The sequence below is a fragment of the Pseudomonas sp. GW821-FHT03E01 genome (assembly GCF_059420765.1).
This window is the reverse complement of the sequence record NZ_JBWKUI010000022.1, coordinates 1-57,671: the sequence shown is the minus strand read 5'-3', so window position 1 is coordinate 57,671 and position 57,671 is coordinate 1. Positions and strand designations below refer to the sequence as shown.

The window sequence follows — 57,671 nt, the reverse complement described above, 5'->3', positions numbered from 1 at the left end:
TCGGGAAGATGATCCGGGCGCCCTGCTCTTCGATGATCCAGCGGGTATTGGCGATATCCTCGGCCAGCACATAACCCACTTTCAATTCCGAAAAGTTTTCGATGTCCGCCGGCAGGTTCAGGCGGAAGTTATCGCTGTGCTTGATCACTTCCCGGGCCACGCTGAACAACTGCAACCCTTCCAGCCCTTCATCGGTCATTGGCGGCTCGGTGCCTTCGATGATCTGCTTCAGGCGGGTTTCCAGCAGGCTGACGTTGACCCCTTCGTTCTGCCCGAAGGGCCGGGCCTTGCCCAGCTCCAGGGTGAAGGACTCGGCATCGAGCTTGTCGTAGGTGTAGGAGCTGAAGACGATGGAGGGTTTGTTCTGCAACAGCACCGCTTCCATGCCGGCGGCGCGCAAGCGAGCCAGCTCCTGGCGTGAATGCTGACGGCCTTCTTTCCAGGGGTACAGGGCGAACTGCTCGATTTTCGAGCCACGGATCGCCGTGTGCAGGTCGTAGTGCAGACGGTTACGGTCCGGCAGGCTGAAGAACGTCGCCGCCAGCCGCTCCAGCTCACAAGCGCGCAAGGCCTCGGAACCGCTGCTTTGTTCGTGACGGCCGTTGAACAGCCGATTGACGTCCTGCTCGATGAAACGCTCACCGCGACGGATGGCCTCGGGATTGCCGAACAGGAACAGAATACGGGCGCGCGGCTTCAAGTCACCGCGGGCGATGTCATGCAACAGGCGATCGAGCAGCTCGATCGGCGCTGTTTCGTTGCCATGGATACCGGCCGACAGCAGCAGGTCCAGGCCATTGTCGCGAGCTTCAGGTGGCCGGACTTCCAGCGCACCTTCGCTCAACCAGCGCATCCGTACGCCTTCGACAGTCAGTTGAGTCTTCTCCGCCGGTTCGCGGCCGGCGAGGGTCAGTTCAAGCAGTTTGCCGAGGGCGAGCATAGAGCGGTTTCCTTAGTGGTCGTGATTGCAATCCGGGCCGTGCACGTGGTCCTCATCATCACCGAGATCAGCCGGTTCCATCTCCAGTTGCAGACTTACCAGATTAGTCGCCAATGGGCGCAGCAGCAGGTTGGCGTATTCAGCGTCACCCTCTTCGACGTCCACGCCGATCAGCAGCTGGCCACGGCCGTCCTGCTGGATCCACAGCTCTTTGCCTTGCCACATGACCGCGACGCGGGTGCAGGAAGTTTCCAGTTGCGTGCCGTCGGTGTCTTCAAGGATCAGCTGCAGGGTATCGCTCATGTATTTACGCTCTCATCTGGATGATTAAGCGGCGCGCTTGCCATTCATATAAAAAGCCAAAGCGCGCCGACTATCAATTGATCTGGAATGGATAAACCGCGCCCAGTTTAAGGATTTGCGTCAGTTCATCCAGTGCCGTCCGGCACTCAAGCAACAATTGCGGGTCCGCCAGATCGTTTTCGGTCATGCGGTCGCGGTAGTGCTTTTCGACCCACTCGGTCAATGTGCCGTACAACGGAGCCGTCATGATAACCCCTTGGTTGACGGCCGCCAGTTCGGTTTCGTTGAGGGCGACGCGCAACCGCAGGCAAGCCGGGCCACCGCCGTTTTGCATGCTCTGCTTGAGATCGAAGACTTTCACTTCGCGGATCAGGCCGCCAGAGCTGGTCAGGCCTTGCAGGTACTGCCAGACGCGTTCGTTGCCATGGCATTCTTCCGGCACGATCAACAACATGGAGCCGTCAGGACGCGACAGCAGTTGGCTATTGAACAGGTAGGAACGAACGGCGTCTTCCACGGTGACCGCGGAACGCGGTACGCAGATCGACTGAAATTTCCCACCGACTTTTGCCAGTTTACCTTGCAGCTCAGCGAGCATCTGGTCGGTGTCGAGGAAGGCGTCCTCGTGATAGAACAGCACCTCGCCGTTGCCCACGGCGATCACGTCGTTATGGAACACGCCCTGATCGATCACCGAAGGGTTCTGCTGGGCGTAGACCACGCCGTCATCGCTCAAGCCATGCAGGCGTGCGACGGCCTGGGAGGCTTCGAGGGTCTGGCGCGCCGGGTACTTCTGCGGGGACGGATAACGGGTGTCGAACGCGCTACGACCGAACACGAAAAACTCGACGCCAGCTTCGCCGTAGTCACGGCAGAAACGGGTGTGGTTGGCCGCGCCTTCGTCACCGAACTGCGCCACGGCCGGCAACGCGGCGTGGTGGGCAAAGTGTTTCTGGTCAGCGAACATCGCGCCCAGCACGCGACTGGTGGTCGGGTGCTCGATGCTGCGGTGGTATTTGCAATTGAGGTTAGCGGCGGTGAAATGCACACGACCGTCGGCGGTGTCGGCACTCGGGCTGACCGTGGCGGCGTTGGCCACCCACATGCTCGACGCCGAGCAACTGGCAACCAGCAGCGGCATCGCGTCTTTGGCGGCTTGCTCAATCACTTGCGCGTCGGTGCCACTGAAACCCAAGCGACGCAGGGCGGCTACGTCAGGGCGTTCCTGTGGTGCAAGCACGCCTTGCTGAAAGCCCATATCCATCAGCGCTTTCATTTTCGCCAGACCTTGCAGCGCAGCTTCCTTCGGGTTCGAGGATTGCTGGCTGTTGCTCTGGGAGGCGACGTTGCCGTAGGACAGGCCACCGTAGTTATGGGTCGGCCCCACTAGACCGTCAAAATTGACTTCAAAGGATTTCATCAGCGAGGCTCCACAAGAATCTGTTGTTATAGGCTGCTACAAGGGTCTGTCTTACGACATGCGCACGCCGGGCGTAAGGGCCGCTGGCAAGGTCAGGCTCGGGGTTTCCAGCGAGGCCACCGGGTACGCGCAGTAATCCGCCGCGTAGTAGGCGCTGGCGCGATGGTTGCCCGAGGCGCCGACGCCGCCGAATGGCGCGCTGCTCGCCGCACCGGTCAGCTGCTTGTTCCAGTTGACGATACCGGCGCGGCTTTCCAGCCAGAATTGCTGATAACGCGCTTCGGAATCCGACAACAGGCCGGCCGCCAGGCCATATGCGGTGTCGTTGGCTTCAGCGATCGCCGCTTCAAAATCAGCGTAGCGGATCACTTGCAGCAGCGGGCCGAACAGCTCTTCGTCTGGGCGATCGGCAACCGCTGTCACGTCCAGAATGCCCGGGGTCAGCAACGCAGCCTGAGCCTGGGGCTGAGTCATTTCCAGCAGCGCCACGGCGCCGTTGGCCAGCAGATGCTCTTGCGCTTCCATCAGGGCTTTCGCAGCACCGAGGGAAATCACCGAACCCATGAACGGTGCTGGTTGCTGATCGAACGCACCGACTGAAAGGGTCGAGCTGACCGCCACCAGACGCGCCAGCAGCGTATCGCCCCAGGCGCCTTGCGGCACCAGCAAGCGACGGGCGCAAGTGCAACGCTGGCCGGCAGAAATGAACGCCGACTGAATGATGGTGTAAACGGCCGCATCGAGATCAGCGACCTGATCCACCACCAGCGGGTTGTTACCGCCCATTTCCAGCGCGAGGATTTTGTCTGGACGACCGGAAAACTGCTTGTGCAGATGATTGCCGGTACGGCTGGAACCGGTGAAGAACAGACCGTCGATGCCTGGGTTCGCCGCCAGGGCGATACCGGTTTCGCGAGCACCTTGCAGCAGGTTCAGCACGCCGGCCGGCAGACCGGCTTCGATCCAGCACTTGACCGTCAGTTCGGCGACTTTCGGCGTCAGTTCGCTAGGCTTGAACAGCACACTGTTACCGGCCAGCAGCGCCGGAACGATGTGACCGTTCGGCAAGTGACCAGGGAAGTTGTAAGGACCGAACACCGCCACCACACCGTGCGGCTTGTGACGCAATACAGCGGTGGCGTCGCCCAACGGGCTGCTCTTCTCGCCGGTGCGTTCGCGGTAGCTCTGTACCGAGATGGCAATCTTGTTGACCATGCTGGTGACTTCGGTCGCCGCTTCCCACAAGGGTTTGCCGGTTTCTTCACCGATGGTGCGAGCCAGTTCGTCGGCGTGATTCTTCAGCGCGGCGGCAAAGGCTTCCAGCACACTGATGCGCTCTTCCAGGGTACGACGGGCCCAGCCCGGGAATGCCTGACGCGCGGCTTGCACGGCCGACTCGACCTGGGCGGCAGTGGCGCCTTCGCCGGCCCACAGCACTTGCTGGGTCACCGGGTTGACCGATTGAAAGCTTTCACCCTGGCCGGCCAGCCATTCACCAGCGATGTATAGCGAATTCATTATTTCGACTCCCGAGCTGCAGACAACGGAACGGCGCGTACTTGATCGCCAGCGTTGAGTTGAAGACGTTTGGCGGTCAGCGGATCAACCACCAACGTGCCAGCGGCGAAGCGTGCTGGCGCGGCAGTGATCCGGCAGTCTTCGCGCTTGCGGTTATGGATCAGGAACGGCGTGGCGTCATCACCCGGGGTGCCGATGGCCAGCACCAGCGCCTGGCTGTCGCGCACTGCGCGGATCTTGGCGGTTTCGCACTCCACCGCAGGGCCTGCGTCGAAAATGTCGACGTAGCCTTGGTAACTGAAACCTTCACTCTTGAGCATCGCCAGGGCCGGCTCGGTGTCCGGGTGAACCTGGCCAATCACGTTGCGCGCGTCTGGCGACAGGAAGCAGGTGTACAGCGGGAATTTCGGCATCAGTTCGGCGATGAACGCCTTGTTGCCCACGCCAGTGAGGTAATCGGCCTGGCTGAATTCCATCTTGAAGAAATGCCGGCCCAGGCTTTCCCAGAACGGCGAACGCCCGGCTTCGTCGGACATGCCGCGCATCTCGGCGATGATCTTGTTGCCGAACAGTTGCGGGAACTCGGCGATGAACAGCAGCCGCGCCTTGGCCAGCATGCGGCCGTTGAGGCCACTGCGGTAATCGGCGTGCAGGAACAGCGAGCACAGTTCAGAGTTGCCGGTCAGGTCATTGGCCAGGAACAGCGTCGGAATTTCGCGGTAGATATTCAGCTCTTGCGAGGCACTGACCGTCAGGCCCACCCGGAAGTTGTACCAGGGCTCACGCAGGCCGACGGCGCCGGCAATCGCGGAAATACCCACCACGCGGCCATTGTCGTCTTCGAGTACGAACAGGTAGTCCGCATCGCCCCGCCCGGCTTCGCCGCGGAAGGTTTTCTCGGCCCAGCCAACCCGATGGGCCAGACGCTCTTCGTTGGCCGGCAAAGTGGTCAGGCCGGTGCCGGTGCTGCGGGCCAAGTCGATCAGAGCGGGTAAATCGCTGCTGCGTACGGGACGAACGATCATGCTATCTCCTCAAACGGGCCGCTTGCGCCACCCGCGAAATTTCGCTGCTTTCCAGACATTTTTCTCCAGGAAGCAGGCGTCAAACCGCCACCAGGCGCACGCTGGCACCTTCACCGACGCCCAAGGCTTCGGCCGCTTCAAGATCCAGGGTCACCGGTTTGCCCGGCGCGTAATCGAGCTCGAGCAACACGGCGCGGTAATCCTGCAACTGGGCATTGGCCACCAGATACTGACGACCGGCGCCTTTGACCGGCTCACCGATTTTCACCGGGACTACACGGCTCTGGGCGATCGAACGGATCCCCGAGACGCGGGCATGCAGAGTCGGGCCACCATCGAAAATATCGATGTAGTGATCGGTCTCGAAGCCTTCGCGCATCAGGATGTCGAAGGTGATTTGCGCCCGCGGGTGCACCTGGCCCATCGCCTCTTGAGCGGAGTCCGGCAGCAACGGCACGTAGATCGGGTAATGCGGCATCAGCTCGGCGAGGAACGTGCGGCTCTTCAAACCACACAGACGCTCGGCTTCGGCGTAGTTGAGGTCGAAGAAGTTGCGACCGATGGCATCCCAGAACGGCGAGTCGCCATTTTCGTCGCTGTAACCGACGATCTCGGTCACCACGGAATCGGCAAAGCGCTCCGGATGGCTGGCCACGAACAACAGACGGCCACGGGAGTTGAGCTCCGCCCAAGGCGTGCCCACCAACTCCCTCTGCACGTAGAAACTGGTCAGCAAGCTGTTGCCGGTCAGGTCGTGGCACTGGGAGAGCACGTGGATCTTGTTGTGAATCTTCAGCTCGCGGGAGGCGTGCACGAACGTTTCGTTTCGAAAGCTGTAGAACGGCTCGGAATAACCGGCCGAGGCAACGATGGCCGAACAACCGACCAACTTGCCAGTGGCGGTGTCTTCGAGCACGAAGAAATAGCTCTCTTCACCGTTGAAGCTCACTTCGGCGGCGAACGAGGCTTCGCTTGCGGCGATCTTGTCGCTCAGGCGTTCAACGTCATCCGGCAAGGAAGTGACACCAATCGGGCTGTCCGCAGCCAGACGCTGTACCTCGCCCAGATCAGCCATTTGCGCGGGGCGCATCACCAGCATGGTGTCACTCCTTTCTTAACATCAGGTTGGCGAATTGCGCCAACTCAGGGAAAAAAATGCCGGGCAGGCCCGGCACAGGAAATAATCTCAACGCCTATCTATTACGATAGGCGCTGAGGAGCACTGTATGAATCAGGCTTGCGTCAGCTTGGCCACGGCGCGTTCGAAGCGGTCCAGACCGGCATCGATATCGGAGTCTTCAACCACCAGGCTTGGCGCGAAACGAATCACGTCCGGGCCGGCTTGCAGAATCATCAAGCCTTCACGCTCGGCGGCGTTGAAGATGTCCTTGGCCTTGCCTTTCCAGGCATCGGCCAGCACGCAACCGAGCAGCAGGCCCAGGCCACGGACCTGAGTGAAGAGGCCGTATTTCTCGCCGATCTGCTCAAGACGGGTCTTGAACTTGTCGTGCTTGGTTTTGACACCGTTCAGCACTTCGGGCGTGTTGATCACGTCGATCACTGCTTCAGCGACCGCGCATGCCAGCGGGTTACCGCCGTAGGTGGTGCCATGGGTGCCGACGACCAGGTGTTTGGCCAGGTCTTCGGTGGTCAGCATCGCTGCGATCGGGAAACCGCCGCCCAGGCTCTTGGCGCTGGTCAGGATGTCCGGGGTCACGCCGTAATGCATGTAGGCGAACAGCTCACCGCTGCGGCCCATGCCGGTCTGGACTTCGTCGAAAACCAGCAGCGCGTTGTGCGCATCGCACAGTTCACGGGCGCCTTGCAGGTAAGACAGCTCGGCCGGCAGTACGCCGCCTTCGCCCTGGATCGGCTCCAGCACCACCGCGCAGGTCTTGTCGGAAACAGCGGCTTTCAGCGCGGCCAGATCGTTGTAAGGCACGTGGGTGATGCCGGTGATCTTCGGACCGAAGCCGTCGGAATACTTCGACTGGCCACCGACGTTCACGGTGAACAGGGTACGGCCGTGGAAGCTGTTGAGCGCGGCAACGATTTCGTACTTCTCGGTACCGAAACGGTCATGGGCCACGCGACGGGCCAGCTTGAAAGCGGCCTCGTTGGCTTCGGCGCCGGAGTTGCAGAAGAACACACGATCGGCAAACGTAGCGTCGACCAGCTTATGGGCCAGGCGCAAGGCCGGCTCATTGGTGAACACGTTGGACACGTGCCACAGCTTGTTCGCCTGTTCGGTCAATGCAGCGACCAGCGCCGGGTGCGCATGGCCCAGTACGTTAACGGCAATCCCGCCGGCGAAGTCGATCAGCTCGCGGCCAGTCTGGTCCCAGACACGGGAACCGGCGCCACGCACAGGAATGAAAGCGGCAGGCGCATAGTTGGGAACCATTACCTGGTCAAAATCGGCGCGTTCTACCGCAGCGTGCTCAACGGACATCGGAGTCTCCTGATGAGGAACACTCGCCTGAAACTGGCGAGCGATGAGGGGATTGTAAGGACAGTTTTCAGCCCGGCCTTGCCGCCAAGCGACAACTTCTTATAGCGCAAACACCGGTTTTGCCCGGGTTTACGGCAATGCGACATATAGGGTCGCAAAGGCGCAGTTTAAACCGCCGGCACAGGTTATAGGCAGGCTTGTCGACCGATGCGGTAAATATGTACCGCACGCAGTGCTTCATCGTCTGTTTTGCTGGCGACTCATCCAAACGCTAAGGGAATAGCGCATGAGCCAACTCGAAAACGATCACCCTTCTGCCGCAGGCGACGATCACTTCGTCACGCAGCCGGATGATCATTACCATCACCTGTTCAACAATCTGCCCGCCTGGGCACTAGAGACATCGCTTGAAACCCGCAGCGCTCTCAAGAACACCACGCTTGCGACTCCCCAATGGCATAGCACCGCGACACCTTCACAGCATGCCTCGCTGAAAAAGCTCAGCCAGGAACACTGGCACCATCGAAATCGTCTGGATTCAAAGCTGTCGACGCTGAAAAACCCACGGGCATTTGCCGAACCCCTTCTCATCGCGGCCCTGAAAACCCGGTTTGGTCTGGAACTGGACGTCAAGACCACCTTCCTGCGCCTGTACATCCCACAAACCGTGACCCTGTTCAAAATCAACACCGGGGCCGCCCGCACCTGGACGGTATCGCTGCTCGATGCCGCGCTGCATAACTTCCAGGAATCGGAAACAGCCGCAGATGCCTTCGAATCCGCTTCGACCTTCATTACCGAGCCGTCGTCCACAGGGCAGTTCGAAACGTTGCCGGCGATCAAGCACAAAATCACGGTCCAGGCCTTCGCCCGGCTATGCCGTGAACTCGATATCGGTGGCCAGTACACCGCGTATCTCAAGGAATTTGTGGGGCTGACCAACCCGGTGGCCGGTGCCGCGTTGAAATCCAGCACGATCAGCCTGAACAAGGCCGCACTCAGGTCGGCGCTGCAGATGGCACACATCCGCAAGGATATTCCAGATGATGCGCACCTCGCGCTCCTGCGCATGGTTGAAGGAGGTTCGAGGGCGCGACTCAATGGCCAGCCGCTCTATGGCCACGACCTGACCCTGATGTCATCCTCGCTGACCGGCATTGTCATTTTCGCGCCGAGCCTTGAGCGGGCACGCAAGAGTACGCGGCTCATTGCCTATATTCCCGATGACCCAGAACATCCGCTCAAGCAATACCCCGACACGCTGGCGTTCATGACCGATCTGACCCGCAAGCTGCGGACACCCGCTTATCAAACGTTCTTCAGCCGGTTCGTCGAGCACAAGGAACGCGGACACTTTTTCGCCGATCTCAACAGCCGCCTCCAGACCGTGACCTGGCATCAGCACCAGCCCGGCGATCCATTGCCGAGCTGGCGCGAAACGCCGGTCGAGCGTCCCAATCTGCGTTTCTCCGTGCTCCCGATCAAAGCGGACCTGTGGAACCATGGCTATCAGCGGCAGCTGAACAAAATCCTCAACGACGCCAGCACTGTCGCCGTCTCCACCGCCAGCGCCGATCGAGACGCCCGCTGGGCATTGTGGGATGCCTTCAGCAAAGTGGCCTCCAGGATCCTTGAAGCTGCGTCGTTCGTGGCGGCGCCCTTGGTGCCGTTGCTTGGTGAATTGATGCTGGGATACATGGCCTACCAGTTACTGGACGAGAGCTTCGAAGGCATCGTGGACATGGCTGAAGGGCTGAAAACAGAGGCCTTCGGACACCTGATGACGTTCGTCGAAACCGTCGTTCAAGTCGGGACATTCGCGGTGGGCGGTGCAATCGCCGCCGGCGCCTTCAGCCGGCTTCTGCCCCGTGAAGCCGTCGCGCTCATCGACCCACTCAAACCTGTCGCCGCAGCCGGAGGCAAAACCCGTTACTGGATGCCGGATCTCACACCTTATGAACAGACACTCAGTTTGCCCGAAGGGGTAAAGCCCAATCATCTGGGCTTGTACCAACACGCGGGCAAAACGATGCTGCGCCTTGAGGGAAAACTGTATTCAGTGAAACCCGACCCCATGTCGGACAGGTTCCAGATTGAGCATCCGCGCCGCAACAATGCTTATCAGCCGTCGCTGCGGCATAACCACCACGGCGCCTGGCAAACCGAACTGGAGCAACCGCTGTACTGGGAGCGGGAAAAGGTCATGCGTCGTCTTGGCCATAGTGTCGAGTCGTTCACCAGTGCCGAGCGCGAACAGATCCTGCGGATCAGCGGCTACCACGACAACGTATTGCGCCAGGCGCATGTCGAAAACTATCGCCCGCCGTCGCTGCTGACTGACACGATCAAGCGCTGGCGGATCAACCGTGACATCGAAACGTTTATCGAACAGATCGGCAGCGATCAACCCGAGCACTATCAAAAAGCCGATACCGCCCTGCAGCATGCACTGCTGACACGCCATGACTCATGGCCGGTCGATACGCCACTGCCGACACCGGCAACTCAAACGCCAGCCTTCAGACAGCAAACGGCAACACTGGCCCGCCAATATCGCAAGTCGTTGTTCGAGCGGCTCTACAGCACTCAGGAACACACCGATGATGTGCAGGTTCAGCAACTGCTCGCCGATGTGCAGGGCCTGCCGACCGATGTGGCGCAAGAGCTGGTGAGCAATGCCACCGGCACCGAGTTACGCCAGCTGCACGGTGGGCGCGTGCCTCAGCGGCTCAAGGACGCGGCGAACAAAGCCATGGAGGCAGTCCGCGCAACCCGCGCCTATGAAGGCCTTTATACTGACGCGCTGGAAAACGTCGACACCCACAGAGTGGCCCTGCACAGCCTGAACGCACTGCCCGGCTGGCCGGACGGACTACGCATCGAAGTGCGGGATTACTCCAGCGAGGGCACCGTGCGCGACAGCATTGGCCCGACCGATGCAGCCATCGTGAAAACACTGGTGGCCAACGAGGATGGCTCCTATCACGTTGATCAGGAGACACCCGGTGATTTCTACCAGGCACTCTTTCAAACGCTGCCCCAGGCCCATCGAGATGCGTTCAGCCCCGCCATCGCTGACGCCCAGGCCCTCAGAAAGCGCATTACCGAAAACGCGCTGGACCAGCCGACGCTACGCACTCTGTTTGCCAGGCATCCCCATCGAAAACCCTACTACGACCCGGCCACCATGCGCCTTCCCGGTGGTGCGGAGGGCTATGACCGCGGCAATCGCATGACACCCACCCTCAACGACAGGGTCCGGGAGGTTTATCCCGATCTGTCCCAGGATCAATTGCAATCCGTGGTCCAGGCGTTGCAAAGCCACCCTGATGGCGCTCGGGTAGCACTCTCACGCGTACACCGCGAGCTGAACCGATTGCATCTGGATCTGGGTCGATGGATCAGCGAAGCCCCGACGGCGCACCCCGACACCGGGGTTGCGCTGAGCGCCCTGGAGCGCCAGGCCGAACAACAGATTCGCAGGTTGCTGGCGCAGGAAATCCAGCGCGCCTGGCGGCGCCAAACCGATCGGGATTTTGACACCGCGGACGACATGGAACGGTACGTACTCAAGTTCGACGAACCGATGCTGGGTGATCTGCCGTCGTTGACTGCAGATTTCAGTCATGTGTCGCTGCTGTCCCTGCAAGGCAGCCACGCAGCGCAAGGTGTTGCTGGTTTTCTACAGGGCTTCAGCGGACTTCGCCGACTGGAACTGCGCCGTTTCTCCCTGACCACCCTCCCCGATGCCATCACCCGGATGCCGCAGCTTGAAGCGCTGGTGTTAAGCGATTGCGGCATCAGGGTAGACGCCCCCACCTGGTTGAAGCTGACGTCATTAAACAAACTGACCATGCTGGATCTTTACCGCAACCCGTTTGAAACGGTGCCCCGCATCGACTCGATGACTGAACTGACCCATCTGGACCTGAGCAGCACCAACCTGACCGAAATCCCGCCCGGCACTCTGCAACACCCGCGCCTGGACACCCTTCTGCTGATGAACAATGGAATCAGCGAACTGCCGGCAGCCTTGTTCGACAGTCCGCTGTATGAAAAGCGTGGCATACACCTCACGCACAATCCGGTTTCCGACAGCTCGCGACAACTCATCAAAAACCATCACGTCGACAGCGCTTTCGACATGGGCGTTTTCGCACCCGAGGCAGACATTGATCGTGTCAGGGCGCTCTACCCTGGCATGGAAGTCGAGCAAGCCAGCGAGTTCGTCTACGAATTGCCCGGCACGCTGGAGGAAGGTCGGGGCGCGTTGACGCGCCTGGAAGAAGAGCTGAGCCAATTGAGGAACGATCTGTCTGCCTGGACCGCCGCTCTTCCGGACCTGCATCCACTGACAGACGAACCCTTCAGCGCAGCTCAACTGCTTGTCGAGCACGCCAACCGCGACGAATTCAAGCAAGCCCTTGAGAACTGCTGGCAACGGGATGCGGAGCTGGATAACTTCAGCGATACGCTTGAACCCACCTACGATCTGACACTTTCCACGGTCATCAATGGAGAACTGCCTGCCCTGAGCGCTGATTTCAGCCATGTGTCGTCACTGGAGTTTCGCAGTGCGGAGGGGGTGACGCGCATCGGACGCTTCCTGGAGTCCTTTCCCAACCTGAAAAGCCTCAGGCTGCGCAGCTGTGACCTTGGCGACATACCGGAGGCGGTGTTCAAAATGGGTCAACTCAGGGCTATGTCACTCCCCGAGTGTCGCGTCAGTCTGTCATCAGAATCGGTCGCCGCCCTGGCGGGGATGGAACAGCTCGACTATCTCGACCTGGGCTCGAACCCGCTAGGACAGACGCCTGATGTGAGTCAGATGCCGGCACTGGCGACCGTGCTGCTGAACGACACCGGCATCAACCGGATACCGGATGGACTGTTACAGCTGGCCGAGCTGGACTGGGCAGACTTGAGCGGCAACGCCATCACCGAGGTGCCCAGTGACTTGTCGGAACTGCCGGTGGACGTCGCAGATAATATTTCGTTGAGGGGAAATCCATTTTCCGAGGAAAGCCTGTTACGGCTGATCGCTTACTTCGAACGCACGGGCGCGGATTTTGGGGTGGAAGCCGTGATCAATCGGGGTGAAATAGAAATCTCCGACTCTGAAGGTTCGGAGATCGACGAGTAGTACAGCGCTCGATCATGGCGCGGTTAATCGATCAACCGCGCTCCGACGGCACCGACGACAACTCGAACGGACTGCTGCTGCGCCGCTGGTTGCGATCTTCCCGCGGCGTAGCACCGAAGAAGTTGCGATAGGCGCTGGAGAAATGCGGCCCCGAAGAGAAGCCACACGACAGGCCGATCTGGATGATCGACTTGCTGGTTTGCATCAACATCTGCCGGGCCTTGTTCAGGCGCAGTTCCAGGTAATACTGGCTCGGCACGCGGTTGAGGTATTGCTTGAAGATCCGCTCCAGCTGCCGACGCGATACGCACACATGCTGGGCGATTTCGTCGGTGGTCAGCGGCTCTTCGATGTTGGCTTCCATCAGCAACACCGCCTGGGTGAGCTTCGGATGACTGGAACCCAAGCGGTTCTGCAAAGGAATACGCTGGCGCTCGCCGCCCTCGCGAATGCGTTCGACCACCAGTTCTTCCGACACCGCACCGGCCAGTTCGGCGCCGTGATCGCGGGCCAGCACCGCCAGCAACAGGTCGAGCACCGACATGCCGCCGCACGCGGTCAAGCGATCACGATCCCAGTCGAACAGGTGACTGGTGGCAATCACCTTCGGGAAACGCTCGGCGAAATCGTCCTGCCAGCGCCAATGCACGGCAGCGCGATAACCGTCGAGCAAACCCAATTGCGCCAATGGGTAAACACCGGCGGACAATCCGCCGATCACACAACCGGCGCGCACCAGCTGTTTCAACGCACTGCTGAGCGGCGGCGCGAGAGAAGTCGGTGGTTCGTCGGCGAGCAGGAACAGCTTCTGAAAGTTTTCGAGCTTGCCGGCCCATGGCTCACCGGGCAATTGCCAGGCGCCGTCGGTCGGCGGTTCGGCCTGCAAAAACGACAATTCGTAAACAACGTCCGGGTGCACACGCTGGGCAACACGCAAGGCCTCCTCAGCCAGCGCAAGCGTCAGAGCTTTAGTGCTGGGCCAAATCAGGAAACCAATTCGATGGGCAGTCATGGCGGGCAATCCGAAACGAAAACAGTGTTAAAGCCAAAGGCGGCTGCAACCAAATTAGACCATCTGGCGCGCGGTGCGCAGCATGACCTAATTTGGTGCGTAACGGGAGCGATTACTTGAGGCTGCCCGAGAGGAATTGTTGCAAGCGTTCCGACTGCGGATTGACCAGCACTTCGCGCGGGTTGCCGCTTTCTTCGACGACGCCTTTATGCAGGAACACCAGCTGGTTCGACACTTCACGGGCAAAGCCCATTTCGTGCGTCACCACCACCATGGTCCGGCCTTCCTGTGCCAGGGCCTGCATGACTTTCAGCACGTCACCCACCAACTCCGGGTCGAGGGCCGAGGTCGGTTCGTCGAACAGCATCACTTCGGGTTCCATCGCCAGCGCACGGGCAATCGCCACACGTTGCTGCTCGCCACCGGACATGTGCCCTGGGTAGGCGTCCTTGCGATGGGCCACACCGACCTTGTTCAGGTAGTGCTCGGCTTTCTCGCGGGCTTCGGCCTTGGACACACCGAGCACATGCACCGGCGCTTCCATGATGTTTTCCAGCGCGGTCATGTGCGACCACAGATTGAAATGCTGGAACACCATCGACAGGCGCGAACGCATGCGTTGCAGCTGTTTCGGGTCGGCGGCTTTCAGCGCGCCGTCCTTGTTGGCAACCAGTTTCAACTCTTCGTTGTTGAGCAGGATCTTGCCCGCGTGCGGCTGCTCGAGCAGGTTGATGCAACGCAGGAAAGTACTTTTGCCGGAGCCACTGGAGCCGATGATGCTGATCACATCGCCAGCCGCCGCTTTCAGGGACACGCCCTTGAGCACTTCGTGACTGCCATAGCGTTTATGCAGGTCTTGGACTTCAAGTTTGTACATGCGGTCGGTTCTCACAAAAACAGTCAGTCAGTCGTTGAGCAAGCGCCCGTGACGCAGCGCTTCGCGCCCCGCCACCTTGGCCAGCCAGAAACCGGGTTGGGCGTAACGCAGCCGTTCAATGGCAAACAGCACCCCGGACGTACCAGCACACACCGTGCTGACCCGATCCGCCAGCGGATCGATCACTTCAAAAATCTCGTCGCCGGCTTCAACCCATTCACCGGGTTTACGCAGAAAACTCAGCACGCCAGGATGCGGCGCGAACAGCAATTCGGTACCTTCGAACGGCATGCCTTCGCACGCGTCCTGCGCAGGCTTGGGCCATTCACCGCCGATCAAGCCTTGCTCGGCGAGGAACGCCAGAATGCCTTCGGCGTGAGCTTCTGCCTCAGCGCGACCGGTATCGGCCTGACCACCCAGTTCGATGGTCGTCGCCAGGCAGGCCAGTGGAATCTGCGCATCCGGGAACAGACGCGACAAACGCAGCCACGGCAGCGAGCACGCTTCGTCAAAGGAACTGCCGCCGGAATCTTCCGCCAGCAGACCGACCTTGACGTTCAAGTGCGCAGCCAGTGAACGCCAGTGCGACCAGTGTTGCGGCAAGGCGTACATGTGCAGCGCCGCTTCGCAATCGCAATGCAGATCCAGCACCACGTCAGCGGTGCAGGCATGGCTGAGCAAGATGCGCTGCATGCCTTGCAACTGGCTGCTCGCCTCTGGCAAAGCTGCCAGGTGATCGCTCATGGCCTGACGGATCAGTCGAATATTGGCATGCGGATCATCACCCAGATGCCCATCGAGTTCGGCGGCCACCGGCGCGCTGAGTTCGACGAAATCCCGGTTGAAGTTCTTGCCACTGCCCGCTTCGAAACGCCCCTGATGATTGCCTTGCAGCAATTGCCCCAGGCCCAATGGATTGGCCACCGGCACCAGTTCGATCACACCGTTGAGCAAGCCCTGAGCTTCAAGTTCGGTCAGGCGTTTTTTCAGCTCCCAGGCCGTGCGCATCCCCGGCAATTCATCGGCGTGCAGGCTGGCCTGGATATAGGCCTTGCGCTCGCCAGTACCGAAGCGGAACACCGAGATCCGGCGTTCACTGCCCAGGTGGCTCCACGGCAAAGCATGATCGATACGTTCCATATCAATGCTTCCGCGGGGCCAGATAGCCCAGCCAGCGGTGTTCGGCCATTTTGAACAGGCGCACCAGAATGAACGTCAGGCACAGGTAGAACGCGCCGGCGGTGATGTAGGCTTCGAACGGCAAGTAGAACTGAGCGTTGACCGTGCGCGCGGCACCGGTGATGTCGATCAGGGTCACGATCGACGCCAGACTGGTGGTCTGCAGCATCATGATCACTTCGTTGCTGTACTGCGGCAGCGCCCGGCGCAGGGCCGATGGCAGCAGGATCCGCTTGTACATCTTGATGCGTGACATGCCCATGGCCTTGGCCGCTTCGATCTCGCCGTTCGGCGTGGCGCGCAGGCTGCCGGCGATGATTTCGGCGGTGTAGGCGCTGGTGTTGATCGCGAAGGCCAGGCACGCACAGAACGAGGCACTGGACAGCCATGGCCAGAGGAAGCTTTCACGCACGGTTTCGAATTGCGCCAGACCGTAGTAGATCAAGAACAGTTGCACCAGCATCGGCGTGCCGCGGATCACGTAGGTGAACAGCCAGGCACTCATGTTGACCAGCGGCTGCTTGGAGACGCGCATCAGCCCCAGCGGCAGTGCCGCCAGCAAACCGAAGAACAGCGACAGCGCGAGCAGTTTGAGGGTGGTCACCAGCCCGCCGAAGTACAGCGGCAAGGCATCCCAAATGACGTTGTAGTCGAAGATCATAGCTCAGCCGCCCTTACGCCTACCGAGTAGCGCTTCTCAAGATGACGCAATGCCAGCAACGAGACGCTGGTGATCACCAGGTACATCGCCGCCACCGCGAGGAAGAAGGTGAAAGGCTCGCGGGTAGCGTCTGCCGCCTGCTTGGCCTTGAACATCATGTCTTGCAGACCCACCACCGAAATCAGCGCGGTGGCCTTGGTCAGTACCAGCCAGTTGTTGGTGAAGCCCGGAATCGCCAGGCGAATCATCTGCGGCACCAACACCCGGAAGAACACCTGAAAACTACTCATGCCGTACGCCATGCCGGCTTCTGCCTGACCTTTGGGGATCGCCATGAACGCACCACGGAAGGTTTCCGACAGGTACGCACCGAAGATGAAGCCCAGGGTGCCGATACCGGCGGCCAACGGGTTCAGGTCGATGTAGTCGTCATAGCCGAGCATCGGCGCAACGCGGTTGAGCAGGTCCTGGCCGCCGTAGAAAATCAGCAGGATCAGCACCAGATCGGGAATACCGCGGATCACCGTGGAATACAGATCGCCCAGCCAGGCCAGCCAGCGCACCGGCGACAGACGCAGCGCAACGCCGATCAGCCCCAGGACGATGGCCAGGGCCATGGACGACAAGGCGAGCTGAAGCGTCAGCCATGCGCCATCGAGGATGACAGCCCCGTAGCCTTTCAACATGATTCAGGTCCTCGAAAGTTGGGATGAAAAAATGGCGCAAACCTCAGAGATCCTGTTGCTTGCGCCATTTCGGACTTGTTGCGGGGACGATTACTTGCCGTAGATATCGAAGGCGAAGTATTTGTCCTGGATTTGCTTGTACTTGCCGTTCGCGCGAATGGCCGCGATCGCGGTGTTGATCTTGTCTTTCAGCGCGTCGCCCTTGCGAACCGCGATCCCTACGCCGTCGCCGAAGTATTTGACGTCGGTGAAGGCCGGGCCAACGAAGGCAAAGCCCTTGCCGGCGTCGGTTTTCAGGAAGCCGTCATCCAGCAGGGTAGCGTCTGCCACGGTGCCGTCGAGGCGGCCAGCGGCCACGTCGAGGTAGATTTCGTTCTGCGAACCGTAAGGCTTGATCTCGGCACCCAGCGGGGCCAGGACTTCGCGGGCGAAACGCTCGTGGATCGAACCACGTTGCACGCCGATGTTCTTGCCCTTCAGCTCAGTCAGGTTTTCGCTGACTTGAGTGCCGGCCTTCATGACCAGGCGAGCCGGGGTGTTGTAGTACTTGTTGGTGAAGTCCACGGACTTCTTGCGGTCTTCAGTGATCGACATGGACGACAGGATCGCGTCGATCTTGCGCACTTTGAGTGCCGGGATCAGGCCGTCGAACTCTTGCTCGACCCACTGGCACTTGACCTTCATCTCTTCGCACAGGGCGTTGCCGATGTCGTAGTCGAAACCCACGATGCTGCCGTCCGGTGCTTTGGAGGCGAACGGAGGGTAAGCCGCTTCGATACCGATTTTCAGAGGTTTTTCATCGGCGAATGTCGGCAGGGACAGCACGGACAGTGCCAGGGCGCCAAGCAGCACGAGTTTCTTCATCTTGGGACTCCATCGGTAAAGGGCAAAAACGGCAGAGTGAGCGACAGCCCAATATGCGAATGGTTAAACCAAAAAGCGGTGCTGCGTCCTAGGAACCGTGCGCTGATTTCAACGCAGGCAACGACGAGCGAGTGATTGGCATTCTAACGACAGGTCCGAAGCCGATATTTCTTCAATGCGACAACAAATTACAGAAGCACCGAGAATGCCGCTTGGGCACGTTGACAGCTCTGCAATTTCATGCAAGAGCAAAAGACAGTAAACCGATCTATGTTGCAAATTGCGGGCCTATTATTGGCAAACCCTTCTAATCCGGCAAGCGTAGCGTTGTGTCTTATTTTTCATGACGATTGAGAAGCCCTGAAACGGGGCTTTGCGTTTCCCATTGCCTCGTTATCGGGCAGGCGGTTACACATTCAGTTACTTGAAAGGTGATGGGTAACAGTGGGAAATGGCCTACGGGGGAAACCGATAATTATTGGTTGAAGATCAGTACGAAAAAGCCCCACCAGGCTCAACACCTGGCAGGGCTTCGATGACTCCGAATGCTACTTACGCAACATTCATCGTCTTGTGCGTATCAATCAAATGCTGCACCACACCCGGATCCGCCAGGGTGGAGATATCGCCCAACCCGTCGTATTCCGCCGTGGCGATCTTGCGCAGAATCCGGCGCATGATCTTGCCCGAACGGGTTTTCGGCAGACCCGGCGCCCATTGAATGACATCCGGCGAGGCAATCGGGCCAATCTCTTTACGCACCCAGTTCTTCAGCTCCAGGCGCAGTTGCTCGCTCGGCTCTTCGCCCGCATTCAACGTGACGTAGACATAAATGCCCTGCCCCTTGATGTCGTGCGGCACACCCACCACCGCCGCTTCGGCGACTTTCGGGTGAGCGACCATCGCGCTTTCGATCTCGGCGGTGCCCATGCGGTGCCCGGAAACGTTGAGCACGTCATCCACGCGACCAGTGATCCAGTAGTAACCGTCTGCGTCACGACGCGCACCGTCACCGGTGAAGTACATGCCACGGAAAGTCTTGAAGTAGGTGTCGACGAAACGGTCATGGTCGCCATACAGCGTGCGCGCCTGGCCTGGCCACGAGTCGAGGATCACCAGGTTGCCCTCGGCAACGCCTTCGATGATGTTGCCCAGGTTGTCCACCAACGCCGGCACCACGCCGAAGAACGGCCGTGCTGCCGAGCCAGGTTTCAGCGCGTGAGCGCCCGGCAGCGGGCTCATCATGTTGCCGCCTGTTTCGGTCTGCCACCAGGTATCCACGATCGGGCAACGGGACTGGCCGACATTCTTGTAGTACCAATCCCACGCTTCCGGGTTAATCGGCTCACCGACCGAACCCAACAGACGCAGGCTGCTGCCATCGGCGCCTTCAACAGCGGCAGTGCCCGACGCCATCATCGCGCGGATCGCGGTCGGCGCGGTGTAGAGGATGTTGACCTTGTGCTTGTCGACAACCTTCGCCACCCGGGTGATATCCGGATAGTTCGGCACGCCTTCGAACAGCACCGTGGTCGCGCCATTGGCCAGCGGGCCGTAGACGATATAAGTGTGGCCGGTGACCCAACCAACGTCGGCGGTGCACCAGTAAATTTCGCCCGGGCGGTAGTCGAACACGCGCTCGTGGGTCATCGCCGCATACAGCAGGTAACCGCCGGTGGTGTGCTGCACGCCCTTCGGCTTGCCGGTGGAGCCAGAGGTATAAAGGATGAACAGCGCTTCTTCGGCGCCCATCTCTTTCGGCGCGCAGACACTGCCCGCCACTTTCATCAGGTCTTCGTACCAGATGTCGCGATGCTGGTTCCACTTGATGTTGCCACCGGTACGCTTGCACACGATGACTTTCTGGATGCTGCCGGTTTCCGGGTTGGTCAGCGCGTCGTCGACGTTAGCCTTGAGCGGGATCTTCTTGCCGGCACGAACACCTTCGTCGGCAGTGATCACCACTTTCGAGCGGCAGTCGATGATGCGACCGGCCAGGGCTTCCGGCGAGAAACCACCGAACACCACCGAGTGAATCGCGCCGATCCGGGTGCAGGCCAGCATGGCGACCACGGCTTCGGGGATCATCGGCATATAGATGGTCACCACATCGCCACGGTGCACATCCTGGCCGCGCAAGGCGTTGGCGAACTTGCAGACTTGTTCGTGCAGCTCGCGGTAGGTGATGTTGCGGCTTTCGGCAGGGTCATCCCCTTCCCAAATAATCGCGACTTGATCGCCACGCTCGGCCAGATGACGGTCGAGGCAGTTGTAGGAAACGTTCAGCGTGCCGTCAGCGAACCATTTGATATCGACATGGTGATCGTCGAAGGACGTCTGCTTCACCGTGGTGAAAGGCTTGATCCAGTCGAGGCGCTTGGCTTGTTCGCGCCAGAAGCCGTCCGGGTTGACGACCGATTGCTGGTACATGGCCTTGTAAGTGGCCTCGTCAGTCAGCGTATTGGCTGCTACCTCGGGACGAACGGGATACAAAGAAGCCGCACTCATCTTTCTTACCTCGGTGGAATAGTTGTTTTTGTATGGCCCCAGTTGTAGCCGGGGCGGGCCTATAGAACCATTCGACGATGGTAGTAACAAGCCCCTACAAAATGTGGCTATACCGCGACGAAGCGCTCAAACCCGGCTATTGCGGGGCCTCGCAGGAGCTGGCGAAGCCTGCGATCTTTTGATCTTCGCGGAGATTGTTACCAAATCTGCCAAAAGTGTTTATCAAAAGCACAGCTATATGCCCGCCACCCCCAAGCCTAAAATCGGTCTCGCCAACACGGCAATGTGATTAACCCAGTTGCAGCCCCCACGAAGGCAGTTAATCCAAGACTCTTTACTAAAGCTCCACACGCAATCCTAAAAAGATTGCGTGACCCCATTCGACCTCAGAAAGGTAAATTCGAAATGAAAGCTTTATTGGTTCTGGTCCTCAGCAGTCTGTGCGCAACCGCCATGGCAGATGAGGCCCCGACTGATGTCGCACAGCAACAACCCGTCGTCGAGGAGTACACCTACTCCACCCACCTGGACATCGCCAAAGTTGTCTCGATGAGCGAAATCCCGAATGTCTGCGAAGTGGTCCCGGCCAAAATGGTCTACGACGACTCCAAAGGCCAGCGACACATTCTGCGTTACAGCGTCATGGGTAACGGCTGCTCCAACGGCTGATCCGCCCCACTTTTATCTCCCGAGGCTCGACCCATCCTTTTTTAGAGACCAGATGAAGCGCCGAGCCTAGCATCGATAAATACGATTGTTTTAAGCATTTATTTGCACTTTTCAATCAAATTATCTGGCGTAGTATGAATTCCACACCAAGGCACACAACGCCAATGAACCTGGAGCCACTACCATGAAAACCAAACTGATCCTCGCCCTGACCCTTTCCGTCCTGGCCGCCAACACCTTCGCCGCCGATGGCTACGACCGCACTGGCTCGGCTGCTTTCAACGACGCGGCTGTCGCTTCTGACGGATACGACCACACCGGTTCCGCCTCTTTCGCGGCTGACGGTTTTGATCGTACGGGTGCTGCCAAAGTCGCCGCCGATGGCGCTGATCACATCGGTGCAGCCAAAGTTGCCGCTGATGGTACTGACCGCGTGGGTGCCGCTCGTTTCAGCTGAAACCGGGCGCGACATCACAGCCCGGCTTCGGTCGGGCTTAGTTGTGTCTGGAGTGGTTGAAAATCGACCAAAACCACAACATGTAGTGAAAAACAGGGTTTTTTGGTTGTTTTTTGAGCAACGCTTTTCAAGCCCCTTTGCAGCTCAGAATTGCACACAATCTCGTCCACAAAACCCCGTCTATTGCTCTGTAAGCCCCGTCCCATCTGGCTTGCGCCATAACAGCTGCCCGTAACGGTGCGAACACCCCGGCCTTACCGTCAAAAACCAGCCGAAACAGGCGAAAAAAAAACTTCCTCCGCCAAAGCCCTGTAAACCCTCGCTCCAACCTGAAAACGCCCCTCGCCGAGCCCTCCAGGTGCCATTTCGCCGCACCACGGGGCCGAAAATTTCCTTATAATGCGGACTTAAACGGGCCTGCAATATTCCCTTACAGGGGTGAAAAGCCAGTCTGAAGCCCACGCAGAGCGGCTCACGTTCTCTGCGCCCATCAGCGGCTTCGGAATACCCGTACAAAATTCTGTTTATTGCCTGCGTTGTACTGCTGCAACAAACGATTTCCTTTAGATCCAACGCGGCCAGAACCGGCCGTGTGAAAAACCAACCTATCAGTTTTCACACGGGCAACTGGCCCTCACGCAGGAGACGACACGTCATGCTGAGCTGGGACGAATTCGACAAAGAAGATGACGGCGAAGTCGCTGTAAAAGGCGCCAATGCCGGCCACGCTTCTGAAGCCAACATGGACCGCCTCGACAGCGCCGGTGGTGCCGCCGCTCAAGAGGCCCGCGCCGTGACCGCGACGGACTCCGCCGCGATCGCCCGCGCCAAGGCTGCCCTGGATTCCCTCGACGTCGCCGAAGGCCTCGCCGAACTGGAAGGCGCCTCTGCCCGTGTAGCTGTCGATGAAAAGCGCATGATCAACTGCCGCGCCGACCTCAACCAGCTCGTGCCATTCAAATACGACTGGGCATGGCAGAAGTACCTGGACGGCTGCGCAAACCACTGGATGCCGCAAGAAGTCAACATGACCGCCGACATCGCCCTCTGGAAAAACCCGGAAGGCCTGACCGACGACGAGCGCCGCATCGTAATGCGCAACCTCGGCTTCTTCTCCACCGCCGACTCCCTGGTTGCCAACAACCTGGTCCTGGCCGTGTACCGCCTGATCACCAACCCGGAATGCCGCCAGTACATCCTGCGCCAGGCCTTCGAAGAGGCGATCCACACCCACGCCTACCAGTACTGCATCGAATCGTTGGCCATGGATGAAGGCGAGATCTTCAACATGTACCACGAGATCCCATCGGTCGCGAAAAAAGCCACCTGGGGCCTGAAATACACCCGTTCGATCTCCGATCCGAAGTTCGAAACCGGCACCGTCGAAACCGACAAAGAACTGCTGCGCAACCTGATCGCCTACTACTGCGTTCTGGAAGGCATCTTCTTCTACTGCGGCTTCACCCAAATCCTCTCCATGGGCCGCCGCAACAAAATGACCGGCGTCGCCGAGCAGTTCCAGTACATCCTGCGCGACGAATCCATGCACCTGAACTTCGGCATCGACGTGATCAACCAGATCAAAATCGAAAACCCGCACTTGTGGGATGCCGAGATGAAGGAAGAAGCGAGCCAGATGATTCTGCAGGGGACTCAGCTGGAGATCGAATACGCGCGGGACACCATGCCTCGCGGCGTGTTGGGCATGAACGCGGCGATGATGGAGGACTACCTGAAGTTCATCGCTAACCGTCGTTTGTCGCAGATTGGTTTGAAGGAAGAGTATCCAGGGACGACGAATCCGTTCCCTTGGATGAGCGAGATTATGGACTTGAAGAAAGAGAAGAATTTCTTTGAGACGAGAGTTATTGAGTATCAGACTGGTGGGGCGTTGAGCTGGGATTGATAGTCAAAACACCTGCTGCTCCTTCAAAGCAGCAGGTCGGCAGATATTGTAGTAACCAAAAAACAAGAAACCCGCAGTAATCGCGCCAACGATTGCTGCGGGTCTTGACCGCACCTTTGAACCGAAGCCCGAGGGTGCGGGCCGTGACTGAAAGATCTCAAATCACGATGCATTGGGAAAATGCGCGACGTGATTATAGACAGCTTTTGGGCGGTTACAACGGCCTCGCGTCGGAGATTTCGTTTTATGAACGAAGGTCCAGTGGCGCCGCCAGGATACAGAGTCGTTTTCTGTTCGAGCTTTAAGCACTGGCGTAGTGGGAAGGACGTATTCCGGAAAGATGGGCGTCCATTCTGTTTCTTTGTAAAAGCTTAGTGTCGCGGGACAGGTAACTGTCCCGTTCTATGATCACGTCATGAGTAAATGAAATGAAACAAATCATTGTTGACGCAATTAATAACTTGCAGGTTTTGATGTTCAATTACAGCGGTATCCCTCGCGTAGTTGAGCCTCATACAATTGGCCTTTCTCGTACGGGTAAATTAGTACTCCGTTGCTTTCAAACGCATGGCGGCCATATAACTCCAGGCCACGAATGGGATCTTTGTGATGTAGACAAAATTTCCAATTTAACGGTTGCTGGAGGGAATTTTTATGGACCTCGCTCAGGCTACAAACGTGGAGATCGGCATATGTTGAGTATTTTTGCCCAGCTCTGAAATCCGATCAGAGGCAGCCGCGACCTCCGCGGCTGTTCAAGCTACCTAGCCTTTTGTGGGCGTCGAAATGAGACATTTACAACTCCCCCCCCCCCCCGCTCCCGACTTGACCGCACATTTCCAACCACATAACCTCCCACCTCCGGCGCCTAAGAAACGCCTCAAGTAGCGGCCTGACCGCTCCCGAAAGATGCGGCTTTTTTGTGCCTAAGGGATTCCCGTGGGCGCGAAAAACTCTGCTATGTCGGGAGTGGGCTAATACAAGACCCGAAAGGGGAATATGTCCGGCCTTCTACTTGAGGTTTCTTAACTCCCGGCGCCTTAGCCCTAAGAAAGCTATCAAGTAGAGGTAATGGATATGCCTAAACACTTTCCCTTCTTTCTGAAGGAAATCTCCCACAGCTACCCAGCCAAAAATATGCTTCCGACTCAGGGGGCTAGCGATGTCTGATCCCCACATTCCCACAGGCTTCACTCGCCACAATCTTTCACTTCACGCCCTCCTCCTCGAAAACCAGGCATGGTTTGCGCCCGCGATATCGGCCGCTTGATGGGTGTCCATCTGAATGATCGAATGGTCAGCAAGCTAGATAAGGACCATCGCCGCAATTTATGGATTGAATACTTCCGAAAGCCAGAGCAACAACTGATGCTCAGTGAATCCGGTGTGTACGCGCTGTTGGTGTATCACTACGTCCCTGGGAATCGATTGCTGCGTGAGTGGTTAACCCATCAGGTGGTTCCCGCTTTGCGCGATGCAGAGGCTTCAGAAAACTCGGATCGCCCAATGTTAAGCGTGTTGGATTGGCCGGAGATGTCGCTAAGCCTATTGCATTGGCAGGATGAAGGTTGGATTCGGTTGCGGGACATGCCGTATTGGTTGAACGATCAGACGCATCGACGAACCACCGCGGCTAAACCTTGGTGGCGGAGAGTGGCGCAGGTGATTCAGTCGTCGAAGCGTTCGATCGCAAGGTGATGCGTTTGTATGATCTCACGCGAGATCTTTCGCTTTTTTCTGTAGGAATTTTCGTAGACAGCCATGATGGCCACTCAGTATCGCCCGAGGGTTTTCAACCCTCGGCGACTGTATGGATACTCCAAAGGAAAAAAGAGGCTGGAACGATGAGGAGTTTGAAGCTTCGGTCGATGCCTATCTGAAAATGCTGCGTCTTGAATTAAGCGGGCAAACGTTTAAGAAGTCAGTTGAAATACAACTCCTGCCTGAGGGACCGTTGAGCAAGCGTAGCGCCTCATCGATTGAGTACCGCATGCAGAACATTTCTGCGGTAATACAGCGATTGGATTAACCGCGAATTACTGGCTATGCCATCGCCCTTAACGCAAGGGAGAAAAGATTGCTTTGAAGAATCTTTTGGAGCGTTTAGAAATTGAGTGCTGAAAGCCGATAGGCTCAGATCACTGTAAGCTGATCGCTGGGGACGAGCAGGTCGGAGAAATTGGGCCATGAGACGTATTTTTGGGTACAGTCCGGGATCGTTTCCAGAAGCCAGTTCATCCCCGCTTCCGGTCCGCAAATTCCGCACTCCCAGAGCTCGATCACTCGCCAGCCTGACCTGAGCAGTTCCTCTCGGTTCCTGATGTCACGCTTCACGTTCTGATCGAATTTGGTCTGCCAAAAATCCTCGCGGGTCTTTGGGATCGTGGCGTATCTGCAGCCCGGATGCCTGTGCCAGAAGCAACCATGAACGAAGATGCAGACATGGTGACGAGGGAGTACGACATCGGGGTTGCCTGGAAGATTTCTCTGGTGCAAGCGATACCTGAAGCCTTGTCGATGAAGCAGCTTCCTGACCTTCATCTCTGGCAATGTATCGCTGCCGCGGATGCCCGCCATCATTCGAGATCTGACTTCTCTACTGACTATGTCCATGAACAACCCCCAGACGAGCTTGCCCTTGTCGCAGGATACCCCCTTGGAAAAATTTTTCCGCTTCGCGAGCCAATTCAAGTCGTGGGTTTCTTCGCAGGTCCCGGAGGGCTCGGCGAAGGCTTTACCTCATCAGGCAATGGTAAGCGATTAGCTATCGTCGTTTAGGTCGAGATGGACTCCGTTGCCCGTAAAACCTTGAGGCTAAGGGCATTCTTTCGCCGGTTGAGGCTGGCTAATCATGAAGGTTCACGCAGTCTGCATAGGCGACACTTCGCGGCATTTTCATTACACTCTGACACGATGTAGCATTTGGCGCCCGGTTGACGATTCGTCAAGCTTGGCTGCGCCGCGTGGTATGCGCAGGCCTGAGCTGCCGTCCTTCTGCGCTCCGTGCAGGTGGTCTTGGTGCATGTTCCCTATGAGAGATACCGGATGTCCATCCAAACCGAGCTGCGCAAATCGCAGCCCAGCAACACCCACGAACAGCCCATTACCTCGGCTGCAGACCTGTCCCCCTCGACTGGCAAGATTTTCCGCGCCTCTACCCCAGATGACGAACTGATCCAAAGCAAGCTGCAGCGTATTCAGGAAGGCGGCGAAATCCGCTACATGGACATGTTCGCAGGATGTGGCGGCATATCCCTTGGCTTTCTGACCGCCGGATTTACACCGGTCGCATCGATCGAAATGGACCCGTGGGCTGCGAAGTCGCACGGAGCCAACTTCGGCTCGCGCTCGATCGGAGGGGACAAGGAAGCGCACCACGCCCCGCGCGACGCGGTAACCGAAACCGCTGACACCGTCTTCGGCGATCTCGAGCTGCAGGGCTCCACGGACCGTCAGATCGATGTCCTCGTCGGCGGGCCACCCTGTCAGGCGTTCGCTCGTGTAGGCCGGGCTAAGCTCCGCGAGCAGGCCCGCCTGCGCGAAGAGGTAACCGCAGACCAAGCCTTTCTGGTGGATGGACGAGTCAGCCTGTGGGAGCGCTACGTCGCATTCATCCGTGCGACAAAGCCTGTTGCGCTTCTGATGGAGAACGTGCCAGACATCCTCAACCATGGCGGCACCAATGTTGCCGAGCTCGTTTCCAAAAGCCTTGCCGAAGAAGGCTACGACGTAGCCTACACATTGCTGAATTCCGTCTGGTACGGCGTTCCGCAGATGCGGGAGCGCATGATTCTGGTCGGCTTCCATCGCTCGACCGGCATCAAGCCAAGATTCCCGGTGCCAACTCACCATTTGGTTCTGCCATCCGGTTACACCAGCTCCAAGAATGCAGCGAGGCGGGTTATCAAAGCCGAAGGCTCGGCGCACCACCGCTGGATTCCCGATCCAACTCCCGACTCTCCCACGGCCACATCGGCCTCTGATGCGCTGGCAGATCTGCCGCACCGGTACGCCGAAGAAATGCTTCGCTCGGGTGCCATTCGTCGCGGGGCGAAAGACCCGTCAGAACCTGTCGAGTACACAGCAGAAAAACCGTCGACTGCCTATTCGCGGCTGATGCGGGAGTGGCACGGATTTGCGACTAGGTCTACGACTGGCCATGTTTTCCGGTATCTGCCGCGGGACTACAAGATCTTCGCTGAGATTCAGCCTGGCTGGGAGTACCCGCAGGTGCATGCCTATGTAGAGCAGAAAATTGCGAACTGGCTTGCCGACCGCAGGAGACTCGGTTTGCCCACCGACCCGAGAAACGCAGATGTCAGCACATACATAATGTCCTGGCGCATCCCGTATGATCCGGGAAAGTTTCCGAACAAGTGGTGGAAGCTCCGCGCCGACGCCCCGGTACGTACGCTGATGGCGCACCTTGGCAAGGACTCATATTCCCACATCCATTTCGACTCGAAACAGGCACGCACCATTACCGTCCGTGAGGCTGCGCGGCTCCAGTCATTCCCTGACGGCTTCGTTTTCAAAGGATCGATGAACCCGGCATTCAAGCAGATTGGCAACGCCGTGCCACCACTATTTGCCTATGCCATCGCTCGTGGAATGCGGGAGTGCCTGGGGGCACCGGAGACGCAGGACATGCGTGTAGCGTTGTTCAATTTGGAGCAATCACAAATCAAGACGACAGAGGGCAGGAAGTGAAGTTCACCATTCTCCGACTGCTTACTCATTCCGAACTCGGCATGTTTCATGAGTACCGCCGCCAGGGGAAGGAACGCGCCAAACAGCGTTCCATCAACTTCGACTGGGACGTCGTCGGCAAGGTTTTTCCTTCAGCAGAAAACCCGGACACTATCGCAATCACCTGCCGGCGTCTCGAAGACGAAGGTACCGTGGTTGAGATTGCTTCATGGCTCAAGCGGCAGCACAAAAATTGGAGATTCGAAGGCGATTGCCCGAAAAGCTCCTTTTACAGTTTCGTCGACCCAGGCGTCCTGTTCGCGATGGTAGTTGACGCCTCGAGCCCCCCGGCCAAGGCATCCTGGGTTGTTATCCCGGAAGACCACCCAGCCCGCTCTTCGATCCTGGGCCATGGAGAGAGTGCCCAACTCGGTAAATCCGCAATGATTGCGTTGTACGGTGACGAGGGCCAGTACTGCCAGACAGTGCTCTCGGATCACTTCCCGCAGCTATTCAAGGAGGCAGAAACAGTGTCCGTGACGTCACAAAAAGATAATGACAACAACCGCGACGATGATGACGCCGCACCGGACCCGCTCGGTCTCTTCAAGATCCTGGCACGTGCCGGGCATAGCCTACCCAGCGCCGTGGCCGATCTGGTGGACAACAGTCTGTCGCATGGCGCTCGGGAGATCGACATCACCTTCCCGAATCCCAATGCGGGCGGCCGGTGGATGTGCATTCGCGACGACGGCACGGGCATGACTCCATCGGGTCTGCGCGGCGCCATGAAGATCGGGCAACAGCGTGAATATGGCGACGGCGATCTGGGCAAGTTCGGCTATGGGCTGAAGGGTGCGGCCTGGTCCCAGGCTGATCGACTGACGGTCGTATCGAAAGCTGCAGGGAACGAAAGCACGACACTCACCTGGGACAAGGACCATCTTGCCAAGACGCGCCGCTGGGCGCTTCTGACCGACCCGGTAGCTCCCGAACATACCTCGGCAGTGGACATCGGCGACACGGGCACAGCCGTGCTGCTCACGCAGATGCGCCCCTCGATGGAGCCTGCGAGAGGCAGGGCAGATTCTCCTTACGCGCAGGAACTCGCTGCCATCAAGTCGCACCTCGAACTGGTCTTTCACCGGTATCTTGAAGGCAAGGCGCGCGGGCACGAGAAGGTAATCATCCGGCTGAACAATGAAGCTCTGCTTGCTAACAACCCTATGGGGCACCCACTGACGAAAGAGTACGACCAGCATCGCATCGAACTTCCCGGCGCTTCTCCAGACAAGACGGCTGCCCTCTATGTTCGCGCATACGTCACGCCAAATGAGGCAGAGTTCGACGAATACATCAAGGATTTGCCGCCGCTGGAACAACGCGTCGAACGCGATCGCCACTCCCTGAATGGCCGCGCAAACGATGCTCAGGGCCTGTACTTCTATCGACTTGACCGCCTTATCAAATGGGGCGGCTGGGAAGATCTTTTCGCCAAGGATGAGCACACCAAGCTGATTCGTGTCGCAGTCGACTTCGACAGGCTGGCTGATGAGCAGCTGCAGGTAGATATCAGCAAGCAGCTTATTCGCCTGCCCTTTGCGATCACCAAACCCCTCGGAGACCTGCTGAAGGGCCCTCGCTCAGCAGCCCGATCCCGGTACAACAAAAAGGAAAAAGCTGCGCCGACTCCGAAAGGAGGCGGCAAAATTGTGTCGCCGGCCGGCACGCCAGCGCCAGGCGGTTTCTTGCCTCCAACGACAGCAGCGGGAGGCACTCCCGTGGCGGATCCCGCTCCGGCCCCGGCTGCAAAGAAGGACAGAACTTCAATCCGCCTTGTCAGCAGCGGCGACAAGCCATGGCAACGCAAGACCGGGTTCAAGGGGGAGGAAGTCGAGGTCACCCCGCTGATGCCGACGCTGGTGACGCTCGTGCAGCTCATCGACAAGGATGCCGAGGCCAAGAACGCTCTTTCTGAATTCCTTCGCGCACTGGAGACGGCTGGTGTCCAGGACCAGCTGACGGATAAGGCCTGATGCAGGTCCGGCTTCCGCTTCCCCTTACATTGAAGCCCAGGCTGGCCCTGTGGACCGATGCAACCTCCTGGACCAACTGGTCCCGGCATGAAGCCTATCTGCGGGCCCAGCCCAAATGGAAGCCGCACCAGATTGCGTCGGTCGCGGAAGAGTCACTGCGGATCATCTCGAAGACCACGCCAGTAAGTCGCCCGGAATTCCAGTGCCGCGGTCTGGTCGTCGGCTACGTTCAGTCCGGCAAGACCGCCAACTTCACGGCTGTGGCAGCGCGTGCAGCCGATGTCGGTTACCGCCTCATCATCGTTCTTTCAGGCATTCACGATTCACTGCGGAACCAGACGCAGAAGCGCCTGGATCTGGAGCTAGCCGGGACCGGCGTCGACTGGATCACGCTGACCGATGAGTTTTCAGACTTTCGTGAGCCAGAGGTGGCCGACGGATTCGCATCTATTGGTACCGTTCTGATCGTCGCGAAGAAGATTACGCCGATCCTGAAACGGCTCAACGAATGGTTCGGCAAACTCGAAGGCCGGCTCGCTGATGTACCGGTTCTTCTCATCGATGACGAAGCCGATCAAGCCTCCATCAATACACGCGGAAATCGGCGCGACCCCAGTATCGACACCGACACCGATACTGAACCAAATGACGACGCGGCCCCGTCACTGACCAACGCCCTGATTCGCGACATTCTCAGAAAGATTCCGCGGGCCACATACATCGCCTACACGGCTACGCCATTCGCCAACATCCTCATCGACCCAGACGGCAGTGACAGCCAGGTCGGCGAAGACCTGTTCCCCAAAGACTTCGTCGTGCAGCTTCCGCGGCCGGATGGCTACACCGGAACGGAAGAGCTTTTCGGCGTCAGCTCGCAGGGCCGCGATGTACTCCGCCCTGTAGACGCGGCAGATGTGAAGGCTCTGAAGCCGAAGCAGCGCAAAAGAGGCGAAGCGATTGTTGCCCGGGGACCGCTGGATCTTCCCCAGTCGCTCGCCGATGCCCTCCTGACCTTTGCACTTGCCGGCGCCATCAGACTGCAGCGCGGCCAGTTGGGTAAGCCGAACACGATGCTCGTGCACGTATCCCATCTCCAGCAGGACCAGTTGCGCATTGGAGGGGCGATCGAGGAACAGATCCGCAACTGGTTCCATCATGAGAACGCCGAACCCGGCGTGCTCAAGCAGATGTTCCGGTCAACGCTCGCGGGGCTGGGACCGGTAGATCTGCCTTGCAGCGAAGAGGTTCTACTGGAAGAGGCAGTGACGAACCTAGCTCGTCTGGTCGTCGTTGTGCTCAACAGCACGACGGGCGACGAGCTGGAATACGACGCCAAGCCTGGACGGCAACTCGTTGCAGTGGGTGGCAATCGGCTGTCGCGCGGATTGACGCTTGAGGGACTGACGATCGCCTACTTCCTGCGCACCACTACGCTGGCGGACGCTCTACTGCAAATGGCCCGCTGGTATGGTTTCAGGGCAGGCTATGAAGACCTGATCCGCATCTGGACAACCGAAGGCATTGCTCAGTGGTTTGTGGAGCTGGCGCTGGTCGAAGAATCCCTGCGTGACTCCATCACGGCACTCAATAAGGCCGGCCGCAGGCCTGATCAGATGGCCATCCGAATGCGCGCCCATTCAAAGCTCCTGCTCACCAGCAAGAGCAAGAGCAGGATGCAGACGGATGATGCACGGTCATGGTCTGGCGAGAACCCGCAGACGATCCTGTTCCCCATGCGGGATCGGGAACTGCTGGAGCGGAATTTGGACTCGGCGTCCGCCCTGCTGCGACAGCACCCCCCGACACAGGATGCATACGGCGGCGCCATAGCACACGATGTGCCGGCCGAGGACGTCGCACTGTTCCTGAGGCGTTATGAAGGGCATCCGAACAGCATTGCATTTCAGGGCGCAGAGATTGCCGACTGGATCCTGGAGCGAGCTGAAGCGGGAGAGCTGACGAACTGGACCGTATTCGTAGCCAACCCGCAGCGGGAACGACAGGTACTCCTGGGTGGAAGGCCTTTCGGCCTTGTTCGACGTTCGTTGCAGGCCAACGAGTCGATTGGCATCTTGATCGATCCACGCCATGAAGGCGTCGACCTGCATGGCGGACCGGAGAACTACCGCGCTGGCTCAGGCTTCAATGCACGGGCAATGCGCGAGGACCGACCCGCGCAGCAGGGCCTGCTCCTGCTCTACCCCCTGGATCCCGAACCGCTCCGTGCGCCAACACAGGCGGTGCTGGGCCTAGCGCTTTCGCTGCCCCGCACTGCGGACGGCGAACAACGGCTTGTCGTGAACCGTGGGGTACGCAATGGTTGATATCACGCAAGACCATTGGGCAAGTCTGCGCGAGCAGCGACATCCGCACGAGGATATCTACGAACAGGCGGCCGAAGACCTCGAAACAGCGTTGATTGGAGTATCAGACGACGGACGCCTGCACCTGCTGCTGGCCGTAGATGTCGCCCCGCAAAACCTACCGCCGGACCTGCAAAGCCTTCAGGTCCGCATCCTGGAAGGCGGACGGACTTGGCTGGACGTTTCCGCACGCAGCCACCACGAAGAACTACTTACGCTGGTAGCCAACAAGGTCCTCCACGCCATCCACATTGAAGGCCGCGATCCTGTTGTCTCGGTTGAGCGCATCATCGACGATATGCGTGCGGCATTGCGCCCGATCGCACCTGAACTGAGTGTGGCAGAGCAGATCGGTCTTTTCGGCGAGCTTTGGGTGCTGTCCAACGTGTTGCTCCCGACCATCGGCCCTCGCGTCAGCCACCTTTGGAGCGGCCCTGAAAGGGAGCGTCATGATTTCGTCGGACAGGGCGTCCACGTAGAAGTGAAGACCACCACACGATCGGAACCGAAGCACGAAATATCCCGTTTCGATCAGCTGAAAGCACCAGCCAGCAAGCGCCTACTGTTTGTCAGCGTTATGCTGGAGCGCAGTCTTGGTGGCGACGAAACGCTGGCAGACCGCGTAGATGAAATTCGGGAGCAATTGGTATCCGATGGGCGTGCGCTAGATGTTTTCGATTCACGCCTAGCACAACTCGGCTGGCACGAGGGCCTACGGCAGACAGGCGCACTCCTACGGTTCACATTTCGCGATGTCCATGTCTTCGAAGTTGCCGGCAACTTTCCTAGGCTCCCAGATGACTACGTTCCGCCACTCGGTGTAACAGGCATTAGGTACAGCATCAATGTCAGCAGCCTGCCGTCGCTCGAGGTATCGCAAGTTCAGGAAGTTCTTCTAACCGCCTAACACGTCACCGCACAATCTGCGCTGCCGTACACCGCGGCAGGTTGTCGGTAAGCGCTCCATAAACCCAACTTAGTCAAAGACGGGGGCCCATCAACCTCAACTGCCTGATGCAATCACTAGGCATCTTGAGCCCTAAGCGGACCAGTTCAATGGTCATGAGGCTTTCGCGTGCAATCAGTGTGAAAAGATGGATATTAGCTCGCGCTCAAGGTATTTGTGAAGGATGTGGTCAACCTGCTCCGTTTCTGAACGAGAAGAATGAGCCTTTTTTTGAAATCCACCATGTGAAACATCTTGTTGATGGCGGTGCTGACAGCACATGGAACACAGTCGCTCTTTGCCCAAACTGTCATCGACGTTGCCATCACTCAATCGACAAACACGAGTTCACTCAGTCGCTTTACAGCAAGGTAAAAGGATTGATAGAGAAGCCCAAGAATTGACCTCTGAGACGAGGTTGCTTGCCCCCACTGGGAGGCGCAGAAGCCCTTCTTTTTGGGGCTGATTCGCTGCCCAACGGGAATAAATCCACTCACTACAAGATCGGTGCAGAGCTCCGATATTGTGGTGATATTGAGAATCGAGAGCAGGTTCACTCCCACAGCTTTTGAGTTGCCATGGTTTTTGCGGCAAGTTGAAAAGAGACAACGCTTAGAGTCATTCAGGAATCGTCCTAGAGCCACAATCAGCCAAGCTCGTTCGTCGCGCAGCCCCTTTTCCGGGGGTGTCGATGAATAAACGAAAGGATGATCAGTGGCTGGCAACAAGGACATTCCGCGGATTAAGAATCCACCCTCCGGTGATGGGCATCACATCACCTACCGCTGCATGACTGCCACCGAGTTGGCCGAGCGGGACGCCAGACAAAAAGCCTATGAGGCCATGCTGGCCAGGCAAGACGCCTTCGAACGCAGCCGTCAGGTCATCGCGGAAAAGCAAAGACCCACTCAAGCTGGATGTGTCTTCGCCAAGTCCTGCAAGCTGCCGGACGCCATCATCGATTACTCAAATCCCTCAGGGATGGTGCCGACCGATAGCCTGAAAGACTACGGTGACCTGATTCTGCTGGGTGCTCGCGAAGCGGATGAATCAGGCGCAGTGCCACTGAAGAAGATCAGTGGCACTGCGATTCCCGCTGGTCTGGGCTCCCTCGCCTTGGTCGGGTCGGCATTCGCTGCTGCTCCCGTGGCCACAGCGAGCGCCGTAACAGCAACGCTGGTTGGCCTTGTTGCGCTGGTCATACCATCGAGTCTGGGCGACAGCTCGCTTTACACCGACGACCAACTCCGTGCGCTCAAACAGGCCCGTACCCGCGTTCGCCTGCAGGTCGAGCAACAGACTGACGGCAGCCTCAAGGGATATGGTTTCTACACCGGCAAAAATCGCGATTGGGAAATGGTTGATGTTGTGCAGTTCACATTGCGTGGCACCCAGCAGGTGGCTGACCTGGGTGACGGCATTGAACTGATCTGGACACCGGCCGTGGATGGTTCCGACATCCTGGGCATTCCGGCGCTGGAGGCTGCCCCGCAAGCGCCGCATATCTGGGTTTACCCGCCAACGAAAGCGGCTGATAGCATCATCGTGAACCCGGTTTATCCGCCGGAATACAAGGATTTCATCCTCGTGTTTCCGGCTGATTCAGGGATTAGGCCGGTTTACATTGTTCTCAGTCAAACCGGTGATCATTCGTATTATGACCACCCGAAAACGCTTCCCGCATTTCCAGATACAACCCGAGTAAAGTCGAAGTCATCTGTTCAAGGGGGAGGAAGGAAACGCGCTCGTTGGGTTGACCGTAAGGGGCGAATTTATGAATGGGACTACAAAAGTAATGCTGTGGAAAAATACGACAAACTCGGAGTCCATTTAGGCGAATTCAACCACATCACAGGCGAACAAACAAAACCTGCGAAACCAGGCAGAAAAACCTCAAGAAACTAAGGATTACAGCATGCGCTACCTTTCAATAACTGGCTTTTATCCGGATGACAAGCAGGACGACTCTTTGCAGTTTGAGCTGGATATCGAAGGAACTGAGCTCAATGAGAAAGTTGCCCATCTTATTGAATCGAAGCCACTAAACGAAGTGGAACCAGGAGAATTACTTTTAAGCGAGAGTCAGGTAATGACGCTGTCAGAACTTCTAGGCGTCAGTTTTCCTGAGGGTCTAGAGTACTTTATGGGCACTTGCGCCAAGCAATGAAATCCATTGTCACAATTAGTCAAATAAAGCCCTGACCAATCACACTGATCGGGCTTTTGCTCAAGAAAACCCAATACAAGGGAGGACTTCGGGATCGCAGGACTGATGCGAAGGGTAGAACAATTTACGAGTGGGATATTTTTCATGGTGAACCTGAAGCCCTGTCAAAATCTGCCGACATCCGAATCTTCCCCTTTAATCGCCCAGGCTTGCGCGTCTGCGGTGAATCGACATGGGGCAGCAGGCCCAGATAAGGCTTGCCGGCCTTGGTGATCACCACCCTGTCGCCCTGCCATGCACGCGCACCTACGGATTTTGCGTCATCACTCAATCGGCCGGGCCCTTATCGCCATCCTTGGTCTTTGTTGTGGCTCGCAACGTAGCCACTCTATTAAGCTGTCCTGCGGACTTGCGTTTAGGATTGGCGCCGCGAACGGGCGCTTTGGAAACCGGCTTTTGCTGCCCAAGCGGCGGCGTGTGAAGAGTTGTGGCAATGGTCAGCCCCAGACGCAGCCCGAACTTCCTCAGGATGGCTTCGAGGGTGCTGACGGTCGGATTAGCCTTGTCCTTCTCGATCTGGTACAGCGCCTTGGTCGACATCTTGCACATGGCTGCAAAGGTTTCCTGGTCGAAACCGGTCACCTCAAGCCTTAGCCGACGAATAGCGGTGCCCAGGGTTTCGATCCCCGTCACATGCTGCATGACGATGTCGTCAATGAGCTCCCTGCGCCGTTCGTTGGTGTTCTCTTTCATCGCAGCCCCCCATTCAACCAGGCGTCCTAGCATGGCTTGCCACACAGTCGGAACTATAATGCCAACTATCGTGGCTCAACCCTCCACTTCCAGCAGTATAATTCCGGTTATGCTCGCACGTCCTGCCTATTGACCGGTGCATTGCTACGGATTTTGCGCTGTGCCAAAAACATTCAGTACAACCCTCCCCACCTCCCGCTATTAATACCCGTCCCCTCTCAAGGACCCGAGCCCGCCATGAAATTCGACCTCGCCTACTGCCTCAGCCTCGACGACAAGCTGTCGATCTATGATGTGCGCGATCTGAATTTCGATGAAACCATGGATTTCGATTCCGCCAAGGAGCATTTCCAGTGCCCCAACGATGCCTGCCGTTTGACATTCGATGCGGCCAACGTGTTGGGAACGTTCAACGCCAAGAATGTGAATTACGTGCGCACGCCGCACTTCAAGAACATGCCCAACACGCGGCATGTGGCGGATTGTCCTTATGTCAGTCTGAAGACGCCGGCGTCGGGTCTGGAGGTGGACGGGGCGGAGTCGGATGACGGTCGGGAGGAGCATTTCCCGTCGGAGTTGTTGCTGACTCGGCGTGAGTATGTGCGCAAGCCTGTGAGCCCGGCGGTGGCGGCTGATGTTTTGCGCGATGCCCCGACTCTCACTTCAGCGAGCAGTAACGTCGAGCAGCCAAGCCGGGAGTCGGCGCCGGACAAGACCAGTGTCTTCGCACACCCGGTGGAGTGTTTTGTGTCGAACTTCACGGACAAGGAGCTGCTCAAGCGCATGCCGCTGAAGATTGGCGAGCACACGGCGCCCTATGGGTCGTTCTTCAAGAAGATCGAGTACCTGCAGGACAACAAGGGGCTGATTTACTGGGGCAAGATCAAGGAGATCAAGGATTACACCCAGAGCTTTCGCATCGATTTCGAACAGAAGGTCTGGTTCAAGCAAGCGGACGAGGCGAAGAAGAAGCCTTATTCGGTCAACGTTTATCTGAGCAAGAAGCTGATCGACAACTACCGCAAGCGCAAGGCGTTTCTGGAGGAGATCAAGCACGCCGTCGACAGTGATGCCGAGTTGTATTGCTTCTTTTATGGCGTGACGCCAGAGTTGAAGCAGGTGCCTAGCAAGAAAAACCCCGAACAGACGTTCGGGGTGTTCAGTGCCAACATCGAGAACCTGGATCACTTCATTATTCGTGAAGCGCCGGGGTTGGCGGATCAGTGACTTCGCCTCAGGGCAGTTGCAGCGCTACGCCGCCGGGATGTTGTTTGATGAGGCTGTAGGGCAGGACGCCCCAGCCAATGTTTCGGCAGACGGCAGACACGTGAGGGAAAGACGGCTCTAACTTGATGCCTTTTTCGGTGAAGTACCAATCCGGATAGTGCCAAGGGTAGTCGTCGTTGTAGCCGCAGTCGTTCTCCCCTTCAGCCGTTGTCGTCATTTCCTTGGGATACAGCTTAAGCAGTTGCGCCACCAGCCAAGGCGCCAGCTCCTTGGACCGGTAGTCGTAATAGACAGCGGATGACTCGGATGAAGATTCATCGTAGTCGTAGATTTTTTGCTCGAAATGCAGCGGTTTGCCCTGCCCCACCCACAGCACGTCATCAAGCGTCAGGACTTTCCCGGTACGGGTATCAAGATTGAGCGCCTCATTGTACTGATCCGGGTAAGCCCCACCGCAGTAGTACTCGAATGAGATAGTCGCGCTCATGACGGAGGACGTCATCCACAACGGCTGAATCCCCTGATTGTAGTAGCCCTGTTTGCCATCGACGTAGCACCCGAAATGCCCCACCACGCCCTGCCACAACCGCGCCATCAACTGCTGATTGATACGCTGGCGCGTTTCAGCGGTGTACCCCGAAACCACTTCAAACCCTTCCATTTTTGTCTGTGGCTCGCCCCACCATTGCAGCGTGTACCCCATGAACGTTTCGGTCCGTCCTTGTTTGAGTTTCAGGCCTTGCAGACGCAGATATTCGTATGGCGCCTTGTCATGGAGTCTGACGAGATAGGGCAACGTTTCGGCGGACACTGGCGGGAGTTTGGCTTGCTGTAATTCGACCTTGAGGACTTTGCCTTGTGGACTGGTCCATTCGCCGGACCAACCGTCGGGCTTGGGATGCAAGCGAATTTGCGGGACAGTTTTACCCTCATCGTCAGCCTGGCTGCCCTCGTCGAGTATCAGGGTTTCGCCTTCTCTATTTCCGGTGAGTACTAGATCACTGCGATACTTTTGGTAAAAGTACCGCCCCTCACTGCCGTTGGCGTTCACCTCAAGCACAATCGGCGATTTGCCCACAGTTCCGGTGTAAACCTGAGTGCCATTTTCAGCCCACAGCGCGGTAGAAAAAGTTGAACACACCAACACGACAATGCCGGTCAGACGAAACAGTCCTTTGAACATCAAAACATCCTTGAGTGAATCGAGCGCTGCTCGCGAGAAGTTGTCGCGGATTATGGCGAAGCAACGTCCGAGAATCGATGGAAAGCTACGCCGATAACACTCAACCCAGACACATGCTAAGCATCACCACTACCAGCAAACCAATATAAACCCGCGCATGCACCCGATCCGGTATCCGCCCGATCCACGGCGTGGCCAGCCGAATCCCCACCAGCGACCCAACCGTCAGCACCGCAAACGCCAGCACGTCCACATAGCCGACAAACCACGCCCCCAGATCAAACTCGGTAAACCCCGCCATCGCCATATAGGTCAGCGTTCCGGCCACCGCAACCGGAAGACTCAATGGATTAGCCATGGATGTGGCTTGCGACATGCTGAGGCCACAGCGTCTTAGCAACGGCACGGTCATGACGCTGCCGCCCACCCCAAGAAAGGTGGCGATAGCGCCAATTCCCACACCGCCGCCAGACACTTCTGCCCCGCCCAATCGCCGTGGGATTTCGGTGTAGGACTGTGTAAGAAAACCGCGTCTGAACAAGCAGTCCAGAATGGTCACTCCCAGGTAAACGATGAAGGCAGAACGGATCAGCTCACCACTCGCCCACATCGCGGCCGCAGCTCCGACGATCGCGCCCAAGCCGATGAACCCGCCCAACGGCCACAGGTAATGGCGGATGAGATTGCCCGCGTGGTGATGTTTTCTGGTGGCGATCAATGCATTGACGATCATCACGCAGGTCGAGGTGGCTACGGCAATGTGCATCGCCGATTGGCCGATGGGATCGTCGATGCCGTGGCTGGCCGTGAGCATGCGGTACAGCAAGGGCACGACGACAAATCCGCCGCCGAAGCCGAACAGCACGGCGGTGACGCCGGTCATGCAGCCGAAGAGTGCCAGCAAGAGGTAGAAGAACATCGCGCATCGTCCGTGGGTTGAGAGTGGCCGACGATAGAGCGACGGGGCTTGGCCTGCTTCAGCAAGTCAGCCAATAATATTTGCGTTTACGCCAACCGCTGGGTGCCGCTCGATGCGCAATGTTTCAATTGATCTGCTGGACGACACGCCACGGCCGGTGGTGGCCATCGGTACGGATTATCCCGACGGTCATCGGTTGCCGCGCCATACCCATCGACGGGCGCAGTTGTTGTATGGCGCCACCGGGGTGATGCAGGTGAGCACGCTCGACGGCAATTGGGTGGTGCCGCCGCAGCGGGCGGTGTGGATTCCGCCGGGGGTGGCGCATGAGGTGTTGATGCTGGGGGTGAGCACTCGCAGTGTGTACATCGAACCGGGGGCGGTTGATCTGGGCAGCCGTTGCCAGGTGATCAGTGTTTCGCCGTTGCTGCGGCATTTACTGATGGAGGCGGTGGAGGTTGCGCTGGAGTACGACGAGGCCGGGCGCGATGGGGCGTTGATCGACTTGTTGCTGCACGAACTGGCGCGCAGTGCTCACCTGCCGTTGCATATTCCGTTGCCTGTGGATTCGCGGTTGCTCGGGTTGTGTCAGAGGTTTCTCCGGCAACCGAACGCTCACCAATCGCCGCAGCAATGGGCCGATCAGTTGCATATCAGTTTGCGTACGTTCAATCGTCTGTTCCGCCAACAAACCGGGCTGAGTTTCAGCCAATGGCGGCAGCGGGCCTGCGTGGTGCTGGCCTTGGCGCGGTTGGCGGTGGGCACGCCGGTGACGCGCATTGCCCTGGATTTTGGTTATGAAAGCCCGGCGGCGTTCTCGACCATGTTCCGTCGGGTGCTGGGACAGGCCCCGTCCGTTTGGTTGGAGGGGACGAAATGACCACTAAAGCCATCCGCGAAGAATGCACCGCGGTTTCTCAGGGATTACGCATCATCGTTCTTCGTGGGCAAGTCGGATCGCCGCACCGCTCGCGTCTACAGGTTCTGCACTGGGCGGATGATTGTCTTGAGTGGCTTGTTCTGACAGCAATTCAAAGCTCTGCTCCTTCACATCCTGGGAATCCAGGCCGATTTGCACCCGGAACTCACCCGGCTCGGCGACGTATTCCAGTTGGGCATTGAAGAACTTCAAGTCGTTCTCGTTAATGCTGAAGTGGACTGCTCTCTCCTCGCCGGCCTTGAGCATGATTTTTTGAAAGTTTTTCAGTTCTTTGACCGGCCGGGCGACGGAGGCAACGACATCGCGGATATACAGCTGAACCACCGTTTCGCCGTCACGCTGGCCGGTATTTTTCACCATGATGCTGGCGACGAGGTTGTCGGTCTTGTTCAGTGTGGTCGAAGACAGGGCCATGTCGGTCAGGCTGAAATCGGTATAGCTCAGCCCATAGCCAAAGGGGTAAAGCGGCCCATAGGATTGATCGAAATATTGCGACGTGTAGTTGCGAAGCGCACCCGGCAGGTACGGACGGCCGGTGTTCAGGTGGCTGTAGTAATTGGGGATCTGCCCCACGGAACGTGGAAAGGTGATGGGTAATTTGCCGGACGGGTTGTAGTCACCGAACAATACATCCGCAACGGCGTTGCCTCCCTCGGTACCGCTGTACCAGGTTTCCAGAATCGCATCGGCCTGTTTCTGCTCCTTGCCGATCGACAACGGCCGACCGTTCATCAATACCAGTACCAGCGGCTTGCCGGTGGCTTTCAGGGCGGTGATCAATTCACTCTGGCGCCCCGGCAGATCGAGGCTGGTTCGACTGGCCGCTTCATGGGACATGCTGCGGGGCTCGCCCACCACGGCGATGACAACATCGGCTTGCTGTGCAACCTTGACTGCTTCGTCAATCATTTCTTCTGCCGGGCGAGGGTCGTTGGCGATTTCAGACACGCCCTGGTATTCCAGGTATTTAACAACCTCCTGATCCTCCTCGAGATTGGCGCCTCGGGCATAGATCAGCGAGCCCTGGCTCATCGCGCTTTTCAACCCGTCGTAGATCGTCACCGATTGCGCGGGCACACCACTTGCAGACCAACTGCCCATGATGTCGACGGTACTTTTTGCCAACGGGCCGATGAGCGCGATCGTGCTCTCTTTTTTCAGCGGCAAGAGCCCGTTTTCATTCTTCAACAGCACCAGTGTCTTGCGTGCCACTTCACGGGCCTGCGCTCTGTGCAGATGGTTTTCGGCGTTGTTATCAGCAGCGCTTTCACTGGCAGCGCCGAGGCGCCGGTAAGGGTCTTCGAATAGCCCCATGTCGTACTTGGCACCCAGTACTTCCCGCACCGCGTCATCAATATCGCTCTGGGAAATGGCGCCAGACTCAAGCAGCCCTGGTAACTCCGGCCCATAGGAGGAGTCGTTCATGCTCATATCAATGCCGGCCCTGATGGCGAGCCTGGCCGCGTCGCGAGGATTCCTCGCAACACCGTGCTGAACCAGATCGGTGACCCCGTTATGGTCGCTGATGACCAGTCCCTTGAAGCCCCACGCTTTGCGAAGCAGGTCCTGCATCAACCATTTATTGGCCGCCGCCGGCACACCATTTATCGAGTTAAGCGCCGCCATGACGGCTCCCGCGCCACCCTCGATTGCCGAACGATAAGGTGGCAGGTAGTCCTGGTACATTCGGGTCAGGCCCATGTCGACGCTGTTGTAGTCGCGCCCCCCCTCGACAGCCCCATACAACGCAAAGTGCTTGGCGCTGGACATGATGCTGTCGGGCGCGTTCAGGCTCTGGCCCTGGTAGGCCTGGACCATCACTCTGGCAATGCGCGAAACCAGATAGGTGTCTTCACCGAAGCCTTCGGATGTGCGCCCCCAGCGAGGATCACGGGCGACATCGATCATCGGGGCGAAGGTCATATCGATACCGTCCGCACTGGCTTCTTTCGCCGCAGTTCGACCGCTCAACTCGATGGCGTCCATATCCCAACTGGAGGCCAGGGCCAGGCCGATGGGGAAAATGGTTCGATGACCGTGTATCACGTCCCAACCGAAAAACATCGGTATCTTCAGGCGGCTTTGTTGAGCCGCGTCTTGCATGGGGCGGTTTACATAACGGCTCACAGAGCCATACGTCCCCCCGATTCGCCCGGCAGTGATCTCCTGGCAGATTTTTTCGGGCGTCATCTTGTCATCGATAGCGATCAGCCGCAGTTGGCCGACTTTTTCGTCGAGGGTCATCTGATTGATGAGGTTGGTGACAAAGGCATCTTTGTCTGGCGATGCCGTATCGGCCAGGACCGGCAGAGTTGTAAAGCTGATCAGGGCACATAGCAGACGTAGTCTTTTCATGATTCCCTTCCCCGCGTAACGCTGTGGCGCACTGCTTTTGAAACGCCACCTTTCCGGCATTGAAGATCAGAAGGCTGACGTTCAATCATTTGGAGCTTTCAGGAAACCGCCTAGAGACAGCGTAGTCGGTCCAACGCCCCTGCCTGAGCGAAAAAAGAGAATCGATCAAAAAATGAGTTTGATCCGGGCGCAAAACAACTGTACAAAAACACAGTACATTTTCGAATCGCCACGCTCGATCCCCGGAGAAAACCATGGCCTCTCTTGCAATGAAAATCACCCTGGAACGCATCGCCCTCTTCCAGTTCACCCCCGCCCACTGCGCCCAGGCCCGAGCGATGCTGGGTTGGAGTGTGGAAGAGTTGTCCGAGGAATCCGGGGTTTCCGTTGACGCCATCCAGCGATTCGAGGCGCAGCGTAATGTGCTGGATGTCACGCGGCTGGCGTTGGCGTATCGGTTTGAATCGCAAGGTTTGGTGTTCTTCCCGGGGTTTGCACCGGGCCGAGGGATGAATGTGAAAGGGTCCACACCGAATCCGGTGGGGCGGGCGGATTATGCGATGGTTGAGTGAGGTTGCAGCAGATGCGGGCCAAAGCCGAACACGTTATGAAAATAGGCATGCTCCTCGAAACCGGTCGGCTGAGTCAGGCTGAGGCGGCCCATAGGCTTGGATTGTCTGAGGAGGAACTGAACGAAATACTCCGTGGAGAATTTTGCGATCTGACCGTGGCAAAAATCTCGGAATATACAAAGCCGTTACTGGACGAACGCAGCTGAAAAGTCCGGGGCGCTTGCACCGCAAGCGCCCCGGCAGCACAACATCAAGCGTTCTGCACGGTCGCCTGATCGCTTACATCTTCCACACCCAACCACCACGCGCCACCACGCTGCGGATACATCACGTTGAACGCCTCGCCCATTTGCGGCGTGGTGATCGACACGTTCCGTTCCCAGGCCAGCGCCAGAATACGGTCGAAAGGTTCGTACCAGGCGTGCATCGACAGGTCGAAGGTGCCGTTGTGGATCGGCAGCAACCAGCGCCCTTTAAGGTCGATGTGCGCTTGCAGGGTTTGCTCGGGCTGCATGTGCACGTGAGGCCACTCGACGTTGTAGGCGCCGGTTTCCATAAGGGTCAGGTCGAATGGGCCGTACTGCTCGCCGATGCGTTTGAAGCCGTCGAAGTAGCCGCTGTCGCCACTGAAGAAGATCCGCGTGTCGCCGTCGATCATCACCCACGATGCCCACAGGGTGCTGTTACCGTCGAACAGTCCGCGACCGGAAAAGTGCTGCGAAGGTGTGGCTACGAATTGAAGGCCATCGACCTCGGTGCCCTGCCACCAATCCAGTTGGCGCACTTTGCTGGCGTCGATGCCCCACTTGATCAGAGTGTCCCCCACGCCCAGGGGCGTGAGGAAGTAGCGGGTCTTGTCCGCCAGTTTGAGCACGGCCTGATAATCGAGGTGGTCGTAGTGATCGTGGGACAGGATCACCGCTTCAATCGGCGGCAGGTCTTCGAGGCTGATCGGCGGCTGGTGGAAACGCTTGGGGCCGGCCCATTGCACGGGCGAGGCGCGTTCGGCGAAGACCGGGTCGGTGATCCAGAACTTGTCCTGCAGCTTGAGCAGAAGCGTGGAATGGCCCAGGCGATAGACGCTGTGGTTAGGCGCGGCAATCAACGCCGCCTGGGTCAGGGTTTGCACCGGAACGGGGGCCGACGGCCGGGTGTCGTGCGGTTTGTTGAAGATGAAGTTCCACAGGATGCGCAAGGTTTTGCGAAAGCCTTCGCGCTGCACCGGCACATGGTTTCGGTACTGCCCTTGAGCCTGTCGGGACGCTTCAGGCGTTGAAGCGTTGTTCGCTGGGGAAGTTGAAGTGTCCATGACTGAATGACTCCAGAAAAACCGCACAATCGACGATTTTCCGCTTGGGACGATAAATGGCCAAGGCATGCACGCATCAGCCGAAGATTCAATTTCTCACGGTGCAGGATTAACACAACATTACACTGCACAGTGTAGTTTCTAGGTTGCATCAAAGCCGATCACAAGTAAACTACCAAGTGTAATTCTCCACTTTTTCCTGCCGAAGCGTACTTATGACAGCTCCACAGCGCCTCACCGACCGAAAACGCGAAGCCATCATCCAGGCGGCGATTGCCGAATTCCGTACCCACGGTTTCGACATCACCAGCATGGACAAGATCGCCGCCACCGCCGGCGTGTCGAAGCGCACGGTGTACAACCACTTCCCGAGCAAGGAAGAGTTGTTTGCCGAAATCCTCAATCAGTTATGGACCCGAGTAACGGCCGAACAGGAAACGGCCTACCGCCACGACCTGCCCCTGCGCGATCAGCTGCGCCTGATGTTGCAGGCGAAATTGCAGATGCTGGCCGATGACAATTTTCTCGACCTGGCGCGTGTGGCGATTGCCGCCACCATCCACTCTCCCGAGCGTGCGCAGAACATGGTTGCCCGAATGGGTGAGCGCGAAGAAAGTTTGACCGTGTGGATTCGTGCCGCCCAGGCCGATGGCCGCTTGAAACAGGTCGCGCCTGAGTTCGCTGCGCAACAGATCCACGGGTTGCTCAAGTCCTTTGCCTTCTGGCCGCAGATTTCCATGGGCCAAACGGGCCTGTCGCCCGAGATGCAGCACACCGTGGTGGAATCTGCGCTGGACATGTTCCTGGCGTGCTATGAGTGCTGAACCGAGCTGCAAAAAATGACAACGTCCGCCACTTTATCGCTGTTCGATCGCTCTGAATAAAAACACCGAAATGTGTTTCTGAATGAGACTGGCGCTGGAGCTATAGTGAGCCTCAGTCCCATCCCCTCTTCAGAGAGCATCATGAGCACTCCGACCCACGAAACCGAAACCGAAATCACCGGCCCCGTCGATCACCTGCGCTTCCATCGCCCTCACGCGCACCTGGCACCTACTTTCGGTACCGACCGTTTTGCCCTGCGCGCCGAGGCTTTTGCGCGGTTCTTTGGCACGCCGACCTTCCTTGGCGCCCAGACCTTGGTGGTGGTGATCTGGATTTGCCTGAACCTGTCCGGCGTAACCCAATTCGATGTGTACCCCTTCATCCTGCTCAACCTGGCGTTCAGCCTGCAAGCGGCCTACGCCGCGCCGCTGATTCTGCTGGCCCAGACGCGTCAGGCGGCGCGGGACAAAGCCCAGTCCGAAGCCGATGCGCGACATCGTGAAGCCTTGGCCATCGCCAACAGTGAACGTCAGGCCCAAGCCGCGCGGAACACTGCGCAACTGAAGGAGTTGCTGGAGCAAAACACCCGGCTCACCGAAATCACCAAGACCCTGACTGAGCGCATCGAAAGCCTGACCTCGGAAATGCATCAACACTTCATCAGCAAGGAGCCACCGAAGGTTTGATCCGGAGCGCCCGCCCCAACTCGTCGAACAACGTCACCACCGAGCGCAACGCGCGGCAGTCCGGGCGGGTCAGCAGCCACAGCGCGGTGTCGTAACCGTGCAGGGGCTCGGTCAACGGTTGCAGTCCGTCACCGATCAAAAAGTCCGGCAACGCCGCGATGCCCAGTCCGGCCCGCACCAACTCGGTCACCGACAACATGCTGTTGCAGCGATAACCGGGTGTAACGCCAGGCAACTGCTGGCGCCGCCAGGCGACGGTGGGGTGATCGGGAAGAAAGTCGTCCGGGGCGATCCAGGTCAATGAGGCCAGGTCGTGGGATTCGACCGATTGCAGATAGGCCGCGCTGGCACAGACCCGGTAGGAAATGTCTGCCAATCGCCGGCCAACCAGATGCTCGGGCGGGGTGCGGGTCAGCCGCAAGGCGATGTCGGCGTCGCGGCGGCTGAGGTTGGCGAAGTCGTTGGAGGTGCAGAGTTCAATGGTCAGCGCCGGATAAGACGGCATGAACCGCGCCAGTGCCGGTAACAGCAGACTTTGCAGGACCGAATCGGTGCAGGTCAGGCGCACGGTGCCGCTGATGATTTCTCCGCCCTGCTCCACGCCAAGGCGCGCCGCCTCCAGTGCTTGTTCGGCGCGTTCAGCCTGCTCGGCCAGGGTCTGAGCCAACGTGGTAGGCAGGTAACCGGTGCGGCTCTTTTCGAACAGTTGCTGGCCCAGCGCGGCTTCGAGTCGACGGACCGCGCGAAACACCGTCGAGACGTCGACCTTCAACAACGCCGAAGCCCGGGCCAGAGAGCCGCCGCGCACCAAAGCGAGGATCAGCGACAGGTCGGGATAGTCCAGCTGATAGTGCATCGATGCATTGATCACTTGGGATAACGCCAATATTGATTGCGTGAACGCCAATCTATAGTCGGTGCCAGAAATCAACAAGCGTCGAGATCACTCATGGAAACCAACGCCATCCGCATTGCCCTGATCGGTGACTACGATCCACAGGTCACCGCCCATCAAGCCATCCCCGTCGCCCTCGGCATGGCCGCCGAACACACCGGCCAGAACGTTAAGTTTCAATGGCTGGCCACCGACTGCATCACCGCCGATACGCCGCTGGATGACTACGATGGTTTCTGGTGCGTGCCCGCCAGCCCATATCGCGACATGGATGGCGCGCTACGGGCGATCCGCTTTGCCCGGGAACAACAACGGCCGTTCCTCGGCACGTGCGGCGGTTTTCAGCACGCGGTACTGGAGTTCGCCCGCAACATGTTGGGTTGGGAAGATGCCGAACACGGCGAGACTTCGCCCGACGCGACGCGGGCGTTGCTCACGCCGCTGACCTGTGCGCTGGTGGAAGCCGTCGACAGCATTCATTTGGTTGAAGGCTCGTTGATCGCCAAGGCGTACGAAAATGCGGAGATTCGTGAAGGCTATCACTGCCGTTACGGTGTGAATCCCGAGTTTGAACGGCAGCTACTGACGCGACAGTTGCACGCGGTTGGCCACGATTCGGCGGGGGATCTGCGGGCAGTGGAGCTGAAGGATCATCCATTCTTTGTCGCAACGCTGTTCCAACCGGAACGCGCCGCGCTCAAGGGCCTGCTGCCGCCATTGGTCAAGGCGTTGATCGAGGCCTGTGTGAGGCAAAAATCATGATCGCCCAGACACCTGCAGCACCTTACTACGCAGTGATTTTCACCTCGCTGCGCACCGAAGGCGATCACGGTTACGAACAGGCCGCCGAACGCATGGTGGAACTGGCCCGTGAGCAACCCGGCTTCCTGGGCGTGGAATCGGCCCGGGGCGCGGATGGGCTCGGGATTACGGTGTCCTACTGGGACAGCGAAGCGGCGATCCTGGCCTGGAAGCATCACCCCGAGCACAGCGCGATTCGTGAACGCGGGCGATCGACCTGGTATTCGGCGTGTCATACGCGGGTGTGCAAGGTTGAGCGGGCCTATGCGTTCAAACAGTAAATGATGCAGTGTTCTGGCGTCTTCGCGGGCTTGTCCGCGAAGACGCCAGAACAGCCACCGCAAAACCCTCACCCCCGCACCAAACTCCTCACCGCCGTAATCTGCGGCACGTCCTGTCGATTCATGTACACCCGCAACGGTTCGGTGATGTTGATCCGGTCGTCGATGTTCTGGTCCAGCAGCAACTGAATCAGTTCGCGCTTGAGCGTCATGGTCTGCTCGGGGCCGGGTGCCCAGACGAATTCGCTGGCGGGGATGATGCCGTCGTCAGCCACGTCCATGCCGAAAGCGTCTTCACTGAAGCGCACGATGTACTGGCCGGTTTTGCGATTGAGGCCGACGAAGCCTTTGAGTTGGTCGGCGGCCTGGCAAATGAGCTGGGAAGTGATGCGCATGGTAAACCTCACAAAAGGTCGCTAAGGACCGGTGATCGATGGTTTACACGCAGGGCAAGTGAACGGGTTTCCCTCTGCCGGGGAAACTGCAGGTGTGAAGATTACTGCAAAGAGCCGCACAAAAGCGTCGAAGAAATCTTCTTTAAACACGTTTATGTCGGTCTGGTGATAGCACAAGCGGCGCTCAGTTGTTAAAAGATACGTCTTTGAAAACTCATCGCAAAAGGACTTCGACCATGCCTGTCTCCTTCACCAAAAGCGCCCTGCTGCTGAGCCTGATGCTCGGCCTCGGCCAGGCACAGGCCACCAGCGAGCCAAGCCCCAGCGCACTGGCAACCCGCCTGGGCATTCCGCACCCGGCGGTGATCGCCCACCGTGGCGCCTCTTTTGATGCACCGGAATCCACCGCCGCAGCCTACAAACTGGCTCGCGACCTGGGTGCCGACTACCTGGAAATGGACCTGCAACGCAGCAAGGATGGTGTGCTGTTCGCCCTGCACGACAACAACCTGCAACGCACCACCGACGTCGCTACCAAATTCCCTGAGCGCAAGGACAGCCCGGCCAACGAATTCACCATCGCCGAACTGAAAACCCTGGATGCCGGCAGCTGGTTCAACACGGCGTACCCGGATCGCGCGCGTCCTGGCTACGTGGGTCTGAAGATCCTGACCCTGGACGAAATCATCGACATCGCCCAAGGCAATCCACTGCACAAGCCTGGCCTGTACATCGAAACCAAGGAGCCAAAGCAGTTTCCCGGCATCGAACGCGATCTCAAGGATAAATTGCAGGACCGTGGTTGGCTGAGCCCGACGGGTTCCAAACTGGCAAAAAGTAATCTGGCGGTCGGCCAGGGGAAAGGCAAAGTCGTGCTGCAAACCTTCGAGAAGAGCAGCCTAGAACTGCTCGAGAAGGAGATGCCGCAAGTGCCGAAAATCCTGCTGTTGTGGGTCGGCGAAGGCAGCATCGAGCCGAAATCCAAAGTGACGTTCGCTGAGTCCGGAGACAAGGACAAGGCGACTTACTACGCCAAACAGGAACCGAAGGACAAAGCCGAATTCCAGCAATGGGTCGAGTACGCCAAGGCCCAGGGCGCTATCGGCACCGGGCCTTCTGCCGCGCTGACCAAGGGTGGAGATCAGAGCTATTCAGACCTGGTGAAACCGTGGATGAACCAGTTCACCCACGATCAGGGCATGCTGGTGCACGTCTACACCATCGACGATGCCGTGGATTATCAGAAAGTGATGGATGCCGGTGTCGATGGCATCTTCACCAATCGCGCCAGCGAACTGCTGAAGTTCTATAAGCGCCCGGCGGCGGCGAGCGTTGCGCAGTTGTTGCAGAACAACGGGTACTGATTGGCGCCAGGCACTGCACCGCGTCGTCCCCATCGCGGGCAAGCCACGCTCCCACAAGGTCTGCGCAAAACCTGTGAGAGCGTGGTTGCCCGCGATTGTTTTTTTAAGGGTGAATTAAGTTGCGCTGTTTAACCTGATCCCACTTAAACAGCTCCTCCAAGGAAAGAACTTGATGAAAACCTTAACTGCCCTGTTCACCGCTGCCGCCCTGACCCTCACCGCAGGCCTGGCCCAGGCTGATGTTCGCGTCGACCAGATCCCCGAGTTGGTCAAAAGCGGCAAGATCAAACCCCTGGAAGAAATGAACCAGGCCGCGCTGAAGTTGCATCCGGGCGCCACGATTACCGATACCGACCTGGATAACCACTTCAACGGTTACGAATATGAAGTGGAACTGCGTCTGGCTGACAACACCGAATGGGACGTGGACTTCGATGCCGCCACTGGCAAGGTCCTGAGCAACAAACGAGACAAGTGATTCAACGGCAAAAAGCCGCACGATCTTCGGGTCGTGCGGCTTTTTTTCGTTCGGCGTAAGGCAAATCGCTGAAGTAATGAACGAAGTCGCGCCCTTTTGCGCAGGCCCGCTAGAATCCCTCAACACCACTCAGCATGTTGAAGCAGAGAACCACGGATATGGGGCAAACAGCGGCAGCAGACATCGCCACGATCGGCCGGATCAGCGCGGTGCCGGCGGTTCTTCAGGTGATCAGTGAGCTGACCGGGTTGCGGTTCGCCGCGGTGGCCCGCGTCATCGACAACACCTGGATCGCCTGCGCGGTGCTCGATCGACTGGATTTCGGCGTGCAAGTGGGCGATGAACTGCAGCTGGTCTCCACGCTGAGCGACGAAATTCGCCAGGGCCAGCACTCGGTGGTCATCGACAAGGTCAGTGAAGACCCGCTCAGCCGCGATCAGCACACGCCTCGCACCTGTCCATTCGAAAGCTACATTGCGGTGCCGATACTTCGCACCGACGGGCGCTTCTTTGGCACCCTCTGCGCCCTCGATCCTGATCCCGCGCCGCTCAGGTCCAGCACGATCCAGAGCACCATGGAATCCTTCGCCCGGATGCTTGCGCTGCAGATCGAGGCCGAAGAAAACCTGCAACGGACCGAAGCGGCGCCGATCAAGGAACATAAAACCACCGAACTGCGCGAACAGTTTATCGCCGTGCTCGGCCATGACCTGCGCAACCCCTTGTTCGCCATCAGCGCCGGTGCCGAAATGCTCCTGCGCAAACTCAAAGACCCGCCAAATGAACAACGGGTGCGGCATATCCTCACCAGCGCCCGGCGTGCGACCAAACTGGTCGACGATGTACTGGACTTCGCGCGCGGGTCATTGGGTCGCGGCATCCCGGTGAATATCGAGCCGTGCCCGGATTTGGGGGATATGCTGCGGCATGTGATCGCCGAGATCCAGAGCATTCACCCCAAGCGCATTATTCAGTCGTCGATTGGCGACCTGAGCGACATTCATTGCGATCGCGAACGGGTCGCGCAGTTGCTGTCCAACCTGCTGGCGAATGCCGTTGTCCACGGCGATCCCGACGGCCCGGTCGAGGTCAGTGCGCAGGTCAACGAAGGGCACTTCATATTGAGCGTGAAAAACCACGGGCTGATTGCCGAGGATGCGCTGCAGCATCTGTTCCAGCCCTACTCGCGACCGACCGGCGGAACACCGCAGGCCGGCCTCGGGTTGGGGTTGTACATTGCCAATCAGATTGCGCTGGCCCATGGGGGGCAGCTTGATGTGAAATCGACGCAGTCCCATGGAACGGCGTTCATATTCACGTTGCCTTTGACGCGGTGACGACAGCCTCAATGTCTTAGACCGCGTTAGCGTGACTCACGGACGATTGGCTGTTAAACATCTCGACCTTGGCACGGAAAGAACTTGAGGTGGAGGTCGATCCATCCAGATGCTTGATCGTGTAGTAAGCCTCCGCAGCGACAGCCACCTGACTCAGCGCTCCTTTGTCCAAAGGAATGTGTATGGGAAAGAAATCACCTTGTCGATATTTGTGATAAGCAACCTCCACGTTGCCAAACTTCACGAAGATTTCTTCGCCCTCTACAAATTCTTCCCTTGCCGGGATGATTGCTTTCGGAATCACTGGGTCTGCTTCATCGACGAAAAAAATGATCGACTGTCCACCGACAACAGTCATAGGGTTCAATGTTTCGGTCATCGCAATGCTCCTTGTGAAAGTACTGGCACAGGTTCAGTTTGAGTAGGCGCGCCAAGGGATATCTAGCGCCGCGAGAAAAAAACTGTCTACTGTCAGAAATAACAGGTACCGCTGAAATCGGGCGTCTTGGTTGCAAGTACCCGATCAACGGCACACCGACCTTAACAAGGTGTACAGCTGTAATGCTTAAGGATCAGGCCGAGGTGCTGACCACCGAATCCGCCGTACTGCCACCTTCATCCTGCAACGCCTGTGTACCGACTCGGTAACCGATTCGATACACAATCCATTTCACTAGGCGCTCAACCGCGCCGTTACCTCATTCAATTGCCCCGACAGCCCATGCAGGTTGTGGCTGGCCGCTTCGGTGCGCTGCACGTTGTCCAGGTTGGTGCTGGCGATGCTGGTGATTTCGGTGAGGTTGCGCGAGATGTCTTCGGCCACTGAAGTCTGTTCTTCTGCGGCGGTGGCGATCTGGCGGTTCATGTCGCGAATGGCTTCCACGGCATGGGTGATCCGCTCGAGCATGGCGCCGGCCTGGGTCACTTGCTCGACGCTTTGCTCGCTGCGCGACTGGCCGCTTTCGATGGCCTGGGCCGCGTCCACCGCACCGGTTTGCACGGTTTGAATGATCTGGTTGATCTCGATGATCGACGCCGCCGTGCGCTGGGCCAGGCTGCGTACTTCATCAGCGACCACCGCAAAACCGCGCCCGGCTTCACCGGCACGGGCCGCTTCGATTGCCGCGTTGAGCGCCAGCAGGTTGGTCTGTTCGGCAATGCCGCGAATCACTTCCAGCACCTTTCCGATGCGCCCGCTGTCTTCTTCCAGACGACGGATGACCGTGGCGGTGTTGGCGATTTCGCCACGCATTTGGGTGATGGTGTGAATGGTGCCCTGCATGACCTTCTCGCCTTGCTGGGCGGACTGGTCGGCATCGTCGGCCGCACGTGCCGCTTCGGCGGCGTGGCGCGCGACTTCTTGCGCGGTGGCGGACATTTCGTTCATCGCCGTGGCCACCTGATCGGTGCGATTGAACTGCTCGTTGGTGCCGCTGGCCATAAGGCCGGCAATCGAGTTCAGCTCACCGCTGGCACTGTCCAGGTCCGACGCGCTGCGCTGCAAACGACTGAAGGTTTCGGCGAGGAAATCGCGCAAGGTGTTGGCGGCCCTGGCCAGGTTGCCCAACTCGTCCTGACGGGTGCTGGCCACGCGCTCGGCGAACCGGCCCTGACTGAGTTGCGCCACGTAGTCGATCAGTTTGCGGATCGGCTCTACCAGGTTGCGATTGACCAGCCACAGACTCAACAAACCAATCAGCAGGCCCGACACCAGCATCACCGCGAGCCCCGACAACACCGTCTGATCGGCACTGGCACTGATCAATTTCGATTGTTCGACACTCTGCTTGCGCAGTTCGCCGACCAGTTCATTCATCTGCTCGCTGGCGGCGCGGTCCACGCCCTTGACCGCATTGTCGCCGGCCGCTGGGTCGGCACCGGCCGCCACGTAGGCATCACGGCCCTTCTGATACGCCGCACCTAATACACGATGCTCCTCACGCAGGCGTTCGATGCGGGTCTTGAGTTGCGGCTCCATACCCTTCTGCCCCGCCAGTTCACCAAGGATACCCTGCACATTGCGCTGACCCTCCTCGAACTGCTTCCAGTATTTGTCCAGGTCCGCGGGTTGCTTGCCGCGCAGCAGGACGTTTTTCCACTCCTGAACCTGCACCTTGAATTGCAGGTTGGCTTCATCGATCAGTTGCGAGGTGTGCAACGGGCCTTCGATCAGGTTCGCGTAGTTCTGAACGCCGTTGGACAAAAAGTGAAAGCAGGCCAAAGCGATCAACAACATCGCCAACAGGCTGCCGCTCAACAGGGCGAGAATTTGTGCTCGAAGGGACTTTTGTAAAGACATCGGGAAGTACTCGAAACAGGAATGAGGCACGCGGATGAAGGCGTGAAAAGTATCCGGACATCCCTGTCTGCCACGTTGGCCCTTGGCCGAAGGCGCGCAAACGTAACCCAAGCGTGATCGGCGTTCCAGAGCGGTTCTTGAGGAAAATCCGACCATCGGTATCGCAATCGTTTGCGTACACCTTGCCGTCACAAAACCGTCATGAGCGCTTGCAATGATGAGGCTCAAGTGAACCTGTGAAACCCGCGACAGGCGCCTCCCCGCAGCGAGACTTCATGAACCACAGCATTGATCAACGCCATCGCGATTCCGACCTGTTCGGCCTGCTTTACGGTTTCAGTTTTCGCCCCGGCGAGCGCGGTCGAGAGATCGATTCGGCCAAGGCACTGCACTGCCTGCAACAACTGGACGACAGTGATGAGTTTCTCTGGCTGCACCTGAACCTGGCCCATGCGGCGTGCGAGCGCTGGATGAAAAGCCATCTGGAATTGCCCGACGAGTTTTTCGAAGCCTTGCACGAGGGGTCGCGTTCGACGCGCATCGAGCATGTCGATTCGGCGTTGCTGGCGGTGGTCAACGATGTGGTGTTCAACCTCAGTAGCATGGTTTCCTCGGATGTCTCGACGCTGTGGGTCTGCGCCCGCAGTCGGCTGATCATCAGCGCGCGCCTGCAACCGCTGCACTCGGTGGACAAGCTGCGCTCTTCGGTGAAGGCCGGTGAATGCTTTCGCTCACCGCTGGAATTGCTGGTGCATTTGCTGCGTGATCAGGGCGAAGTGCTGACGCAGATCGTGCGCAAGACCAGCCTCAGTGTCGATCAGATCGAAGATGAATTGCTGTCGTCGCGCCTGTCCACCAACCGCGCCGAACTGGGCGCCAACCGCCGGGTGCTGGTGCGCCTGCAACGGTTGCTGGCGCTGGAGCCGGGCTCGTTGCTGCGCCTGCTCAATCGTCCGCCGCAATGGTTGCAGAAGGAGGACGTCAAGGAGCTGCGCAAATCCACCGAGGAGTTTGCGCTGATCATCAACGACCTCACAGCCCTCGGTGAGCGGATCAAGCTGTTGCAGGAAGAAATCGCCGCCAACCTCAACGAACAGAGCAACCGCACGCTGTTCACCCTGACCGTGGTCACGGTGTTGGCGCTGCCGATCAACATCATTGCCGGTTTCTTCGGCATGAACGTCGGCGGGGTGCCGCTTGCCGGGGATCCGGAGGGGTTCTGGATTCTGGTGGCACTGGTGGCGACGTTTACCCTGATTGCCGGGCGCTGGGCGTTTCGTAAGCGGCGCGATTATTAAACCGCCCATCATCACCGATACCTTGTGGCGAGGGAGCTTGCTCCCGCTGGGCTGCGCAGCGGACCCTATCCGGTTTATTCATTCAAACAGAATTCTCTGGTTTTACGACTGCTTCGCAGCCGAACGGGAGCAAGCTCCCTCGCCACAGGTATTTGCCTGCCTTAGCATCCGGCATCACAAAAAAACCAAACACTGACCCAGCGCAGTCTCACTGTAATATTTAGCAACGATCATGGCCGATACTCCTTCTCTGCTCAGGATTGTCCGGCATGGCTACGCCTTCCTTCACCGCCGCCTCCCAGGCGCCCGCCAGCGGCGCCAGGCCGCAGTTCGATAAAAAACCCGGCCTGCTCACCTTCGTGATGTTCTTTGCCGTGCTGGGCAGCGGGCTGTTGTTCACCGCCTACAGCCTGATGCACGACATGAGCGAACTCGGCACGGTGGTCACCACCTGGACGCCGTTTCTGCTGTTGGGCGTGGCACTGCTGATTGCCTTGGGCTTTGAGTTCGTCAATGGTTTTCACGACACCGCCAACGCCGTGGCGACGGTGATTTACACCCACTCCTTGCCACCGAATTTCGCCGTGGCCTGGTCCGGGTTCTTCAACTTCCTGGGGGTGTTGCTGTCGAGCGGCGCGGTGGCGTTCGGCATCATCGCCCTGTTGCCGGTGGAGCTGATTCTGCAGGTCGGCTCCTCTGCCGGTTTCGCGATGATCTTCGCCCTGTTGATCGCCGCCATTCTGTGGAACCTCGGCACCTGGTGGCTGGGTTTGCCGGCTTCTTCGTCGCACACCCTGATCGGCTCGATCATCGGTGTCGGTGTAGCCAATGCCTTGATGCACGGCCGCGACGGCACCAGTGGCGTGGACTGGGCCCAGGCGACCAAGGTCGGTTACGCGTTGCTGCTGTCGCCGCTGATCGGCTTCGCGTTTGCCGCGCTGTTGCTGCTGGCGTTGCGCGTCTTCGTCAAAAATCGCGCGCTGTACAAGGCGCCGAAGGGTAATACCCCGCCACCGTGGTGGATTCGCGGCATGTTGATTCTGACCTGCACCGGCGTGTCCTTCGCCCACGGCTCCAACGACGGCCAGAAAGGCATGGGCCTGATCATGCTGATTCTGGTGGGCACGCTGCCGATGGCGTATGCATTGAACCGCACCATGCCGGCGGATCAGGCCTTGCAATTCGCCGCGGTGGCCGAAGTCACCCAGCAAGCCCTGATGAGAAACACACCGCTGCCGATGCCCACCGATCCACGCCCGGTGCTGACCGACTACATGCGCAACAAGGAAGCCACCCCGCAACTGATCCCCGCCCTCGCCGCGTTGGCGGGCCAGATCGGTAACGAAGTGAAGGGTTACGGCTCGCTGTCGAAAGTCCCGGCCGAAGCGATGGGCAACGTGCGCAACGATATGTACCTGACCAGCGAAACCATTCGCCTGATGGACAAGAACAAGGTCGGAAACTTCGACACCGACACCACCGGCAAGCTGCAGTTGTTCAAGCAACAGATCGACAACGCCACGCGGTTCATTCCGCTGTGGGTGAAGATCGCGGTGGCCATCGCCCTGGGACTGGGCACCATGGTCGGCTGGAAACGCATCGTGGTGACGGTCGGCGAGAAAATCGGCAAGGCGCACCTGACCTATGCGCAGGGCGCATCGGCAGAAACCGTGGCGATGCTGACCATCGGCGCCGCCGACATGTTCGGCCTGCCGGTATCGACCACTCATGTGTTGTCTTCAGGCGTGGCCGGGACCATGGTCGCCAACGGTGGCGGCTTGCAGATGAAGACCATCCGCAACCTGCTGATGGCCTGGGTGCTGACCTTGCCGGCGGCGATTGTGTTGTCGGGCAGTTTGTATTGGTTGTTCACCAAGCTGTTCTGACCATACACAACCTGTGTAGGAGCGAGGCTTGCCTGCGAAAGCGGTTT

At 58.5% G+C, this 57,671-nt stretch carries 51 protein-coding genes and 1 pseudogene (1 of these 52 running past the window's edge); 28 read left to right on the top strand and 24 right to left on the bottom strand.

What is annotated here, in order from left to right:
* The 7 genes from astE to AC07VO_RS27970 all read right to left on the bottom strand — a co-directional run.
* Positions 1-940, bottom strand: the 5' portion of a protein-coding gene (gene astE, locus AC07VO_RS28000; protein ID WP_495007717.1) for a succinylglutamate desuccinylase. 71 nt of this gene lie to the left of the window's left edge; the window shows 940 of its 1,011 coding nt (coding positions 1-940); its start codon is at positions 938-940; the stop codon falls past the left edge of the window.
* Positions 941-952: 12 nt separating this feature from the next.
* Positions 953-1,243, bottom strand: coding sequence for a hypothetical protein (locus AC07VO_RS27995; RefSeq protein WP_018926388.1), 291 nt, complete (start codon positions 1,241-1,243; stop codon positions 953-955).
* A 73-nt stretch (positions 1,244-1,316) separates the two neighbouring features.
* Positions 1,317-2,663 carry an N-succinylarginine dihydrolase gene (gene astB / locus AC07VO_RS27990; RefSeq protein WP_064616458.1) on the bottom strand — a complete coding sequence of 449 codons (1,347 nt, stop codon included), beginning with the start codon at positions 2,661-2,663 and terminating at the stop codon, positions 1,317-1,319.
* A 51-nt stretch (positions 2,664-2,714) separates the two neighbouring features.
* On the bottom strand, positions 2,715-4,184 hold the full coding sequence (gene astD, locus AC07VO_RS27985; RefSeq protein ID WP_167331184.1) for a succinylglutamate-semialdehyde dehydrogenase: 1,470 nt from the start codon (positions 4,182-4,184) through the stop codon (positions 2,715-2,717).
* The gene (gene astA, locus AC07VO_RS27980) at positions 4,181-5,206 is read right to left on the bottom strand and encodes an arginine N-succinyltransferase (protein ID WP_018926391.1); all 1,026 of its coding nucleotides are present in this window, start codon (positions 5,204-5,206) and stop codon (positions 4,181-4,183) included. Before astA ends, astD begins: the two co-directional genes overlap by 4 nt.
* A gap of 79 nt (positions 5,207-5,285) precedes the next feature.
* Positions 5,286-6,305, bottom strand: a complete 1,020-nt coding sequence (gene aruF, locus AC07VO_RS27975) for an arginine/ornithine succinyltransferase subunit alpha (RefSeq protein WP_007934901.1) — start codon at positions 6,303-6,305, stop codon at positions 5,286-5,288.
* A gap of 132 nt (positions 6,306-6,437) precedes the next feature.
* A complete protein-coding gene (locus AC07VO_RS27970; RefSeq protein WP_495007716.1) occupies positions 6,438-7,658 on the bottom strand; it encodes an aspartate aminotransferase family protein in 1,221 nt (406 codons plus the stop codon).
* Positions 7,659-7,944: 286 nt separating this feature from the next.
* Here AC07VO_RS27970 and AC07VO_RS27965 point away from each other — a divergent pair, with 286 nt between their 5' ends.
* Entirely contained in the window at positions 7,945-12,801 is a 4,857-nt protein-coding gene (locus AC07VO_RS27965) for a dermonecrotic toxin domain-containing protein (protein WP_495007715.1), read from the top strand.
* Positions 12,802-12,832: 31 nt separating this feature from the next.
* Here AC07VO_RS27965 and AC07VO_RS27960 read toward each other — a convergent pair whose 3' ends face one another.
* From AC07VO_RS27960 to acs, 7 genes are all read right to left on the bottom strand, one after another.
* Entirely contained in the window at positions 12,833-13,813 is a 981-nt protein-coding gene (locus AC07VO_RS27960) for a GlxA family transcriptional regulator (RefSeq protein WP_007934898.1), read from the bottom strand.
* A gap of 112 nt (positions 13,814-13,925) precedes the next feature.
* A complete protein-coding gene (locus AC07VO_RS27955; RefSeq protein WP_007971015.1) occupies positions 13,926-14,690 on the bottom strand; it encodes an ABC transporter ATP-binding protein in 765 nt (254 codons plus the stop codon).
* A 27-nt stretch (positions 14,691-14,717) separates the two neighbouring features.
* Positions 14,718-15,830: a succinylglutamate desuccinylase/aspartoacylase family protein gene (locus AC07VO_RS27950; RefSeq protein ID WP_086944545.1), complete on the bottom strand. Its 1,113-nt coding sequence runs from the start codon at positions 15,828-15,830 to the stop codon at positions 14,718-14,720.
* A gap of 1 nt (position 15,831) precedes the next feature.
* The gene (locus AC07VO_RS27945; RefSeq protein WP_018926395.1) at positions 15,832-16,530 is read right to left on the bottom strand and encodes an ABC transporter permease; all 699 of its coding nucleotides are present in this window, start codon (positions 16,528-16,530) and stop codon (positions 15,832-15,834) included.
* Complete coding sequence (locus AC07VO_RS27940; RefSeq protein ID WP_007934894.1) at positions 16,527-17,216, bottom strand: ABC transporter permease; 690 nt, start codon at positions 17,214-17,216, stop codon at positions 16,527-16,529. Before AC07VO_RS27940 ends, AC07VO_RS27945 begins: the two co-directional genes overlap by 4 nt.
* A gap of 90 nt (positions 17,217-17,306) precedes the next feature.
* Positions 17,307-18,080 carry an ABC transporter substrate-binding protein gene (locus AC07VO_RS27935; protein WP_018926396.1) on the bottom strand — a complete coding sequence of 258 codons (774 nt, stop codon included), beginning with the start codon at positions 18,078-18,080 and terminating at the stop codon, positions 17,307-17,309.
* 552 nt (positions 18,081-18,632) lie between these two features.
* Positions 18,633-20,588 (bottom strand): acetate--CoA ligase, encoded by a 1,956-nt coding sequence (gene acs, locus AC07VO_RS27930; RefSeq protein ID WP_495007714.1) that lies wholly within the window; start codon positions 20,586-20,588, stop codon positions 18,633-18,635.
* A gap of 405 nt (positions 20,589-20,993) precedes the next feature.
* Here acs and AC07VO_RS27925 point away from each other — a divergent pair, with 405 nt between their 5' ends.
* The 6 genes and pseudogenes from AC07VO_RS27925 (at position 20,994) to AC07VO_RS27900 (ending at position 25,649) form a co-directional block, all read left to right on the top strand.
* Positions 20,994-21,257: a DUF2790 domain-containing protein gene (locus tag AC07VO_RS27925; RefSeq protein ID WP_086944543.1), complete on the top strand. Its 264-nt coding sequence runs from the start codon at positions 20,994-20,996 to the stop codon at positions 21,255-21,257.
* A 184-nt stretch (positions 21,258-21,441) separates the two neighbouring features.
* The gene (locus tag AC07VO_RS27920) at positions 21,442-21,714 is read left to right on the top strand and encodes a hypothetical protein (RefSeq protein WP_064616452.1); all 273 of its coding nucleotides are present in this window, start codon (positions 21,442-21,444) and stop codon (positions 21,712-21,714) included.
* Between the two features lie 655 nt (positions 21,715-22,369).
* Positions 22,370-23,620, top strand: a complete 1,251-nt coding sequence (locus tag AC07VO_RS27915; protein WP_007934889.1) for a ribonucleotide-diphosphate reductase subunit beta — start codon at positions 22,370-22,372, stop codon at positions 23,618-23,620.
* Positions 23,621-24,048: 428 nt separating this feature from the next.
* Positions 24,049-24,339 carry a hypothetical protein gene (locus AC07VO_RS27910; RefSeq protein ID WP_495007713.1) on the top strand — a complete coding sequence of 97 codons (291 nt, stop codon included), beginning with the start codon at positions 24,049-24,051 and terminating at the stop codon, positions 24,337-24,339.
* Positions 24,340-24,782: 443 nt separating this feature from the next.
* A pseudogene (locus AC07VO_RS27905) lies at positions 24,783-25,318 on the top strand (BRO-N domain-containing protein).
* A gap of 112 nt (positions 25,319-25,430) precedes the next feature.
* Positions 25,431-25,649, top strand: coding sequence for a hypothetical protein (locus AC07VO_RS27900; protein ID WP_495007712.1), 219 nt, complete (start codon positions 25,431-25,433; stop codon positions 25,647-25,649).
* Between the two features lie 104 nt (positions 25,650-25,753).
* Here AC07VO_RS27900 and AC07VO_RS27895 read toward each other — a convergent pair whose 3' ends face one another.
* Positions 25,754-26,197, bottom strand: coding sequence for a very short patch repair endonuclease (locus AC07VO_RS27895; RefSeq protein WP_495007722.1), 444 nt, complete (start codon positions 26,195-26,197; stop codon positions 25,754-25,756).
* 468 nt (positions 26,198-26,665) lie between these two features.
* Here AC07VO_RS27895 and AC07VO_RS27890 point away from each other — a divergent pair, with 468 nt between their 5' ends.
* The 8 genes from AC07VO_RS27890 (at position 26,666) to AC07VO_RS27855 (ending at position 36,075) form a co-directional block, all read left to right on the top strand.
* Positions 26,666-28,330 (top strand): DNA cytosine methyltransferase, encoded by a 1,665-nt coding sequence (locus AC07VO_RS27890; RefSeq protein ID WP_495007711.1) that lies wholly within the window; start codon positions 26,666-26,668, stop codon positions 28,328-28,330.
* Positions 28,327-30,345, top strand: coding sequence for an ATP-binding protein (locus tag AC07VO_RS27885; protein ID WP_495007710.1), 2,019 nt, complete (start codon positions 28,327-28,329; stop codon positions 30,343-30,345). The genes AC07VO_RS27890 and AC07VO_RS27885 overlap by 4 nt, the downstream gene beginning before the upstream one ends.
* Positions 30,345-32,669: a Z1 domain-containing protein gene (locus tag AC07VO_RS27880; RefSeq protein WP_495007709.1), complete on the top strand. Its 2,325-nt coding sequence runs from the start codon at positions 30,345-30,347 to the stop codon at positions 32,667-32,669. The genes AC07VO_RS27885 and AC07VO_RS27880 overlap by 1 nt, the downstream gene beginning before the upstream one ends.
* Positions 32,662-33,615, top strand: coding sequence for a PD-(D/E)XK motif protein (locus AC07VO_RS27875; protein WP_495007708.1), 954 nt, complete (start codon positions 32,662-32,664; stop codon positions 33,613-33,615). Before AC07VO_RS27880 ends, AC07VO_RS27875 begins: the two co-directional genes overlap by 8 nt.
* A gap of 107 nt (positions 33,616-33,722) precedes the next feature.
* The gene (locus AC07VO_RS27870) at positions 33,723-34,058 is read left to right on the top strand and encodes an HNH endonuclease (protein ID WP_495007707.1); all 336 of its coding nucleotides are present in this window, start codon (positions 33,723-33,725) and stop codon (positions 34,056-34,058) included.
* Between the two features lie 310 nt (positions 34,059-34,368).
* Positions 34,369-35,559, top strand: coding sequence for an S-type pyocin domain-containing protein (locus tag AC07VO_RS27865; RefSeq protein ID WP_495007706.1), 1,191 nt, complete (start codon positions 34,369-34,371; stop codon positions 35,557-35,559).
* A 10-nt stretch (positions 35,560-35,569) separates the two neighbouring features.
* Positions 35,570-35,821, top strand: coding sequence for a pyocin S6 family toxin immunity protein (locus tag AC07VO_RS27860; RefSeq protein WP_064616446.1), 252 nt, complete (start codon positions 35,570-35,572; stop codon positions 35,819-35,821).
* A gap of 56 nt (positions 35,822-35,877) precedes the next feature.
* A complete protein-coding gene (locus AC07VO_RS27855; RefSeq protein ID WP_237229578.1) occupies positions 35,878-36,075 on the top strand; it encodes a colicin E3/pyocin S6 family cytotoxin in 198 nt (65 codons plus the stop codon).
* 73 nt (positions 36,076-36,148) lie between these two features.
* Here the strand turns inward: AC07VO_RS27855 and AC07VO_RS27850 are convergent, their stop codons facing one another.
* Positions 36,149-36,574, bottom strand: a complete 426-nt coding sequence (locus AC07VO_RS27850) for a helix-turn-helix domain-containing protein (protein WP_082920914.1) — start codon at positions 36,572-36,574, stop codon at positions 36,149-36,151.
* A gap of 237 nt (positions 36,575-36,811) precedes the next feature.
* On the opposite strand from AC07VO_RS27850, the gene AC07VO_RS27845 reads away from it, so the two are divergent.
* The gene (locus AC07VO_RS27845; protein WP_495007705.1) at positions 36,812-37,801 is read left to right on the top strand and encodes a hypothetical protein; all 990 of its coding nucleotides are present in this window, start codon (positions 36,812-36,814) and stop codon (positions 37,799-37,801) included.
* Positions 37,802-37,808: 7 nt separating this feature from the next.
* Here AC07VO_RS27845 and AC07VO_RS27840 read toward each other — a convergent pair whose 3' ends face one another.
* Positions 37,809-38,984 (bottom strand): hypothetical protein, encoded by a 1,176-nt coding sequence (locus AC07VO_RS27840; RefSeq protein WP_111454794.1) that lies wholly within the window; start codon positions 38,982-38,984, stop codon positions 37,809-37,811.
* Between the two features lie 100 nt (positions 38,985-39,084).
* Positions 39,085-39,903 (bottom strand): sulfite exporter TauE/SafE family protein, encoded by an 819-nt coding sequence (locus AC07VO_RS27835; RefSeq protein ID WP_495007704.1) that lies wholly within the window; start codon positions 39,901-39,903, stop codon positions 39,085-39,087.
* 112 nt (positions 39,904-40,015) lie between these two features.
* Between AC07VO_RS27835 and AC07VO_RS27830 the strand changes: the two genes are divergently transcribed.
* Positions 40,016-40,783 carry an AraC family transcriptional regulator gene (locus AC07VO_RS27830; RefSeq protein WP_495007703.1) on the top strand — a complete coding sequence of 256 codons (768 nt, stop codon included), beginning with the start codon at positions 40,016-40,018 and terminating at the stop codon, positions 40,781-40,783.
* Positions 40,784-40,834: 51 nt separating this feature from the next.
* Here AC07VO_RS27830 and bglX read toward each other — a convergent pair whose 3' ends face one another.
* Positions 40,835-43,198, bottom strand: coding sequence for a beta-glucosidase BglX (gene bglX, locus AC07VO_RS27825; RefSeq protein WP_477759263.1), 2,364 nt, complete (start codon positions 43,196-43,198; stop codon positions 40,835-40,837).
* Between the two features lie 254 nt (positions 43,199-43,452).
* Here bglX and AC07VO_RS27820 point away from each other — a divergent pair, with 254 nt between their 5' ends.
* Positions 43,453-43,770 (top strand): helix-turn-helix domain-containing protein, encoded by a 318-nt coding sequence (locus AC07VO_RS27820; protein ID WP_018926408.1) that lies wholly within the window; start codon positions 43,453-43,455, stop codon positions 43,768-43,770.
* An 11-nt stretch (positions 43,771-43,781) separates the two neighbouring features.
* Positions 43,782-43,976, top strand: a complete 195-nt coding sequence (locus tag AC07VO_RS27815; protein WP_138866939.1) for an XRE family transcriptional regulator — start codon at positions 43,782-43,784, stop codon at positions 43,974-43,976.
* A gap of 44 nt (positions 43,977-44,020) precedes the next feature.
* On the opposite strand, the gene AC07VO_RS27810 is transcribed toward AC07VO_RS27815, so the two are convergent.
* Positions 44,021-45,079, bottom strand: coding sequence for an MBL fold metallo-hydrolase (locus AC07VO_RS27810; protein WP_026286448.1), 1,059 nt, complete (start codon positions 45,077-45,079; stop codon positions 44,021-44,023).
* Between the two features lie 215 nt (positions 45,080-45,294).
* Here AC07VO_RS27810 and AC07VO_RS27805 point away from each other — a divergent pair, with 215 nt between their 5' ends.
* Positions 45,295-45,903 (top strand): TetR/AcrR family transcriptional regulator, encoded by a 609-nt coding sequence (locus AC07VO_RS27805; RefSeq protein WP_018926411.1) that lies wholly within the window; start codon positions 45,295-45,297, stop codon positions 45,901-45,903.
* A gap of 141 nt (positions 45,904-46,044) precedes the next feature.
* A complete protein-coding gene (locus AC07VO_RS27800; protein ID WP_018926412.1) occupies positions 46,045-46,590 on the top strand; it encodes a DUF1003 domain-containing protein in 546 nt (181 codons plus the stop codon).
* On the opposite strand, the gene AC07VO_RS27795 is transcribed toward AC07VO_RS27800, so the two are convergent.
* Entirely contained in the window at positions 46,565-47,524 is a 960-nt protein-coding gene (locus AC07VO_RS27795; protein WP_495007702.1) for a LysR family transcriptional regulator, read from the bottom strand. The two genes, AC07VO_RS27800 and AC07VO_RS27795, sit on opposite strands and share 26 nt — an antisense overlap.
* Positions 47,525-47,539: 15 nt before the next feature.
* Between AC07VO_RS27795 and AC07VO_RS27790 the strand changes: the two genes are divergently transcribed.
* Positions 47,540-48,247 carry a CTP synthase C-terminal region-related (seleno)protein gene (locus AC07VO_RS27790; protein ID WP_495007701.1) on the top strand — a complete coding sequence of 236 codons (708 nt, stop codon included), beginning with the start codon at positions 47,540-47,542 and terminating at the stop codon, positions 48,245-48,247.
* Positions 48,244-48,567: an antibiotic biosynthesis monooxygenase family protein gene (locus AC07VO_RS27785; protein WP_495007700.1), complete on the top strand. Its 324-nt coding sequence runs from the start codon at positions 48,244-48,246 to the stop codon at positions 48,565-48,567. The genes AC07VO_RS27790 and AC07VO_RS27785 overlap by 4 nt, the downstream gene beginning before the upstream one ends.
* Positions 48,568-48,635: 68 nt before the next feature.
* Here the strand turns inward: AC07VO_RS27785 and AC07VO_RS27780 are convergent, their stop codons facing one another.
* On the bottom strand, positions 48,636-48,962 hold the full coding sequence (locus tag AC07VO_RS27780; protein WP_064616425.1) for a DUF2025 family protein: 327 nt from the start codon (positions 48,960-48,962) through the stop codon (positions 48,636-48,638).
* Positions 48,963-49,198: 236 nt separating this feature from the next.
* On the opposite strand from AC07VO_RS27780, the gene AC07VO_RS27775 reads away from it, so the two are divergent.
* The 3 genes from AC07VO_RS27775 (at position 49,199) to AC07VO_RS27765 (ending at position 52,141) form a co-directional block, all read left to right on the top strand.
* Positions 49,199-50,326: a glycerophosphodiester phosphodiesterase gene (locus tag AC07VO_RS27775; protein WP_018926417.1), complete on the top strand. Its 1,128-nt coding sequence runs from the start codon at positions 49,199-49,201 to the stop codon at positions 50,324-50,326.
* Between the two features lie 172 nt (positions 50,327-50,498).
* Positions 50,499-50,804 (top strand): PepSY domain-containing protein, encoded by a 306-nt coding sequence (locus AC07VO_RS27770; RefSeq protein WP_018926418.1) that lies wholly within the window; start codon positions 50,499-50,501, stop codon positions 50,802-50,804.
* Positions 50,805-50,962: 158 nt separating this feature from the next.
* Entirely contained in the window at positions 50,963-52,141 is a 1,179-nt protein-coding gene (locus AC07VO_RS27765) for a GAF domain-containing sensor histidine kinase (protein WP_495007699.1), read from the top strand.
* A 16-nt stretch (positions 52,142-52,157) separates the two neighbouring features.
* Here the strand turns inward: AC07VO_RS27765 and AC07VO_RS27760 are convergent, their stop codons facing one another.
* The gene (locus AC07VO_RS27760; protein ID WP_018926420.1) at positions 52,158-52,520 is read right to left on the bottom strand and encodes a hypothetical protein; all 363 of its coding nucleotides are present in this window, start codon (positions 52,518-52,520) and stop codon (positions 52,158-52,160) included.
* 294 nt (positions 52,521-52,814) lie between these two features.
* Complete coding sequence (locus AC07VO_RS27755) at positions 52,815-54,440, bottom strand: methyl-accepting chemotaxis protein (RefSeq protein ID WP_018926422.1); 1,626 nt, start codon at positions 54,438-54,440, stop codon at positions 52,815-52,817.
* 275 nt (positions 54,441-54,715) lie between these two features.
* On the opposite strand from AC07VO_RS27755, the gene AC07VO_RS27750 reads away from it, so the two are divergent.
* Positions 54,716-55,738: a transporter gene (locus AC07VO_RS27750; RefSeq protein ID WP_018926423.1), complete on the top strand. Its 1,023-nt coding sequence runs from the start codon at positions 54,716-54,718 to the stop codon at positions 55,736-55,738.
* Positions 55,739-56,007: 269 nt separating this feature from the next.
* On the top strand, positions 56,008-57,624 hold the full coding sequence (locus AC07VO_RS27745) for an inorganic phosphate transporter (protein WP_495007698.1): 1,617 nt from the start codon (positions 56,008-56,010) through the stop codon (positions 57,622-57,624).
* Positions 57,625-57,671: the final 47 nt, after the last annotated feature.

Coding starts and splice junctions, on each gene's coding strand:
- AC07VO_RS27995 (WP_018926388.1), bottom strand. CDS start 1,243: ATGAGCGATACCCTGCAGCTGATCCTTGAAGACACCGACGGCACGCAA.
- astB (WP_064616458.1), bottom strand. CDS start 2,663: ATGAAATCCTTTGAAGTCAATTTTGACGGTCTAGTGGGGCCGACCCAT.
- astA (WP_018926391.1), bottom strand. CDS start 5,206: ATGATCGTTCGTCCCGTACGCAGCAGCGATTTACCCGCTCTGATCGAC.
- aruF (WP_007934901.1), bottom strand. CDS start 6,305: ATGCTGGTGATGCGCCCCGCGCAAATGGCTGATCTGGGCGAGGTACAG.
- AC07VO_RS27970 (WP_495007716.1), bottom strand. CDS start 7,658: ATGTCCGTTGAGCACGCTGCGGTAGAACGCGCCGATTTTGACCAGGTA.
- AC07VO_RS27965 (WP_495007715.1), top strand. CDS start 7,945: ATGAGCCAACTCGAAAACGATCACCCTTCTGCCGCAGGCGACGATCAC.
- AC07VO_RS27960 (WP_007934898.1), bottom strand. CDS start 13,813: ATGACTGCCCATCGAATTGGTTTCCTGATTTGGCCCAGCACTAAAGCT.
- AC07VO_RS27955 (WP_007971015.1), bottom strand. CDS start 14,690: ATGTACAAACTTGAAGTCCAAGACCTGCATAAACGCTATGGCAGTCAC.
- AC07VO_RS27950 (WP_086944545.1), bottom strand. CDS start 15,830: ATGGAACGTATCGATCATGCTTTGCCGTGGAGCCACCTGGGCAGTGAA.
- AC07VO_RS27945 (WP_018926395.1), bottom strand. CDS start 16,530: ATGATCTTCGACTACAACGTCATTTGGGATGCCTTGCCGCTGTACTTC.
- AC07VO_RS27940 (WP_007934894.1), bottom strand. CDS start 17,216: ATGTTGAAAGGCTACGGGGCTGTCATCCTCGATGGCGCATGGCTGACG.
- AC07VO_RS27935 (WP_018926396.1), bottom strand. CDS start 18,080: ATGAAGAAACTCGTGCTGCTTGGCGCCCTGGCACTGTCCGTGCTGTCC.
- acs (WP_495007714.1), bottom strand. CDS start 20,588: ATGAGTGCGGCTTCTTTGTATCCCGTTCGTCCCGAGGTAGCAGCCAAT.
- AC07VO_RS27925 (WP_086944543.1), top strand. CDS start 20,994: ATGAAAGCTTTATTGGTTCTGGTCCTCAGCAGTCTGTGCGCAACCGCC.
- AC07VO_RS27920 (WP_064616452.1), top strand. CDS start 21,442: ATGAAAACCAAACTGATCCTCGCCCTGACCCTTTCCGTCCTGGCCGCC.
- AC07VO_RS27915 (WP_007934889.1), top strand. CDS start 22,370: ATGCTGAGCTGGGACGAATTCGACAAAGAAGATGACGGCGAAGTCGCT.
- AC07VO_RS27910 (WP_495007713.1), top strand. CDS start 24,049: ATGAAACAAATCATTGTTGACGCAATTAATAACTTGCAGGTTTTGATG.
- AC07VO_RS27900 (WP_495007712.1), top strand. CDS start 25,431: ATGGATACTCCAAAGGAAAAAAGAGGCTGGAACGATGAGGAGTTTGAA.
- AC07VO_RS27895 (WP_495007722.1), bottom strand. CDS start 26,197: ATGGCGGGCATCCGCGGCAGCGATACATTGCCAGAGATGAAGGTCAGG.
- AC07VO_RS27890 (WP_495007711.1), top strand. CDS start 26,666: ATGTCCATCCAAACCGAGCTGCGCAAATCGCAGCCCAGCAACACCCAC.
- AC07VO_RS27880 (WP_495007709.1), top strand. CDS start 30,345: ATGCAGGTCCGGCTTCCGCTTCCCCTTACATTGAAGCCCAGGCTGGCC.
- AC07VO_RS27875 (WP_495007708.1), top strand. CDS start 32,662: ATGGTTGATATCACGCAAGACCATTGGGCAAGTCTGCGCGAGCAGCGA.
- AC07VO_RS27870 (WP_495007707.1), top strand. CDS start 33,723: ATGCAATCACTAGGCATCTTGAGCCCTAAGCGGACCAGTTCAATGGTC.
- AC07VO_RS27860 (WP_064616446.1), top strand. CDS start 35,570: ATGCGCTACCTTTCAATAACTGGCTTTTATCCGGATGACAAGCAGGAC.
- AC07VO_RS27850 (WP_082920914.1), bottom strand. CDS start 36,574: ATGAAAGAGAACACCAACGAACGGCGCAGGGAGCTCATTGACGACATC.
- AC07VO_RS27845 (WP_495007705.1), top strand. CDS start 36,812: ATGAAATTCGACCTCGCCTACTGCCTCAGCCTCGACGACAAGCTGTCG.
- AC07VO_RS27840 (WP_111454794.1), bottom strand. CDS start 38,984: ATGTTCAAAGGACTGTTTCGTCTGACCGGCATTGTCGTGTTGGTGTGT.
- AC07VO_RS27835 (WP_495007704.1), bottom strand. CDS start 39,903: ATGTTCTTCTACCTCTTGCTGGCACTCTTCGGCTGCATGACCGGCGTC.
- AC07VO_RS27830 (WP_495007703.1), top strand. CDS start 40,016: ATGCGCAATGTTTCAATTGATCTGCTGGACGACACGCCACGGCCGGTG.
- bglX (WP_477759263.1), bottom strand. CDS start 43,198: ATGAAAAGACTACGTCTGCTATGTGCCCTGATCAGCTTTACAACTCTG.
- AC07VO_RS27820 (WP_018926408.1), top strand. CDS start 43,453: ATGGCCTCTCTTGCAATGAAAATCACCCTGGAACGCATCGCCCTCTTC.
- AC07VO_RS27815 (WP_138866939.1), top strand. CDS start 43,782: ATGCGGGCCAAAGCCGAACACGTTATGAAAATAGGCATGCTCCTCGAA.
- AC07VO_RS27810 (WP_026286448.1), bottom strand. CDS start 45,079: ATGGACACTTCAACTTCCCCAGCGAACAACGCTTCAACGCCTGAAGCG.
- AC07VO_RS27805 (WP_018926411.1), top strand. CDS start 45,295: ATGACAGCTCCACAGCGCCTCACCGACCGAAAACGCGAAGCCATCATC.
- AC07VO_RS27800 (WP_018926412.1), top strand. CDS start 46,045: ATGAGCACTCCGACCCACGAAACCGAAACCGAAATCACCGGCCCCGTC.
- AC07VO_RS27790 (WP_495007701.1), top strand. CDS start 47,540: ATGGAAACCAACGCCATCCGCATTGCCCTGATCGGTGACTACGATCCA.
- AC07VO_RS27785 (WP_495007700.1), top strand. CDS start 48,244: ATGATCGCCCAGACACCTGCAGCACCTTACTACGCAGTGATTTTCACC.
- AC07VO_RS27780 (WP_064616425.1), bottom strand. CDS start 48,962: ATGCGCATCACTTCCCAGCTCATTTGCCAGGCCGCCGACCAACTCAAA.
- AC07VO_RS27775 (WP_018926417.1), top strand. CDS start 49,199: ATGCCTGTCTCCTTCACCAAAAGCGCCCTGCTGCTGAGCCTGATGCTC.
- AC07VO_RS27770 (WP_018926418.1), top strand. CDS start 50,499: ATGAAAACCTTAACTGCCCTGTTCACCGCTGCCGCCCTGACCCTCACC.
- AC07VO_RS27765 (WP_495007699.1), top strand. CDS start 50,963: ATGGGGCAAACAGCGGCAGCAGACATCGCCACGATCGGCCGGATCAGC.
- AC07VO_RS27760 (WP_018926420.1), bottom strand. CDS start 52,520: ATGACCGAAACATTGAACCCTATGACTGTTGTCGGTGGACAGTCGATC.
- AC07VO_RS27755 (WP_018926422.1), bottom strand. CDS start 54,440: ATGTCTTTACAAAAGTCCCTTCGAGCACAAATTCTCGCCCTGTTGAGC.
- AC07VO_RS27750 (WP_018926423.1), top strand. CDS start 54,716: ATGAACCACAGCATTGATCAACGCCATCGCGATTCCGACCTGTTCGGC.
- AC07VO_RS27745 (WP_495007698.1), top strand. CDS start 56,008: ATGGCTACGCCTTCCTTCACCGCCGCCTCCCAGGCGCCCGCCAGCGGC.